Genomic DNA, 55,197 nt, shown 5'->3' with positions numbered 1-55,197 from the left:
CCGCCGGTCTGGTGGTGGCAGGCCTCGCGCCGAGCATGGCGGTGCTGATCGGCGGGCGGGTGGTGCAGGGGCTGGGCGGCGGCGGGCTGCTGGCGGCGGCCTATCTGGTCATCAACACCGCCTACCCCGACGCCATGCGCGCCCGCATGCTGGCCCTGCTCAGCAGCGCCTGGGTGCTGCCCGCGCTGCTCGGCCCGGCGCTGTCGAGCTTCATTACGCAGCAGTGGTCGTGGCGCGGGGTCTTTCTGGGCCTGCTGCCGCTGGTCGGCCTGGCCGGGGCGCTGATGCTGCCGCAACTCGTCAAGCTGCGCGGCGCAGGCACCCCGCTCGACCGCTCACGCCTGGGCGCGGTGGTGCTGGCGGCCCTGGGCACCTCACTGGGGCTGACGGGCCTCACCGAACTGGGGCAGGGGCGCTCTCTCGGAGCGTTGGGGCTGGGCAGCCTGGGGCTGCTCCTGGGCGCGCTGATCGCGGTTCCGGCGCTGGGGCGGCTCTTTCCGGCACGGGTCTGGCGGACCGGCACCCCACTGAGCGCCGGGTACGCCACCCGTTTTCTGCTGGCCTTCGCCTTTTTCGGCACCGAGTCGCTGCTGCCGCTGGGGTTGGCGGAGTTGCGCGGGCTGAGCCTGCTGAGCGCCGGGCTGTTTCTGACTGGAGGCGCGCTCACCTGGTCGGCCACCAGTTTCGTGCAGTCACGCTTCGACGAGCGCACCCAGGGCCGTCAACGCCCGAAGGTGGTGCGCCTCGGCGCAGCGGCCATCGGACTGGGCATGGCGGGCCTGCTTACCGCGCTGCTCGTTCCGGCGCTGCCGCTGGCACTGGCGGCGGGCTGCTGGGGACTGGCGGCGCTGGGCATGGGACTGGCCTTTCCGGCCCACACCCTGGTCGTCATGCAGCACGCCCCGGCGGGTCAGCAGGGACAGGTCAGCGGCACGCTGCAACTTTCCGACATGCTCGGCAGCGCCCTGGGCGCAGGTCTGGGCGGCGCGCTGGTGGCGGCCCTCGGCACGGCGGCGGGGGTGCCCTGGCAGATCAGCCTGACCATTGCGCTGGCCGTCCTGACGGTGCTGCTGGCCGGGCGGCTGCACGGGGGCAGCGAAGCGGGTGCGCCAGACTTGGCAAGTGACCCTGCCCATGACTGAAGCGGGTGGCCGCGTGCTGCTACTGGATGTGGACGGGGTGCTGGTGACGCCGCCGGAGATGTTCGGTCAGCGCCTGTTCAGGGACCATCCCGAAGTGGCCGCCGAGTTCTTCTCTGGGCCCTTCGTTGACGCCAGCTGTGGCCGTCTGGATCTGCGCGACGTATTGCCGCCGTACCTGGAGCGCTTCGGATACGCGGACACACTGGAGCAATTTCTCCTCGAATGGTTCGGCAGCGAGAACCACCCCAACCTGCCCATTCTGACCGCCGTGCGCGAACTGCGGGCGCTGGGCTGGCCCACCTTCCTCGCCACCAATCAGGAACGTCACCGCGTCCGGTATCTGCTGGAAGAGATGAAGCTGGGCGAGCTGGTGGACGGTGAGTTCTCGAGTGCCAGCATCGGCGCACGCAAGCCCGACGCGCCTTATTTTGTTGAAGTCACGCGCCGTCTGAACATCCCACCCGCGCAGATCATGTTTTGGGACGACGTTCAGGCCAACGTGGACGCCGCTGCCGGGGCAGGCTGGCAGGCGCACCTGTTCATGGATGCGGCGCAGTTCAGGGCCGTGATGGAACTACCGCTCTCAGCTCAGCCCTCAATTTAAGCCGCGTCTATGTCGGCCAACTTCTCGATGCGCCCGGCCAGCTCCGGCAATTCCAGCGCCCGCAGCGCCCGCAGCGATCTGAGGGTTCCGGCCTCATCGATGCGGTTCTGGTTCCAGCCCGCAATCAGCATGGCGCAGCCCTGAAGCGCTTCCGAGACCTGCTCCTTGTGAAACATGGCGGCGAGGTTCCCCGGCTGCACCGGGCGACTTTGCTGAACCTGTGCCTGGGTGTCGAGCATCACCTGCATGAACACCTGATCGAGTCGGGCGCGGTCTTCCGGGGCAATGGCTTTTCCGGCGCTGCTGGCGGCTGAGGTTCTGGGGGGCTGGGTCATGCCGTGCAGTCTAACGGGCAGGGGTCTCCCGGAAGTCCTGGCGCGTGATACGCTAAGGGGTAGACCCGCTTGGCCGGGCAAAGGACAAACGATACCATGACCGATCAGCACCAGACCGAGGGCGAGCCGCAGACCGAGCAGATGGCCGCCGAACAGCACACCGAAGCGCCGAGCGAATCGGCCCAGAGCCACGAGGCCAGCGCCGCGCCGCAGGCTCCCGAAGCCGTGATGAGCATTCTGCCCCACCTGGAGGGCGAGGAAATCGACGAGGACGCCGAACTCGACGCCGAAGAGGCCGAGGGCGACGAGGAAGACTTCATTGACGCGGGCCAGTTGTTCGCCATGCTGGGCAAGTTGCAGGACACGCTCGACGAGCAGAGCAAGGAAATTCGCGGGCTGCGGCGCGAGATGCGCGAACTGCGCGAGAGCCAGGGCCAGGGCGCGGCCCCAAGCAAAGAGCAGGGCGGCAGAGAACAGGGCAGCCGCGATCAGGGCGAACGCGGCAATGACCGGGGCGGCTTCCGACCCCGCGAGGACCGTGGCGAGCGCAGCGGCGGCTACCAGGGCAACCGCGAGGGTGGCTTCCGGCCCCGTGAGGACCGGGGCGCGCAGAGCAGCGGCGGCTACCAGGGCAACCGCGAAGGCAGCTTCCGGCCCCGTGAGGACCGGGGCGAGCGCAGCGGCGGCTACCAGGGCAACCGTGAAGGCGGCAACCGCGAGGGTGGCTTCCGTCCGCGTGAAGATCGGGGCGCGCAGAGCAGCGGCGGCTACCAGGGTAACCGTGAAGGCGGCAACCGCGAGGGTGGCTTCCGTCCGCGTGAAGATCGGGGCGCGCAGAGCAGCGGCGGCTACCAGGGTAACCGTGAAGGCGGCTTCCGTCCCCGTGAAGACCGGGGTGCTGGTGCTTCCCAGGGTAGTCAAAGCAGTCAGGGCGGCGGCAGCTACCAAGGCGACCGCAGCGCCCGACCAGGAAGCGGTAGCGAGGGCGGCGGCGAATTCCGGCCCCGCGCCCGCCGTGATCTGGGCTGGGGCGGTTCGGGCCGCCGCGACGACAAGTAACGCTGGTCATCAGTGAAATAGCATTGGGCCGGAGCAATCCGGTCTTTTTTTGGTCTGACAGCCTGATGGCCCAGTCACTGCAGACCCAACGATTGCTCAAGTGGACGCAGACCTGAACGTCGCCTGTCAGCGGTAGGCTGCACACATGACTGACCCCCTCGACGACAACACCCCGCTGGTCGGCATTACCGAGGACGACTCACGCCCAGCCCCCACCGACCAGAACACCCTGCTGGGCCGCCTGGTTCACCCGCAGCCGGTAGACGACGCGGCCACCCGGCGAGGCGATGTGCCGAGTCTCGCCACCAGTTTCATTGAAACGCTATCGGGTCAGTCGGTTGACGGAGCAGGCCACGCTGACGCTGACGCCGACGAAGGCACCACCGACAACTCGCAGGCATAAAAACTGCTTTCTAAACGCCGCTCAACCTGACCCGAACCTGGGCCTGGGAGCAGCGCGTCACTGTGGAGAATAACTGACAAATGCAGTGACACCACCCCGCTGGTCGGCCTCTCCGACGATACTCAGAGCCGAACCGACGTGGGCCGCACTGACAAGCACGAGAGGAAAGAGAGCTTCGGCAGCGTGCTGCTCAATACCGCCACAAGCCAGGAAGAGGGCGACGGGCAAAATCCAAACGCCGATGACAGCACCACCGACAGCTCACAGGCCTGACAGCGGGCCACTGGCTCGAGATCGTCCGAGAGTCGTATCCCTTAAACTCAGTCCATGAATTCACAGCACGCCGACGTGATCGTGGTGGGGGCCGGACTGGCCGGGCTGGTGGCCGCTGCCGAGGTGGCCGACGCGGGCAAGCGAGTGTTGCTGCTCGATCAGGAAGGTGAGCAGAACCTGGGCGGGCAGGCCTTCTGGTCGCTCGGCGGGCTTTTTCTGATTGATTCGCCGGAGCAGCGCCGCCTGGGCATTCGTGACTCGCCCGAACTGGCCCGCCGCGACTGGATGACGACGGCGGGCTTTGACCGGCCCGAGGACCACTGGCCGCGTCAGTGGGCGCAGGCGTATCTGGAGTTCGCGGCGGGCGAGAAACGGCGCTGGCTGACTGCCCAGGGCGTGCGCTTCTTTCCGGCGGTGGGCTGGGCCGAGCGCGGCGGGCAGGGCGCACTTGGCCCTGGCAACAGCGTGCCGAGGTTTCACATCGTCTGGGGCAGCGGGCCTGGTATTGTCAAGCCGTTCGAGCGCCGAGTGCGCCAGCACGCCCAGGCTGGGCACATCCAGTTCGCCTTTCGCCACCGGGTGCGCGGTCTGAAGTTCACGGCGGGGCGGGTCAGCGGCGTTCACGGCGAGGTGCTCGAAGCGTCGTCCGAAGCGCGCGGTGAGCGCAGTTCACGGGTGGTCACCGGCGAGTTCGAGTTCAGCGCAGGGGCAGTCATCCTCACGTCCGGCGGTATCGGCGGCAATCACGATCTGGTGCGGCAATACTGGCCCACCGAGCGCCTCGGCCCGGCTCCAGACTTCATGCTGAGTGGCGTGCCTGCACATGTGGACGGCCAGATGCAGCTCGCTGCCCAGCAGGCCGGGGCCAGCCTGATCAACCCGGACCGGATGTGGCACTACACCGAAGGGCTGCGCAACTGGAATCCGGTCTGGCCCAGTCACGGCATCCGGGTGCTGCCGGGGCCGAGCAGCTTGTGGCTCGACCCCAGCGGGCGGCGGCTGCCGTTCCCGCACTATCCCGGCTTCGACACGCTCGGCACGCTCAGTCACATCACCCAGCACGGCTACCCCCACACCTGGTTCGTGCTCAACCGGGCCATCATCAAGAAGGAATTTGCGTTGTCGGGCAGCGAGCAAAACCCCGACTGGACCAACCGAGACCTGGCCCTGACCTTGCAGCGGGTGGGCCGCGCCGTGCAGGCCCCGGTGCAGGCCTTCATGGACCATGGAGCCGACTTCGTGGTGCGGTCGACGCTCAAAGGCCTGGTGCGCGGTATGAACGACCTGATCGGCAACGCCGCCGTGGATGAACAGACGCTGCGGCGCGAGATCGAGGCCCGCGACGCCCAGACTGTCAACGAGGTCGGCAAGGACACGCAACTCGCCCTCGTCAGATCAGCCCGCACCCTGCTGAGCGAGCGCCTGACGCGGGTGGCACGGCCCGCCCCGATCCTCGACCCGGCGGACGGCCCCCTCATTGCCGTCCGAATGAATGTCCTGACCCGAAAGTCGCTGGGCGGCCTGGAGACCGATCTGAGCGCACGGGTTCTCGCACCCGGCGGCGCGGTGATACCGGGCCTGTATGCGGCGGGCGAGGTGGCAGGCTTCGGTGGCGGCGGCCTTCACGGTTACCGCTCGCTGGAGGGCACCTTCCTGGGCGGCTGTCTGTTCAGCGGACGGGTGGCCGGGCGGGCCGCCGCTCAGGCAGGCTAGGGCAGACTCTTTCCTGAATCTGTCATTCCAGATCGTCCACCCGTCGTTGAGGAAGCTCCCGCACCGACACAGGAGCGAGTCCAACAGCTTCCCATCAATTTCCCCACTCGGTATTGGCGGGCTGGAAGGGATTTTCTACATTTTCCGTGAACGGAGAGACCAAACAGGCTCCGCAGTGCAGAAAGCAAGCGACCTCCACCGTTCATTTCCGCCGATATAGACTGACTTCCTGCCCTCTTTGGAAGTCTGAAACTGTGCCAGGCCCTGTAAAACCTGATCGGTCGTGCAGAGAGAGCTGGGTATTGAGTTGGTATTTATAAGAAAAATTACTGTCTTGCTTCTGGCTGCTGCTGCTCATATTGACTTACAGCTGTCTTCAATTCATACTCGCAGGCAGGAGGAACAACACAACATGACTTATCGTAAATTGAGCGAACAGGTCCAGATGCTCACCAACCCACAGCGCAGTGATACCTTCGTTAAGGATTTCAAGTCGGCGGTGCGGGAAGGTCAGTTTGAAGCGGCGTACATGAACACTGAGCGCTTCCAGTTGCCCAAATCATTTAGTCGCCGCAACAGCGACGAAACTTACAGCCGCACCATGCGCGAAATGATCTTCGAAGTGACGCCCAAATTCGAAGAGTGGTTTGACCGCACCAACCGCGAACTGGCGGCCACCCGGCGCGGCGGCACCATCAAGCCCAGTATCGAGGCGATTGAAGCGGGTCTGGTTGATTTCAAGACACTGGCCGCCGAAACCCGCCAGAAAATGCAGGCCAGCTACGACAAGGGCCACTCGCTCGGCAAATCGCGCGCGCGCGGCAAGCGCAAAACCAGCAAATAAGGCTGGCCCAGTACTACTGATTCCGCTTCATTTCATTCCACCCTACAAAAAGCGGTCAGGCATGCCCATGCGCGTATCGCCATGAGCAGCACCCGTATGGGGCCAGCCCCGATTCCGAATCGGCCTCCTTTCAAAAAAATTCAGCAGACTATTGATCGCTCAGCCCCCGAACCGGTGACTCCGGCCAGGGGATTGAATGTTAAAACGACGACTCCACCGGCCCAGTCGAGCGCAGCCAGTACTTCATCAGGCTGGCACTGGCGCTGTCTCGAAGCAAGCAGGCCACGATGCCGCCGGACCGCTCGAACAGCAGCAAGCAGCGCTCACCGTATTCCACCTGAATGACGCCGAGCGGCCTGGTGGCCAGGCCCGCTCCGCGCAGCGGCGGCATGGTGACATGTGGCGTGGTGCCCTGGCCCTCGGCCAGCCAGTGGACATCCGCCAGGGACGTTCTGGCCCGACCCCCCAGCCCCTCAGGCAGCCGCAGGCCCACACTATGCTGCGGCGCACCCTGGGCGTCGTAACAGCTCACGGCCAACACGCCGGAGCGCTCCATCAACTTCTCGGCAAACAGCAGACCCGGCGGCGGCGCGACCTGAGCGCGGGTTCCGAGCAGCGAATGAATCAGCTTCGAGAGTTCGAGGGCTTCCAGCGGCAACCCTAAAGTGCCCGCCGCGCCCGCTGCCTGGGCATCGTTCCAGCCGATGTCGCCGAGCAGCACCACCGGCAGCGAGTCCTGGCACAGCTTGCGGCACAACGCCAGCCCGCTCTGGTCCGGCAGGGTCAGCCCGGCGATGACCAGACCGGGCCGCCATTCACGGCTCTCACGCTCGGCCTGCGCGCCGCTCCCGACGCTGCGAAAACGCAGACCCAGACCCTCAAGCAGCCGCTCGAGCGCCTTGCGAACACCGATCTGGGATTCAACCACCAGCACTTCGGTTATGAGCATAAAGAGTGGATCACCGCCAGCAGGAAAAGGAGGGCCATCGTGACAAAACCTAAAGGTTAAGATATAACACAGGTCTTACAGGTTTTGATCATCCAAAACTCACCCAAAATGTCTTCGCAAGTACTCCGCTCTTTCATCGGCCCGCCCACGCCGCCCAGCGCCCATTCTGCGCTGCACTTTCCAGCACCTTCTCCATGAAGTCCACGCCGCGCACGCCGTCTTTCACGGTGGGGTAAAGCGTTTCCAACTTCTCGCCGCGTTGCCGCGCCGCGATGTCGTCAGCGGCACCCACATAGATGTTGGCAAATGCCTCGATGAAGGCTTCAGGGTGGCCGGAGGGGAGGCGGGTGGCCGCCGTGGCCGCCGCGCCCAGCCCCGCCCCACCGCGCGTCAGCAGTTGCCGGGGCATATCGAGCTGGTCGTAAATCAGGACATTGGGGTTTTCCTGACACCAGCTCAGACTGCCCCTGCTGCCGAAAACGGCCAGGCGCAGATCGTTCTCGCGGCCAATCTCGATCTGCGAGATGGTCAGCAGCCCCTTTGCACCGCCTTCAAAACGCAGCAACATGCTGGCGTCGTCGTCCAGGGCGCGGCCCGGCACGAACCGGGTCAACTCGGCGGCCACCTCACTGAGTTCCAGGCCCGTCACGAAGCTGACGAGCTGCTCGGCGTGCGTGCCGATATCGCCCAGCGCTCCAGCAGGGCCGCTGCGGGCGGGGTCGGTGCGCCACTCGGCCTGCTTGCCCTCGCTCCCGGTGGCCAGCCAGCCCTGGTGATACTCCACGATCACCTTGCGGATCTCGCCCAGCACCCCGCCGCGCACCATTTCGCGGGCCTGGCGGATCAGCGGGTATCCAGAATAGTTATAGGTGACAGCGAAGACATTGCCCGCCTGCTCAACAGCCTGCTCAAGTTCCTGGGCCTGCGCCAATGTGTGCACCAGCGGCTTGTCGCAGATGACGTGAAACCCGGCCTGCACCGCCGCCAGCGCCACTGGAAAATGCAGGTGATTGGGCGTCACGATGCTGATGACCTCGGCCCCGTCCTCGCGCGCCTTTTCGCCTTCCAGCAGTTCTTGCCAGGTGCCGTAACTGCGCTCAGCGGGAAGGCCCAGCACCTGGCCCGACGCCCGGGAGCGTTCCGGCGTGCTGGACAGGGCACCGGCCACCAGTTCATAGCGTCCATCCAGTGCCGCCGCGTGACGGTGAACCGCGCCGATGAAGGCGTCTAAGCCGCCGCCGACCATCGCCAGTCGGAGGCGGCGCTGATAGGTATTCACGCATCGTCCTTGCCAAAGGCCGCGTCGAACACCACGTCCGAGGCGGGGAAGTCCAGCTTACGGGTGTAGGCGGCGCTCTCGGTCGCCCCGAAGACGCGGTCCATCCGGGCATCTTCCCACTCGATGCTCAGCGGGCCAGAATACCCGATGTCGTGCAGCGCCACGATAATGGCCTCAAAATTCACGTCACCGCGCCCCACCGAGCGAAAGTCCCAGAAGCGCCGGGCGTCACCAAACGTCGTGTGGCCGCCGAACACGCCCACCTCGCCGCTGCCGTGGTTCCACCAGACATCCTTGATGTGGGCGTGGTAAATCCGCTCGGGGAAGCGCCGCAAAAAGCCCACGTAATCCACACCCTGATAGGCCAGGTGGCTGGGATCGTAATTGAAGCCGAATCTTTTATGACGCCCCACAGCTTCCAGCGCCCGCTCAGCTGTCGCCGTGTCGAAGGCAATCTCGGTGGGGTGAACTTCCAGGGCGAAGTTGACGCCGACTTCCTCAAACACCTCCAGAATCGGGGTGAAGCGGCAGGCGAAGTCGTCAAAGCCGCGCTGCCAGTAGGCCTGATCGGTGGGCGGAAAGGCGTAGAGACTGTGCCAGACGCTCGAACCGGTGAAGCCCGTGACCACGCCAACGCCCAGCTTTTTGGCAGCACGGGCAGTGTCCATCATCTCCTGCGCCGCGCGCTGGCGCACGCCTTCCGGATCGCCGTCGCCCCAGACGTGGGCAGGCACAATCGACTTGTGCCGCTCGTCGATAGGGTCGCAGATGGCCTGTCCGACCAGGTGGTTGCCGATGGCGTAAACCTTGAGGCCGTGCTGGGCGAGCAGGTCGCGCACGCTCTGAACGTAGCCTTCTTCCTTGAGTGCCCGCTGCACGTCGAAATGGTCGCCCCAGCAGGCCAGTTCCAGGCCGTCGAAGCCCATTTCTCTGGCGAGCGGCGCGAGTTCAGCGAGGGGCAGATCGGCCCACTGGCCGGTAAACAGGGTGACGGGTCTGGGCATGGGTGGGTGTCCTTTGTGGGATGGGTGGGTCAAAAGACTTCGGGTTGCGAGCTGTGAGCCAGAACAGGGCCAGGCTTGAGCAGTGACAGAACAAACTGCAGGGCGAGCAACATTGGCCCGCCCCACAGTTTAATCAAGCGGCCAGAGCAGAAGGTTTGAACTTGCTGTTCCTCAAAGCCCAGGGCTGCTCAGAACGGCGAATCCGGGTAATAAAACTTCGCGGCATTGCTCTTGGTCACCAGCGTGCTGGGAATGATGGTGGACTTGGGCATGGCGGTTTTGGTCATCAGCGATTTGGCGGTCAGGCGCATGGCGTCGCGGATCATGGTGGGCGGGTAGGTCACGTCGGCGGTGATGAGCGGATCGCCGTCCTGCACCTTCTTGACCATTTCCTTCATGCCCGCGCCGCCCAGCACGAACTTGATGTCGCTGCGCCCGGCCTGCTGAATGGCCTTCAGCACCCCCACCGCGATGTCGTCGTCCTGCGCCCACACCGCGTCGATCTTGGGAAAGCGGGTCAGGTAATCCTGCATCACCTTGAAGCCGTCGTCGCGGTTCCAGTTGGCGTACTGCTTGTCCAGAATCTTGATATCGGGGTATTTGGCCTTGAGAACCGCGTCAAAGGCGTCGACCCGCTGGTTGTCGATCACAGTGGCAATGCCGCGCAGCACCACGATATTGCCCTTGCCACCCAGCGTTTTGCCCACGTACTCGCCGCTGACTTTGCCCAGACCCGGATTGTCGCCCGCCACATAGGCGTTCTGGGCGGTGGGGTCGGTCAGGGCGCGGTCCACGACCACCGTGAATACGCCCTTCTTCTGGAGGTTGCCCACCGGACGGGTCAGCGGCGCACTTTCCTGCGGCAAGATCACCAGGGCGTTGATTTTGTTGACGGCGGAAAGATCCTGAATCTGATTGGCCTGCTCGTTGGAATCCTTGGCGGTCTTGACGATGACGGTGAGGCCGGGGTACTGCTTTTCCAGCTCGGCCTTGGTCTGGTTGGCCCAGTAGACGATGCCCGCCGTCCAGCCGTGATCGGCAGAGGGAATCGAGACGCCCATGACCTGCTTGGTCTGCGCCAGCGCGGCAGAGGCGAGCAGGGTAAGGGAAAGGAAGGCCAGGTTCTTGAGCTGTTGCATGGTGACTCCTTGTGCGGCGAGAGGCGAGAACGGCTTTTGTCGTTGACTCCCTTTGCGGGGGAGAGGACTGGAACGAAAACGGATGGGCGCGGGGGCGGGCGCAGTGAATGTACGTTCAGGCCCTGCTAGGGCGGCTTCTGGGGCCTGAAGACCAGCTTCATCCCGCCTTCTTCCCGCGCTGCATAAACGCCACGATGATGATGACCACGCCCTGCACGGCGGCATTCAGGTACACACTGATGATGGAGGTGAGGTTGAGGACATTCTCGATGGTGACGAGCAGAATCGCGCCCACCACCGTGCCCCAGATGCGCCCGGAGCCGCCCTTGAGGGCCGTACCGCCGATGATAACGGCGGCAATGGCTTCCAGCTCCCACAGCAGGCCGGTGCTGGGACTGGCGCTGCCGAGTCTGGGGACATACAGCAGCGTCGCCAGCGCCACGCAGACGCCCTGGATAACGTAGGTAATGATCTTGACGCGGGTCACGTCCACGGCGGCGTAGCGGGCCACCTGCTCGTTGCTGCCGGTGGCCTGCACGTAGCGGCCGTAGCGGGTGCGGTTGAGAATCAACCCGCCCAGCAGCGCGACGGCGGTGAATACCAGAATCGGAATCGGAATGCCCAGGAATTTGCCGTAGAAGACCGGACTGTAGGCGTCGCTGAGGGTGTTGTTCAGTGAGATGCTGCCGCCCTGCGAGAGATACGTCAGCACCGAGCGGAAGATGCCCAGCGTGCCCAGCGTGACGATAAACGGCTCGATGCGTCCCCGCGTAATGACCGTACCGTGGAGCAGGCCCGCCCCCGCCCCGATGAGCAGGGCACACAGCATCCCGATGACGATGATGCCGACGGTGCCCACGCCCGGACTAATGGCATTCATGATCAGGATCATCGAACCGGCGATCAAGGCGGCCATTGAGCCGACTGAAAGGTCAATCCCGCCCGAGATGATCACGAAGGTGGCTCCCACCGCGATGATGCCGATGAAGGCGGCGCGGGTCAGCACGTTCGACAGGTTGGAGAGGGTCAGGAAATCGGGATTGAGCGCGGTGGCGACGATCATCAGGGCGAGGAGGCCCAGCAGCGGCCCCAGGCTGCCTATTCGTGACAGCACCGAGGGGCGCGGGGCGGGCGGGTTGTCGGACGATTTTCCGGTGGGGGTGGTCACGCGCTCTCCAGGGACTTGATAGACGAACCAGTGGCTTTGGGGACAGCAACCTTCAGACCAGTGGCGTACTGAATGACTTCCTGCTCATTTATTTCTTCACCTGAAAGCTCACCCACGATCCGGCCCTCACGCACCACCAGCAGGCGCTGGCTGAGACCCAGCAGTTCACCCAGTTCGCTGGAAATCACGATGACGCCCTTGCCACTCTCGGCCAGGCGCTGAATCAGCAGGTAAATCTCGCGCTTGGCACCCACGTCCACCCCACGAGTCGGCTCGTCCAGCACGATGACCTGCGGATCAGCTTCCAGAATGCGGGCCAGCGCCAGCTTTTGCTGGTTGCCGCCGGAGAGCAGCCGGGCTTCCACGTCCAGCCGCCCAGTGCGGATGTTGTAGTCGCGGGCGGCCCGCTCCAGCGCCGCCTGCTCCGCGCCGATGTCAAGGAAGGGGTGGGCGTAGTGCTGCAAGGTGGTCAGGGTCAGATTGGGACGCAGCTTGAAGTCAACCAGCAGGCCCTTGCCCTTGCGGTCTTCGGACAGGTACACCAGTCCAGCGCGGGCGGCGTCGCCGGGACTGCGCAGGCGCACGGCTTTTCCAGCGATTCGGACTTCACCCAGCGTGCGCGGGCGCAGGCCCAGCAGCCCCTCGAACAGTTCGGTGCGGCCTGAACCGACGAGTCCGGCCAGGCCCAGCACCTCGCCCGCGTGCAGGGTGAACGAAATGTCCTGCGCCCAGCCGGGCACGCTCAGCGCCTCCACGTGCAGCAGTTCCTGTTCTCCCGGCTGGCCCTTCGGCGGAAACATATCCTCCAGTTCGCGCCCCACCATCCGGTTGGCCATCTCATGCGGGGTCAGCTCACCGGCCGGGCCACTGGACACCACCGCGCCGTCGCGCAGCACCGTGACCGTATCGGCCAGCGCCTTGACCTCTTCGAGTTTGTGGCTGATATAGAGAATGGTCACGCCCGCACTCCTGAGCTTCCTGATGAGGTCAAACAGCACGTCGGTTTCGCGCACGGTCAGACTGGCGGTGGGTTCATCCATGATCAGCAGCCTCGCGTCACGCGCGAGCGCCTTGGCAATCTCGACGAGCTGCTTTTGCGGCACGCTCAGCTCACGCACCTTGCGCGTCGGCGCGATCGGCACGCCCAGCCGCGCGAGGGCCGCCGCCGCCTCACGGTTCATGGCCGCGTCGTTGAGCAGCGCCCCGCCGAGTTCGCGGCCCAGAAAAACATTCTGCGCCACCGTCAGGTCATCGGCCAGATTGAATTCCTGATGAATCAGCACCACACCTTCTTCCTCGGCGTCGCGGCTGCTGCCAAAGTGTGCCGGCTGCCCCGAGAGCAGGACCTCGCCGGAAGTCGGCGGCTGATAGCCTCCCAGAATCTTCATCAGGGTGGATTTGCCCGCGCCGTTCTCACCGATCAGGGCGTGGATTTCTCCGGCAGCAATGGCGAAACTGACCCCGTGCAGGACTTGCACTGGCCCAAAGGCTTTGGTGACGTTGATGAATTCAGCAGCTGGAAGTTGGCTCAAGGGTTCACCTGTCTGTGAAGGAGACGAGCAAAAGCAACTTGAATTTTTGGATGGAAGAACGACGCCCAGGCCAGGCGGTTTGGCCGCGTTTGAGGTCCGCTGTTGATGGACTGAGGGTAACACAAAAGCAGAGGAGCGAAACCGATTTCGCTGCCAGATCGTCGCTGCTGGACAACCCGGCCCAAGCACTCTGATCCGGGGGACGCCTCAGTGCTCCGAGTGGTGCCCGGTTCCGGCCCGTAGCCGCCCGTAAGCGTCCGCCGCTTCGGGGGCCAGGCGTACGTGGAGCAAATCGCCCGCCTGGAGTTCGGTGTCGCCGTGCGGCAGCAGGCTGCGGCCCTCCCGCTCAATCTCCACGATGACGCAGCCGGGGGGCAGGCCCAGGTCGCGGACCGGGCGACCCTCGAACGGCGCGCCAGGTTGCAGGCGCAGGCTCACGTCCATGATCTCGGGCAGCAGCACCGCGTCGGGGGAGCGCAGCCGCAGCTCACGCGACAGCAGCGCGTCGTAGATCGGGGCGTCGCGCAGCCGCTCAGCCACCGCGTAGGCGACGAAGCAGGCCGCCAGCAGCGGCAGCATCAGCGGATAGCTGCCGGTCATCTCCACGATCAGCACGACGGCCGTGAGTGGGGCGCGGACCACCCCACTGAACAAGGCCGCCATCCCCACCACCGCAAACAGCCCAGCGGGCGTGTCACCGGCCAGCGGCGCGGCGAGGTGTCCGAAGGCCGCCCCCAGCAGCGCGCCCATGACCAGCAGCGGCGCGAAGATGCCGCCGGGCGTGCCGGGCGCGTAGCCCGCCAGCGTGACGAGGAGTCTCAGCACCAGCCAGAAGACGGCAGTAAGCAGCGCCACCTTCCCCTGCGCCGCCGCCTCGACCACCGCGTGCCCGCTGCCCAGCACGCTCGGCACGAAGTAACCCAGCGCCCCGACACCGAGCCCACAGAGGGCCGCCAGCAGCAGCGGCGAGCGGACGCGAGCGACCAGATCGAGCGAGCGCAGCAGCGATCTGTTGAACACCACGCCCGCCAGGCCGCACAGCAGGCCCAGCAGCAAAAAGAGCGGCAGCGCTGCCAGGCGCGGCGCGGCGAAGAACGGCAGGGTGAACACTGGAGTCTGCCCGGCCAGGCTGCGGGTCACCGTGTCGGCCACAGTACAGGCGATCAGCGCCGCCGTGAACACCATCGGCGTGAAATCGCGCTGCAATTCTTCCAGCACGAAGGTGACCCCGGCCAGCGGGGCGTTGAAGGCGGCGGCCAGCCCGGCCCCGGCCCCGGCGGCGATCAGGGTCAGGCGGCGCTGCGGGCGGGCGTGGGTGAGCTGGGCCACTGCCGCGCCGAGGCTGCCGCCCATCTGCACACTCGGCCCCTCGCGGCCCAGCGGCAGCCCCGACCCCATCGCCGCCAGCCCGCCCACAAACTTGATGGGCAGCACGCGCGGCCAGGGAAAGAATCTCAGCAGGTGCAGCACCGCCTTGAGCTGCGGAATGCCGCTGCCCGATGCGCTCGGCTCGGCCCGCCGCACCAGCCAGACACTGAACACCTCCCCGAGCATCGGCGCGAGTACGATCAGCGCGGGCGTCCAGGTGGCCCGCCGCAGTTCCAGCATGCCGAGCAGCAACCGGAAGGCCGTGACCAGCAGCCCCACCAGCGCCCCGGTCAGAATGGCCCCGACGTACAACCCCCGGCGGCGCACGAACTGGGCCTGATCACGGCTCTGGGCCTGCGCCGCGCCCGACCCGGCCCGGCCCAGTTCGCCGCTCAGATCACCCATGCGTGTGTGCCCGGCCTGGCTTCATCCCCCAGGAATAGCGCGTTTCTGGAGGATGAGGATGAAGTGGGCTGGGTTGGAGCGTCTTACTTCCCGACGAACACCGCCGTCGTCAACCCGGGCACGCTCACCGTGTCACCGCTGGCCTTACTTCCCTTCACCGACGCGTCCGAGCTGGCTTTCAGCGCCGGGTGCAGGTCCAGTTTCAGCGGCGCGAGGCTGGCATCCTTGAGGGTGTAGACAGTGTTGGTGGCGTTGAAGACCACCAGCACGTTCTTGTAAGGCGCATTCCCGCCGCTGAGCTTCATCACGATGACGCCGGGCGTCTGATTGGGGCCACTGTTGAGGAAGGTCAGTTGGTTTTGCACGGCCTGGGCGGTGGGCAGCCGGAACAGCGGCGTGGAGTTGCGAATGCTCAGCAGCTCACGCAGGTTGTCCGAGCCCCGCGTCCGGTCTGCCGCCGTGACCTTGAGGGCCGCGTTGGAAAGCAGCGGGCGGTAGAGGTCCCACTGATCCTTATTCTTCTCGGCCATCGGCAGGCCGCGCCCGAAGCCGTTGTCGGCTCCGGTCCAGGCAATCTCGTTGAACCAGTCGCCACTGTTGTAGCTGTCGGTGTCGAAGCTCTTGGAGCGCAGCAACTCGTCGCCCGCGTGGATGAACGGCATGCCCTGACCCAGCAGCACCAGGCTGTAGGCGAGGTTTTGCATCCGCACCCGCTGGGCCGTCGTCGAACTCAGCGGCGCTTTGAGCAGCACGGCATCCCAGAGGGTCTGGTTGTCGTGTGCTGAGACATAGTTGATGGTCTCGCGTGGGCTGGCCGCGTAGCCGGTGGGCGAATTGCCATACGGAACCTGCGCCCCGGTCACGGTTTTGCCGCTGCTGTCGGTGAACTTGAAGTCGCGCAGATTACCGCTCAGCGCCACCTTGATCTGATCAGTGAGCTTGAGCAATTTGGCCCTATTTTCAACACTGTCAGTGTTCTGCTTCTGACCGTTGGGCAGGGTAAACAGGCCCGTCGCAAAGCCCTGGTCTTGCAGCCCACCGAAGGGATTGCCGCCGCGCACCGCGTCGCGGAGGCGGTCGTTGAAGGTACCGATGCCCTGCCCGTAGAGGTTGATCTGGGTGGCATTGACACCGCGTGCGTTGCCCGCCACCTCGCCGAAGTCCCAGCCCTCGCCGTAGAGGTAGATCTGCTTGCCGTCCACGCCGTCTTTGGCCAGGGTCAGGGCGTCCAGCGCGGCGCGGGCGGCCTGCATGTCCGACACCAGATGGTGGCCCATCAAATCGAATCGGAAGCCGTCCACCTTGTACTGTTTGGCCTCCAGCACCAGCGTGTCAATCATCAGGCGGCGCATCATGGTGTGTTCGGTGGCGGTGTTGGAGCAGCAAGTCGAATTGGCGACCACGCCGTTGACGTCCAGGCGGTGGTAATAGCCCGGCACGACCTTGTCCAGCACGCTCTTGTCGGCCTCGCCACTGGCGGCGGTGTGGTTGAACACCACATCCTGAACCACACGCAGGCCCGCCGCGTTCAACGCCATCACCATCTGGCGGTACTCCCTGGTGCGCTGGTCGGGGTCGGCGGCGTAGGTACCTTCCGGCGTCATGTAATGGTAGGGGTCGTATCCCCAGTTAAAACCGTCCTGATCTTTGATGGCATTGACGGCGGCCTGCTGCTCCTCGCTGGCAGGTGGGAGTTTGCTCAGATCTCCAGGGCTTTTCCAATTTGCCTTGTCGGGCGGAATGGAGGCGATGTCGAAGGTCGGCAGCAGGTGCACGGCCTTGAGGCCCGCATCAGCCAGCGCTTTGAGGTGCTTCATTCCGTCGCTGTTCTTCTCGGTAAAGGCCAGGTACGTTCCTCGCTCGGCGGCGGGAACGGTAGCGTCGGCCACGCTGAAATCGCGCAGATGAAGTTCGTAGAAATTCAGATCGCCCACCGAGTTCAGCGGCGGCTTCTTGAGGGTGTCCCAGCCCACTGGTTTTTGTGATGCGTCGCTGAGGTCGGTGACGAGCGATTGTTGCCCGTCAGCGGTCAGACCAATGGAATAGGGGTCGGACACGACATTGGTTTCCACTTTGCCCGTGGTGGGCGCGTAGACCGTAACCTGATAGCGGTAGGGGGCGTTCTTCCAGCCCGCGTCGCCGGTCACGCTCCAACTGCCCTTCTCTCCAGCCTTCATGGGGACGGTTTTGGTCTGACCGCCTACCGTCACCAGCACCTTGACATCCTGCGCGGTGGGTGCCCAGACCGTCAGCGTCGGAATGCTGCCCGCCCAGGTCACACCCAGCGGCCCGGTGTACGCAGCGAGGTCGTCCAGTACGCCCCAGCGTTGCACGCCCGTCGCGTCCATCAGCTTGTCGTCCAGTCCGGTGCTGCTGATCGCCAGCTGCCCGCGCAGGGCCGCCGCCACCTTGCCCACGTCCTCGGGGCGCAGCTTGACCACCGCATAATTGGCCAGATACGGGTACTTGGCTTTGAGGGCCGCGCTGAGGCTATCGCCCTCATCGGCCCGGACCAGTGGCAGACTCTCGCCGCCGGTAATGCCCGCCGGGGTCAGCTTGAGGTCGCCCGAAGTGCTGGAGTAGAGGTTGAGCAATGCACCGTTCGCCAGCAGCGCGGGCTTGACGGCGAGGGTGTCGCGGGTCAGCCAGAGGGCCTGCTGCTGACTGAGGTCGCCGATGGGCCGCACGCTGGTATCGGGCCGGGTGGTATTGACGGCGGGGCTGCCGCTGATGATCCAGGCCTGGGTACCAGAAGCGGCGGGAAGGCTCTGGTCGGGGCCGGGGTCTTTGTCGTCGCCTTTGTGGATGATGAAATTCAATTTGCTCCAGCCTTCCACGGTGGGCACGTCCCAGTACACACCGAACTCATTTTTGCCGGTCTGGGTCAGCGGTTTGGTCCACTCGGTCGGGGTTTTTGCGCCGTCCCAGACGTGCAGGCCCCAGCCGTCGTACTTGCCGTCGGAGCGGTAATAGTTGATGCGGGCATTGCCAGCCGGAATGGTGGAGGAAGTCTCAGCGGGGGGAGCAGCAGGAGCGGCTTGCGCCACCACCGCCTGGGCCGCGTCCACATTGAACGGCCCGGCCTTGGCGTAGGCCACATTCGCATTGCCCGACTTGAGCCACAACTCATGACCCAATCCCAGGTTCATGAACAGGTCCTTGTCCGCGTCTTTCTTGTCGCCGGAATGGACGATCAGGCCGAGCTTGACGGGATTGGGCTTGAGCGGCACGTCCCAGTAGACCCCGAAGTCGTCCTTACCGCTGGCTTTGAGCGGCTTGTCCCAGGTCACCGTGGCGCTGGTGTCTTCCCAGACGTGCAGCCCCCAGGCGTCGTACTGGGTATCGGAACGCTGGTAATGAATGCGGGCGGTGTTGGCGGGCAGGGCGCTCTGGGCAGCAGCCGAAACCGCCAGCGCGAACGTCAGGAGCGTCGCAAGTCGTTGCATGGTAGGGGAGAGTGTAGACGATCGGGCGCTCAACGTTGAAAGAATGTTCGGCCCTTCCGCTAAACTTTTGAAACATGCCCGCCGAACAAACTCCCATGAGACGTGAGCGTGTGACCCAAGTCGTCAAAGTCATCCAACACTGGCTCTCCAGCCAGCCCAGTCCGGGCGAAGCTGTGGTGCGGCAGGCCATCGTGTTGCCTCTTCTGCAAGCGGCAGGCTTCGATATCTGGAATCCGGCGGAAGTGATTCCCGAGGAAACCGACAAGGGCGGCTTTCGACCGGATTTGCGCGTCGTGGCGGGCAAGTATCAGTTCGTGCTTGAACTTAAAGGAATGAACGTCGGCCTCCATGACAAGGACTATCAGCAAGTCGCTGCCTACGCGGGCGGCAAGGGGATTCGCTGGGCGCTGCTGACCGATGGTCGGGTGTGGGTGGTCATTGACGAGCACATGCAAGGCCCGTACTCCGAGCGCATTGTCCTGAAGCTCGAACTCGTCCAGAAAGCCGCCGGGGTGTTTTCTAGTGATCTTGCCGCCGTACTGGACGCAGCAAGCTGGACGAGCGGTGCGTTTGAGACTCGGCTTTCGGAAGTCCAGCAGGCCCAGCAAAAGCGGCGTGACGAAGCCCAAATTCATTTGGAAAAGCGCCCGATTGTCGAAGACGTGCAAAGCGAATATGACATTGCCAGTTTCGAGAAGGCGGCGGCAGCGGCGGTCAGAATGCGTCTGATCACCGAGGCCGAGCGCGACGTGCTCCTCGGCGCGGTGCAGAGTCAGCCCCTCAGTCCAGACGGACCGCAATCCAAGCAACCGGAAGCCCAAAAGAGCGGGTGGCAACCCAAGGCGCAACCGACGAAAGCGGCCAAACCGGAGTTCTCAGCGGCGAAATCAGGCGGGCTGACAGGCCCTGCGCCGAGTGAAATTGCCTTCCGGTATCAGCCTGGGCAGGCGGATGCCCGCGCCTTTTATTTTCCGGCAGTGGGCAAATGGGTCGTTCAAGCGGGAAGTATTGCCAGCGCTGAGGTCAAGGAGTACGCCGCATCTGTAGGCAAACGCCGTCGAGCCATGTTGGACGCGGGTGAAGTTGCTTTGCTAGAAGATGGGCGGCTGCGTTACCTCAAAAATGTGGAATACACTTCACCGAGCACGGCGGCAGACGATATTTCTGGCGCTTCTAAAAATGGTTGGATCGTCTGGATGGATGAGCAGGGTCGTCCTGCCCAATATCACCGACTCGAAAAGCCGTAAGCCGACTGTCGATATATCAATACGGACCCAGATTAACTTTCTGAACTTATCCAAACTCAAATTCTTTCGATCTTCCCCACAATGCAAAGCGGCTGCACCCCAGCAGCGTGGCCCTCCCAGTCAGTTGCAACTCAGCGCTCCTTACTTCTCATCCTCGCGGTACGCACCCAGCTTGCGGAAGCGCTCGGCCCGCCCGCTCACCCACTCGTCCGGCGACTGCTGCGCCAGTTCGTCCAGATGGCGGCTGACCGCCTCGCCCAGAGCCTCGGCAGCCACGTCCACATCCAGATGCGCCCCGCCAGTGGGTTCGGGAATGATTTCCTCCACGATGCCCAGTTCCAGCAAGTCGGGCGCAGTCAGTTTGAGGGCTTCCGCCGCCTCGGGGGCCTTGGCGCTGTCCTTCCAGATGATGCTGGCGGCCCCTTCAGGCGAGATCACCGAGTACCAGGCGTTTTCCATGATCAGCACCCGGTTGCCGATGCCGATGGCCAGTGCCCCGCCACTGCCGCCCTCGCCAATGACGGCGCACACAGCGGGCACGCGCAGGCGGCTCATGCGCTGGATGCTCTCGGCAATCGCCCAGCCCTGCCCGCGCTCCTCGGCTTCCAGGCCCGGATACGCGCCCTGGGTGTCGATCAGGGCCACCACCGGCAAACCGAACTTGTCGGCAAGGTCCATCAGCCGCACAGCCTTGCGGTAGCCCTCGGGGTTCGAGCTGCCGAAGCGCCGCTTGATCTTGTCCTTGGTGTCGCGGCCCTTTTGCTGCATGATCAGCATCACCCGGCGGCCCTGCCAGCGCGCCGGACCGCCGATCAGGGCCTGATCGTCGCCGTAGGTCCGGTCACCGTGCAGTTCCACGAAATCCTCGGTCAGGCGCTCGACGTAGTCCAGGGCGGTGGGCCGTCCGGCGATGCGGGCGAGCTGCACCCGTTCCCAGCGCGTCATGGTGACCTGCTGGCGCAACCGGGCCAACTGGGCACGCAGCGGCGTCAGCGTCGTATCGAGGTTTTGCCCGGTACTGACGGCGGTGCCTTCCAGATCGCGGATGCGGGCTTCGAGTTCGCGCAGGGTCTGCATGGTGGGTGTCTGGGCGGTGGGCGGCTGATTCACGAAGCCCGCTCCGGCTGGGCAGGAGCAAAAGCGGCGGGGTGCAGGAGCCGCAACAGCTTGGCGAGTTCGCTTCTCTGCTGCCTGCGGTCCACGATCATGTCCACCATGCCGTGTTCGAGCAGAAACTCGGCGCGCTGGAAGCCCTCCGGCAAGCTCTGGCGGATGGTCTGCTGGATGACGCGCGGCCCAGCGAACCCGATCAGTGCCCCCGGCTCGGCCACGATCACGTCGGCGATGGTGGCAAAACTGGCCGTGACGCCCCCGGTGGTCGGGTCGGTCAGGATGCTGATGTAGGGCAGGCCGCGCCGTGATAAGGCTTCCAGGGCTACCGTCGTCTTGGCCATCTGCATCAGCGAGAGGGCACTTTCCTGCATCCTGGCCCCGCCGGACGCGGCCACCAGAACCAGCGGCAGGCCCTCCTCACCGGCCCGCTCGGCGGCACGGGCAATTTCCTCGCCCACCACGCTGCCCATGCTGCCGCCGGAAAACTCGAAGTCCATGATGGCGACGGCCACGCTGACGCCCTCGATCTGGCCGCGCCCGGTCAGGATGGCGTCGGGGCGACCCGTCTTGGCCTGGGCACGTGCCAGGCGTTCCGGGTAACTCTCAGTGTCGCGGAAATTCAGGGCGTCCACCGGATGCACCCGGCCCGACCACGCCCAGATCGGTGCGTCGAGCAGCACTTCGGCCCGCTTGCTGGCTCCCAGACGGTGGTGGAAGCCGCAGTTGGGGCAGACGTAGGCATTCAGCGCCAGATCGCGCAGATAGACGTTTTCCTTGCACTGGGGACACTTGCCCCACAGATCGGGGGTGTCGGCTTCGCTGGGCGGGTTGACCTGCGGGCGACGCCTGCGAAAAAACTTGTCGAGGGCCAAGGCAATGCTCCTTTATCACGGCATTCTAGCGGCGCGGCGCGGCGGAGGTTGCCTGCGGCCTGAATGAACCCGGTTCAAACTCCTGATCTGGCGTGCTGACTCCTGCGTGCTGGCCCGGCTCAGTCGCCCAGTTTGCGGCGCAGATAGGCGTTCAGGGCGCCCATTTCCTGGCTAAGCTGGGCCGACGTGACCACGCCATCTTTGTCCAGGCTCACGGCGCTGCTGGGCAAAGCGCGGCCCTGGGTGAGCTGGGCATCCAGACCGATGAAGCGCTTGTCGAGGCTGCTCTGAAGCTGCGCGAAGCGGCTGGCTTCCTGACTGTCCAGGCTCTGGCGCACCGAGTCGAGGTCGCGCAGCAGTTTGGCGGTGTCGGCCTCACGGCGCAGGGTACTGAAGCTGGCAGCCACATAGGCCAGCACCGCCACCAGAGCGCTGGTGATCAGCAGAATGAGGCCCAGCGGTCCGGTGTAGACGGCGAAGCCCATATTGATGTCGTGCACAGCCAGCAGCGAGGAAATGTTGAGCAGGCCGAACACCAGGTGCAGCACCAACACGATGATCAGCAGGATGAGACGCATGGATTAAGGGTAACAGAGTTGTCCGGCTGGGTTTGACCGGCGGCCCAGGGTCTATTCCACCCGCCCCAGAATCAGTTCCGGCACGTCCGGCTGAGTCTGGCCCACGCGAATGCCGCCGCGCAGCAAGGTCAGCGCCGTGTCCAGCCCGCGCCCGTCCCGGTGATAGATGCGGGCCAGCACCTCGCCCGCTGCCACCTTGTCGCCCGGCTTCTTCACCAGCTCCACGCCGACACCGTGATCGATCTGTTCGCCCTTGCGCTCGCGCCCGCCGCCCAGCACCAGCACCGCCTGGCCCACCGAGAAGGCGTCCACCGATTGCACGAAGCCGCCCGTTTCGGCCATCACCTCGGCGCGTCCAGGAGCCACGTCCAGCTTCCGGGGATCGTCGATGTAGGCGGGGTCGCCGCCCTGGGCCGCCACGAAGGCGCGGAATCTGGCCAGGGCCGAGCCGTCAGAGAGGGTTTGCCGGGCACGGGCCTCGGCAGACGGCGCGTCCTCGCCATACGCGCCCAGCGCCTCCACCGCCAGCGCCACGCACAGCTCGGTCAGATCGTGGGGGCCGTGCCCGTTCAGGGTCGCCATGGCCTCCTGCACCTCCAGGCTGTTTCCGGCGAAGTGGCCCAGCGGCGCGTCCATATCGGTCAGCACGGCACGCACTTTGCGGCCCGCGTGCGTCCCGATGTCCACCATCGCGCGGGCCAGTTCGCGCCCGTCGTCCAGCGTTTTCATGAAGGCACCCGCGCCCACCTTCACGTCCAGCACGATGGTCTGCGCGCCGCTGGCGAGTTTCTTGGACATGATGCTGCTGGCGATCAGCGGCAGGCAGTCGACGGTGGCGGTCACGTCGCGCAGGGCGTACAGCAGGCCGTCGGCGGGCGCGAGGTCCTTGCTCTGGCCCACCAATGCCAGGCCAATCTCACGGGCCTGCTTGAGAAAAGCCGCGTCCGTGAGTTCGCCGCTCCAGCCGCGAATACTCTCCAGCTTGTCAATGGTGCCGCCGGTGTGTGCCAGGCCGCGCCCGCTCATCTTGGCGACCGTCAGGCCCAGCGCGGCCAGCATCGGCGTCAGGATCAGGCTGGTCTTGTCGCCCACGCCGCCAGTCGAGTGCTTGTCCACCGTGTGGCTGAGGCTGCTCAGATCAAACTGCTCGCCGCTCCCCGCCATCACCAGCGTCAGGTCGGCCACCTCGCGGGCAGTCATGCCGCGTAGATAAACCGCCATCAGCCAGGCGCTGATCTGGTAATCCGGCACCTCGCCGCGCACGTAGCCCATGATCAGCGCTTCGAGTTCGGGGCGGGAATGCTCCAGGCCGTCGCGCTTTCTGGCGATCAGCTCGGGAATGTGAACAGCAACTTCGGAGTGGGCAGTCATGGCCCCAGCCTAGCGCCCGCTCAGCCACCAGGTGATTCGGCAGGCGGGCGATTCAAGTGAGGCTTGAGCGGAGGGCGCAAGCCCCCTGGAGCTTACTGACTTGGACCTGGCAGGCAGGTCCACATCCCACGATTGAATGCCTTTCTCAGACCTGCCAGACCCCGATCAACTCAACCCGGACGCCGCCCGCCCAGTCTGGAAGCCAAGTTTCAGACCTTCTCGCAGAACATCGCGGATTTCACCGGGCGGATTTCACAGGCAAGCCCACCGCCTTCGCTGTGACGCTGACGAGCGTGCTGGTCTGGGCCATCACCGGGCCGCTGATTCACTTTTCAGAGAACTGGTAACTGGTCATCAATACCGGCACCACCATCGTCACCTTTCCGATGGTGTTCCTGATTCAGAACGCTCGGAACAAAGACACCCGCAAGCTGCATGGCAAGCTCGACGCCGTGCTGCAAGAGCTGTGGGCCGAGCGCAGCATGATTCACGAACCTGAACTGCTGCAACTGACCCCCGACGACATCATGGAGGCAATATCATGGGGAGAGGGCGGCTGGGCGAGGACTGAGTGCAGTTCAGTCAGCATTTGACAGAAAGTCACCTTTGTTTCCTGTCCGCCCCGCTATACTCCTCGGTTGATGTGCGGCGTCCCACCTCTGGGCCAAGCCGCCCTGAGGAGAGAAAGCAACATGACTGCATTGTTAGAATCGGGCACCGAATTGACCGCGCCCAGCACCAAAAATAAAGTGGGCTTTATCAGCCTGGGCTGCCCCAAAGCGCTGGTCGATTCTGAGCGTATCCTGACCCAGCTCCGGGCCGAGGGCTACCAGATCGCCGACAATTACAATGAGGCCGATACGGTGATCGTCAACACCTGCGGCTTCATCACGCCCGCCGTGGAGGAGAGCCTGTCAGCCATCGGTGAGGCGCTGGACGCCACCGGGAAGGTCATCGTGACCGGCTGCCTGGGCGAGCGGCCCGACAAGATCCTGGCAAGGCATCCCAAGGTGGCCGCCATCACCGGCTCGGAAGCGGTGGACGACGTGATGCGGCATGTGCGTGAGCTGCTGCCGATGGAGCAGCACCCCTTCACGGATCTGCTGCCCACCGCCGCGCCGGGTTCGCGTCAACTGCCTGTCAGGGAAGACACCCGGCACGGCGACGTGTTCGCGCCGAGTGTGAAACTCACGCCGCGCCACTTCGCCTACCTCAAGATCGCCGAGGGGTGCAACCACACCTGCTCGTTTTGCATCATTCCCAAGCTGCGCGGCAAGCAGGTTAGCCGAGACGCCGGGGCGGTGCTCTACGAGGCCTACCGGCTCATCGCGGGCGGCACCAAGGAACTGGTGGTCATCTCGCAGGACACCAGCGCTTACGGGGTGGATGTTCGCTACCGCGAGAGCGAGTTTCAGGAAACCCAGGTGCGCGCCCACCTGACCGATCTGGCCGTCAAGCTGGGCGAGATGGGGGCCTGGGTACGGATGCACTACGTGTACCCCTATCCGCATGTGGAGAAGGTCGTGGAGCTGATGGCGGCGGGCAAGATCCTGCCGTATCTGGACGTGCCGCTTCAGCACGCCAGCCCCCGGATTCTCAAGCTGATGCGCCGCCCCGGTGCGGGCAAGCAGCTCGACACCATAAGGCGCTGGCGCGAGATCTGCCCTGACCTCACCATCCGCAGCACCTTCATCGTGGGCTTTCCCGGCGAGACTGAGGCCGACTTTCAGGAGTTGCTGACTTTTCTGGAAGAGGCCCGCCTGGACCGGGTGGGTGCCTTCCCGTATTCGGACGTGGAGGAAGCCGACGCCAACGCCCTCGCCAATCCTGTGCCGGAGGACGTGAAGCAGGAGCGCCTGGCACGCTTCATGGAAGTGGCCCAGCGCATCAGCGCCGAGAAGCTAGGCCAGAAGGTGGGCCGCCTTCTGCCGATCATCATCGACGAGTTCAACGACGACGAGGACGACGCGCCCGGCACCCGCTTGATCGGGCGGACCAAGGGCGACGCGCCGGGCATCGACGGCCAGGTGTATCTGTATGCGGGCGAATTCGCCGGACAGGTCAAGATCGGCGACATCGTGGAGGCCCGTATCGAGGAGAGTGACGAGTACGACCTCTTCGGGGAAGTGGTGGCGCGGCCCGAGTGGAAGCCGAACGTGCCGCAGATGGGGCATTTCGGGGGGCACTGACTCTCTAGACGGGCCGCCCCGCCATCATGAAGCTGGCAGTCATGCCGCCGTCAATGGGCACAATTGCTCCGGTGATGAACGCGGCGGCAGGCGAGGCCAGGAAGTACACCAGCTCGGCCACCTCCTGCGGCGTGCCGAGGCGGCGCAGGGCATGCAGGTCTTCGTAATCACGCTGGGTCTGCTGGGGATCGGTGCTGCCCGCCACTGAGTTGAGCAGGTTCTTGGTGGCAATCGCCCCCGGCGCGACGGCGTTGACGCGCAGGCCCCTCGGCGCGAGGTCAAGGCACATCGAACGGGTCAGGTTGATCAGCCCGGCCTTGCTTGACGTGTAAGCGACATTGTTCTGCTCGGCGAACAGGCCCTGCACGCTGGCGACGTTGACGATGGCGCTTCCCGGCGGCATCAGCGGCACGCAGGCCCTGGCAAGGCGCAGCGGGGCCGTCAGGTTCACGTCGAGTGCGCGCTGCCAGCCGTTCTCTGCCACGTCCATCAGCGAGCCACTGGCCCCCTGGTAGGCGGCGTTGTTGACCAGCACGTCCAGCCCGCCCCACTGCTCCTCGGCGACCTGCACGGCCCGTGCGATGTCGGCGGCGCTCGTCACGTCGCCTTGCAGGCACAGGGCATTCACCAGCGGCGCGGGCAGGTTGAGGTCGAGCAGCAAGGCCCGTGCGCCGCGCGCTACGAACAGTTCGGCAATCGCCCGGCCAATGCCCTGCGCCGCGCCGGTTACGAGAACCCTGGGTATCCAGTCGGTGGTCATTCGCGCAGCATGACACGCTTCCTCTGGCGCTGAACAGCTCGGAAACCGGCCATACTCTGTTCATGTCTTCAATGCTTGAAACCCTGGCCGGACAGCTCATCGTCAGCGTGCAGGCTGACGAGGGCAGTCCGCTGCGCGACACCCAGCAAATCGTGGCCCTTTGCCGGGCGGCGCTGCTCGGCGGCGCGGGAGGGTTGCGTCTGCGCTCAGCCCCCGATGTTGCGGCAGTGCGGGCCATCACCGCCGTGCCGATCATCGGGCTGACCAAACAGAGCCATCTGGGCAGCCCGGTGTACATCACCGCCACGCCGGGCGAGGCCCACGACATCGCCGCAGCGGGCGCGGACCTGGTGGCCTTCGACGCCACCGACTTGCCGCGCCCCTTCAGCGTGGCCGAACTCACCGGGGCCATTCACGAGGCAGGCGCGCTGGCGATGGCCGACATCAGCACGCTGGAGGAAGCGCAGGCCGCCTACGCCGCCGGAGCCGACATCGTCAGCACGACCATGAGCGGCTACACGCCCCACAGTCCTCAGCAGGACGCGCCGGACTTCGAGCTGATGGTGCAGCTCCGGGCGGCAGGCCTGACATTTGTGGCCGAGGGGCGGCTCAACACCCCCGAACTGGCGGTGCTGGCCCGGCAGCTCGGCGCGCACGCGGTGGTGGTCGGCAGCGCCATCACCCGGCCCGATGTCGTCACCAGCTGGTTTGCGCGGGCGCTGAGAGCGGATCAACCTTGATGAGGCTGAAGCATGGCTGATCAATTCAAAGAAACACTGCTCCAGGCTTACGACGCCCAGTTGCGCGAAGGAGCTGAAATGCTGTCCGCCGACAGCGTTGACCGGCTCGGCCCGCTGTGGCGCGGCAAGTCTGGAGACCAGGGCTTCGTTTCGTACCGCTCGCTGGACGGGTACGCCGACTCCACCCTCGACCGCCTGATTGCCGACACCATCGTCTACTACGCCGCCGATCTGCACATCCAGACCTTCGAGTGGAAGACACGCGGCCACGACGCGCCCGCTGACCTGCCGCAGCGGCTCACCGCCCAGGGATTGCAGGCCGAGAACCCCGAGACGGTCATGCTGGGAGAAGCGCAGGCGCTGGCCCGGCCCGTGAACCTGCCCGGCGGCGTGATTCTCCGGCGGATCGACCATCAGGCCGATCCCTCCCCGGACGTGGTGCGGGCGGCTAGGGCGCAGGCGCTGGCATTCGGCGCTCCCTCCAGCGCGAACGATCTGATGCGCCGCATCGAGAAGGGCGCGGGCCATGTCGAGGTCTGGGTGGCGGAAACGGCGCAGGAGGTGGTCTGTGTGGGCCGCCTGGAGATCATTCCCGGCACTGGGTTCGCCGGACTGTGGGGCGGCGGCACGCTGCCGGAGTGGCGGGGTCAGGGGCTTTACCGCGCCCTGACGGTGGCCCGCGCCCAGGCGGCGCTCAGCCGGGGTGTGCGTTATCTGCACAGTGACTGCACTGAATATTCCCGCCCGATTCTGGAGCGCGGCGGGATGACGCCGGTCACGACGACCACACCGTACATCTGGCGACGTTAAGGAGCGGAAGTGGGGGCGGCCAGCAGGAAGGCCAGCGCGTCTTGCACCACCCGCAACTCGCCCAGCACGCCTGGCCGCCCGTACACCGCTAACGCCGAGAACCGCCGCTCCTGTGCCCTGAGTTCGGCGTGCAGGTGCGGGTCGGCGGCCATCAGCAGATGCGGGCCGTATCTGAGTGCCGCCGCCTGCGGAACACCCGAATACGCCGGATCAGCGCCGGGGGCTTGCTCGAATTTCAGAACCGGGTAGCGCCAGAAGCCGGGAACCAGCGCCTCGGCAGTGAGGTGGTAGCCGTGAGTGGTGGCCCAGCGGCGCAGCGCTTCCGGCTCGGCGTTGGGCTGGAGAATCAGCGCACGGGGCAAGTGCGCGGCCCGTTCAAGAATGCCCAGCATGGTGCGTGCGCCCATGCCAGTGAGGCTGGCGCTCTGAATTTCGTTCGGCGCAATCGGTGCGAAGCCGTCGCCCTGCCGCACCTCGATCTGCTGACCCCGCCCCGCCCGCAGCACCGCCACTTGAGCGAGTTGCAGTGGGCCAGGGTGGAGTTCTGCGGCGATCACCTTGCGGCACCTTCCCGATTCGATCAGCGCCAGCGGCAGCGCAGCGTGGTCGGTGCCGATGTCGGCGTGCGTATCGGCACGGATGAAGGCCAGCACGGCGCTCAGGCGGGCGTCCAGAGTCACTCCTGTTCCGGCAGGGCGTCGCCCTCGCCCTGCTGCGGGTGAGCGCCGAGGCGGGCCAGGATGAAGCTGTAAGCGCCGATCGCCAGCATCACGGCAGCCACGCCCAGCCCGAAAGTCAGGATGCTGGCGCTACTCCCACCCTCCCACTCGATCGCCACACTGAAAAACTTGACGGCGAGCGCCACCACCACAATGCCCAACAACTTCTGCTTGAGGTCGTCGAAGGTGCGGATGTGCAGCCAGGCCGGAAGGTTCATGACCCGCCCCACGAACAGCGACTGCAACCCCAGGCTGATGATCAGCAGGGCCGTGGCGATCAGCAGGTTGTCGGTCTGCTCGATGGCCGCGACGAGCAGTTCCTTGCCGGTGCCCTCCTCGGCAAAATGCGGCAGCGCTTCCCAGATGACTGCCACCGTCCGGACTGTGCCGTTGACGAACAGCACCAGCGAGAACAAAAAGCTCGACAGCACCCCGAATTCCACAATCAGCCGGGTGAAGCCGAACAGGGCCGTGGCCGAGGTGCTGCCTGGTTTTCTGGGGGTGGGTGCGGCCATCGCTGCTCAGGATAGCCCCTTCAGAATAATGGGGCCAGGTCAATGGGAACCAGGGTGTCGCCCAGTCGGATCACGCCGCCGCGCACCACCCGCGCCGTCAGGCCGCCGTGCCCGCGCACCGCGTTGTAGCCGCCCATTCCCAGATTCTCCTCCATCCGCGAGCAGGGGTGGCACTCGCCGGTCGCCTCCAGCACGACCTCGCCGATCTGAAAGCGCCGGTCCTTGAGCGAGAGCAGCGAGATGCCCGAGATGACGATGTTGCGCCTGAGCATCTGGGGCGTGACCTCATCCAGCCCGGCGAGGGCGGCCATCACCGGGAAATGCTCGGCCTGAATCAGCGTGACCTGCCGCCTACCGGGGCCGCCAGGAACGGGCTGGGCGGACGGCTGGGCCACGTCCTCGCCGGGCTGCCCCGTCAGCGCCCGCAGGCGCGGCACACCCACCTTGCCGTGGTCACCCAGAATGCCCAGGTTCTCCACCACCTCCACCTCACTCACGCTGAGCGGCTCGGCCCGCCGTACTGGCCGGATCCCCAGCCACGCCACACGGCCGGGGCGCGGGAAGGTGCTTCGCAGTTCCTGCATGGTTCGCATCCCCACATGCTAGAGCCTGCTAGACTCGGGACATGAGGCGTTTGACCTGGCGTTCCTATCCACCCTGCCGCTGAGGTCAGGGTCAGGTCAAACACAGCCCGAACACCCCGAAAAGCGGCGCACTTCCAGGTTCAGGAAAGTGCGCCGCCGCTTCATGGAGACTTATGAACGAAATCCGCCGAAATTTGCCTATTGACCAACAGATCGACATTCTCAAACGCGGCGTCGTGGATCTGGTGTCGGAAGACGACCTGCGCCGCAAGCTCACGCGCAGCATCGAGACCGGCACACCGCTGCGGGTCAAGCTGGGGGCCGACCCGACCCGACCCGACCTTCACCTGGGGCACGCGGTCATCTTGCGCAAGATGCGGCAGTTTCAGGACCTGGGCCACACAGTCATCATGCTGATCGGCGATTTCACGGCCATCATCGGCGACCCCACCGGCAAGTCCAAGACCCGCCCGCCGCTGACCTTGGCAGAAACCCGTGCCAACGCCCAGAGCTACCTGGAACAGTGCAAGCTGATTTTGCGCCAGGAGCCGGAGGTCATGGAGCTGCGCTACAACGCCGAGTGGCTCGAACCGATGGGCTACGCCGACGTGATCCGGCTGGCCAGCCGCTACACCGTGGCCCGCATTCTGGAGCGCGACGACTTCACCAAACGACTCGCAGGCGGCGTGCCGATTGCCCTGCACGAACTGCTCTACCCACTGACACAGGGCTACGACTCGGTGGCGCTGCACGCCGACGTGGAACTGGGAGGCACCGATCAGTTGTTTAACAATCTGGTGGGCCGCGCCCTGCAGCGCGACTACGATCAGGAACCACAGGTCGTGATGACCCTGCCGCTGCTGGTGGGCCTGGACGGCACCGAGAAGATGTCCAAGAGCCTGGACAACTACATCGGCCTGACTGATGAGCCGCACATCATGTTCTCCAAGCTGATGAAGGTGCCGGATACGCTGCTGGAGAATTACTTCACCTTGCTGACCAACCTGCCCGCCGAGCAGATTCAAGCGCTGCTGGCCGGACATCCGGTGGAGGCGCACCGTGAGCTGGCCCGCCACGTCACCCGCGACTTTCACCCCGACGCCGATCTGGATGCGGCCCTGGAGCGGTTCCAGTCCGTCGCCAAAGGCGGCATCCCCGAGAATATTCCCAGCTTCACCGTTCTCAAATCAGATGCCACGCCGGAAGACACTTACCCCGCTGCCCGCCTGATGGTCACAGCGGGCCTGGAATCCTCCCTGGGGGCCGCACGACGCACCATCCAGGGCAAAGGTCTCAAGGTGAACGGCCAGACCTTCCTGGACCCTCAGGGAGCCCTGGCGCTTCCTGAGGGCGGACTGGTCATCCAGAAAGGCAAGGACAAGTTCGCCCGGATGCTGCCGGAAAGCTGACTGGATAAGACCAGAACGTGAGAAAGGGAAACGGCCATATCACCGTTTCCCTTAAATTTTTCTTGAAACTACGGGCAAAACCAAAAGTTATCCACAGGAGGGTGTGGATAAAACCCCGTGCCTGTGGATAAAAACCGCTGCTCTGTATGCTGACGCCGCGCTGACACGGTGTTTTTAGAATGGGTAACTCCGAGCTTCGTGTCAGCGCTCACTTTGACCGTCAGACTTCAGCGCCTGAGGGTTTCGACGCGCACCATGTTGGTGGTGCCCTGAACACCGAACGGCACGCCCGCCGTGATCACGTAGCGGTCACCCTCATCGGCCAGCTTGCTCTTGCGCAGTTCCGTGTTGGCGATTCGAACCATGTCGTCGGTGTCGCGGGGGTCTTCACTGAGCATCGGCACCACGCCCCATGAGAGGGCCAGCTGGCAGCGGGTCTGCTCGTTGGGCGTGAGGGCCAGCACCGCCAGATGGGGCCGGTTCTTGGCCACCCGCAGCGCCGCGCCACCGGTCTTGGTGAAGCTGACGATGGCCGCCGCGCCCAGGCGCTCGCCGATGTTGCAGGCTGACAGGGCGATGGCGTCCTGCGGCAGGCTGGTATCCATGCTGTTGGCGCGCATCACGTTGTAAGATTCGCTGCCCTCGGCTTCGCGGGCAATCCGGTCCATCATGGCCACCGATTCTACCGGGTACAGGCCCGCCGCCGACTCGGCAGACAGCATCACCGCGTCGGTGCCGTCGTAGATGGCGTTGGCCACGTCACTGGCCTCGGCACGGGTGGGGCGCGGCAGGCTGATCATGCTCTCCAGCATCTGGGTGGCCGTGATCACCGGCTTGCCCGCCTCGCGGCACAAGCGGATCAGTCGCTTCTGGATGGTCGGCACCTGCTCGGGGCGCATTTCCACGCCGAGGTCGCCGCGCGCCACCATGATGCCGTCCACTTCCTTGAGGATGTCGTCGAAGCGGTCCACCGCCTGGGGCTTTTCAATTTTGGCCATCAGCTTGGCCTTGGAGCCGAAGCGCGCCAGATAGTGCCGGGCCAGCAAGAGGTCGTCGCGGCTGCGCACGAAGCTCAGCGCCACCCAGTCCACGCCGAGTTCCGCGCCGAACTCCATGTCCTCCACGTCCTTGTCGGACAGGGCAGGCACGGCCAGGTCGGCCTCCGGCACGTTGATGCCCTTGTTGTTCTTGAGAACGCCGCCAATGACGACGGTCGTGTGAACGTCGTTACCACTCACGCCCTCGACGCGCAGGGCCATGTTGCCGTCGTCGAGCAGCAGGTTCATGCCCGGCTTCACGTCACCGAGCAGACCCTTGTAGGTGGTGCCCACGCGGGTCTCGTCACCCTCCACTTCGTCCATGGTGATGATGAACGGGTCGCCCGCATGCAGCGTCACCGCGCCTTCCTTGAAGCGGGCCACCCGGATCTTGGGGCCTTGCAGATCCTGCAAAATGCCGATGGCCACGCCCTTGCGCTTGGCGAGTTCGCGCACCATGTTGTAGGTTTCGCGGTGGTCTTCCTTGCTGCCGTGACTGAAATTCATGCGGACCACATTGAGGCCCGCGTCAATCATTTTTTCCAGCACTTCAGGGCTGCGGCTGGCAGGGCCGATGGTGGCGACGATCTTGGTGGCACGGTCAAAATGTTTCATAGCTCTCCATTTTTAGTCTGGAATCCCTTCCAAAAAGCAAGTTCAACATCAGGGAATAGGCATCAAGTCAAGCGTAAACCGCCAGCATTCAGCCAATAAAGAGCTGAACACTGACGGCCAGATGAAGTTCTTAGCGTAACGCCTTGCGGCCCAGAAACTGCGCCGCGCTGCCGAGTTCATCTTCAATTCTCAGGAGCTGGTTGTACTTGGCGATGCGGTCTGAGCGGCTGGCCGAGCCGGTCTTGATCTGCCCAGCGTTGGTGGCCACCGCCAGATCGGCGATGAAGGCGTCCTCAGATTCGCCGCTGCGGTGGCTGATGATGGTGCCGTAGCGGTTGCGCTTGGCCAGCTCGATGGCGTCGAGCGACTCGGTGAGGGTGCCGATCTGGTTGACTTTCACCAGGATGGCATTGGCCACGCCAGTGTCGATACCGCGCTGGAGCCGCTCAGGATTGGTCACGAACAGATCATCACCGACGAGCTGTATCTGGCCGCCGAGTCGGTCGGTCAGCAGCTTCCAGCCGTCCCAGTCGTCTTCACCGAGGCCGTCTTCAATGCTGACAATCGGGTAGCGGCTGGCCCAATCAGCCCAGAACTCCACCATCTCCTCGCTACTCAGCACCCGCCCCTCGGATTCGAGGTGGTACTTGCCGTCTTTGTACAGCTCAGCCACAGCAGGATCGAGCGCAATCGCCACGTCTTTGCCCGGCTCGTAGCCAGCCTTTTCAATGGCTTCCAACAGTACCTGCAAGGCTTCCTCATTGCTCTTCAGGTCAGGTGCAAAGCCGCCCTCATCACCGACGTTGGTGTTGTAGCCGCGCCCCGAGAGCACTTTTTTGAGGGTGTGGAAAATTTCCGCGCCGTAGCGCAGCGCTTCGCGGAAGTTGGGTGCGCCTACCGGCATCACCATGAACTCCTGAAAGTCCACCGAGTTGTCGGCGTGCGCTCCGCCGTTGATGACGTTCATCATCGGCAGCGGCAGCGTGCGGGCGTTGGCTCCGCCGAGGTAGCGGTACAGCGGAATATCGAGTTCGGCAGCGGCAGCGCGGGCCGTGGCCAGGCTGACGGCCAGAATGGCGTTGCCGCCCAGGCCGCTCTTGTTGGGGGTGCCGTCCAACTCCAGCATGGCAGCGTCAATCACGCTTTGCTGGCTTGCGTCCATCCCGGCCAGAGCGGGCGCAATCTTGTCGTTGACATTTTCAACGGCCTTCAGCACGCCCTTGCCCATGTAGCGCTTGCCACCGTCACGCAGCTCAATCGCTTCGTGGCTGCCGGTGCTGGCTCCCGAGGGCACGATGGCGCGGCCCATGTAGCCACTGTCGAGGTGCACTTCGGCTTCTACGGTGGGGTTCCCACGCGAGTCCAGCACTTCACGGGCTTTGATGTTTTCGATGTTCATGCGTCCTCCGGCAAAAATGATCAGCTGCGTTGGTCAGGGCGGCAACATCTCAGCCAAGCAGACTGCCCAGATGAAATGCGTACTTCCGACACTATACCGCGCTCCAAGCCGCGTGACGCCCAACCCGATCTAGAAATTCGCTTCGTCTCGGTCTCAGACCCGCAGCGGCACGACCACCGCGAGGTAACCGCCGTCACCGCTGGCCCTGAACATGGCCGGGCTGGTGGGGCCGGAAAAGCGCATCTCAGCGTCGCCCTCAATCGGGCCGAGCGCGTCGAGAACGTATTTGGCATTGAAGCCCAGGCTCATGGCCGGTTCGCTGCCCTCCTGGTGCACGTCCAGGGTGTCCTGACCGCGCCCATAGTCGCCCTCGGCAGCCAATCGCAACTTGCCCTCGCTGACCTGAAACTCGACCCGGTTGTTGGCATTCTTATCGGCCAGCACGGCCACCCGCGAGACGGCTTCCTTGAGCGCGGCGGCGGGCAGCGTCACGGTGAGCTTGATGTCGCGCGGAATGACCCGCTCGTAATCGGGGAAGTCGCCGTCAAGCAGCTTGACATTCATGCGGACCCGGTCGGTCTGGACACCGAGGAGGCCCTCGCCGTAGCTCAGATGCACCTCACCGTCACGCAGCACCCGCACCAGTTCGTCGGCACTGCGGGCCGGAATGATCATATTCCTGGCCTCACCGGGCGCGCTGAACTCGCGCAGGGCCAGCCGGAAGCCGTCGGAGGCCACCACCCGCGCCATCTGGCCGTTTTGCTCGACCTTGATCCCCCGGAACACTGCCTGGAACGCCTCGTTGCTGGCGGCGTAGCGCACGCTGGAAAGCGAGCGGGCCAGTTCCGAGGCGCTGAGGGTGGCGTCCACCTGCGAGGAAAACACCAGTTCGGGGTAAGCGTCGAGGTCGCCGGTTTGGAGCTTGAATTCCGAGCCGCTGGCCCGCACCGAGAGTTCCGAGCCACTGAGTTCGAGTTCAACGAGTTCGCCGCCCAGGTTACGCACGATCTGCGCCAGCAGGTGCGCTGGGACCACCAGCGACGCCGGTTGCTGAATTTCCGCTGCAACCACGCAACTGAGATCGATTTCGAGGTTGGTGCCGCTCAGTGTCAACCCACGTTCGTTGGCTTCAATTTTCAGCGCTGTGAGGAGGGGATTGCTGCTGCGGCTGGGAATAACCCGTTCGAGCAGGCCCAGTCCTTCGCTGAGGGTTTTCTTGGTGACGTGTGCTTGCATCTGGCTCCCATTCTGACAGCTTTTGACTTATGGAGGTTTTTCGGTCCTGACCCGTCTTCAATCTGGATGATAAGGGGCAAGGTCCCAAACCACTATTTTTAACCGATCTGTTTAACTAATAAATATAGTAGTAGTAGTAATAGGGCCTGTGGATACTGTGGATAAGTGCCCTGAAGCCGCGCTAGGCGCAGAAAAGTTATCCACAGTCCCCCTGTGGATAAGTGCCAAAACCTGTGGATAACCTGTGGATAACTTGGGCACTTATCCACAGGCTTAACTGACCCAGGGTTATCCACAAAGTTATCCACAGAAAAAAGGCACTTATCCACAGGTTATCCACAGGTTTATCCACAGAAAGTGAAAAGTGGCACCACCAGGCTAGACAATCTCTCATCTTTCAGAATCGGGTGCCCTGCACGTCATTTTCGAGATCGTCCAGGCCGCTGAGCTGGCGTCTGAGTTCATCGATGGTCAATGTAAGCTCGGCGTCTTTCTGGAGGTTGTCGGTGACTTTTGAAATGGCGTGCATGACCGTCGAGTGGTCGCGGTCGAAGAAGCTGCCGATTTCGGGAAGCGAGTGACTGGTGAGGTCGCGGATGAGGTACATGGCGATCTGGCGCGGTACCACCACCTCGCGCATGCGGCCCGACCCGCGCAGCACTTCGGCTCCGAGGCCGTAACGGGCCGCCACGGTTCGCAGCACGTCTTTCATCTCCACCTTGATCTCCAGTGGGGTGAAGACGTGCGAGAGCGCCTTGGCCGCCACCGCGCGCGAGAACGGCACGTTGTTGAGGCTGGCAAACGCCACCACCCGCATCATCGCGCCCTCCAACTCACGGATGTTGGCCGTAACCTGCCGGGCGATCAGTTCCAGCACGTCCTGCGGAATGTCGATGCGGTTGTGCTCGGCATTCATCTTGAGAATTGCCACCCGCGTTTCGTATTCCGGCGACTGGATATCAGTGATCAGGCCCCACTCGAAGCGGCTTCTCAGGCGGCCCTCGAGCGTCTGGATCTCGCGCGGTGGACGGTCGGAACTCAGGATGATCTGCTTATGGTTTTCGTAGAGCGCATTGAAGGTGTGGAAGAACTCCTCCTGGGTGCGTTCCTTGCCCGCCAGAAACTGAATATCGTCGACGAGCAGAAGATCCACGCTGCGGTAGCGGTTCCGAAACTGCGCCATCTTGTCGTCGCGAATGGCATTGATCAGATCGTTGGTAAACGACTCGGTGGAGACGTACTCGACCCGCTTACCAGGAAAACGCTCGGTCATGTAGTGGCCCACGGCGTGCATCAGGTGGGTCTTGCCCAGGCCCACGTCGCCGTAGATAAAGAGCGGGTTGTAGGCCTTGCCGGGTGACTCGGCCACCGCCAGCGCCGCCGCGTGGGCCAGATTGTTGTTGGGTCCCACCACGAAATTTTCGAAGATGTACTTGGGATTGAGGTTTGGCGCGGGCACCGGGGAGACTGGCGCGGCGCGGAGACTCGGACGCGGTGCGGCGGGCGGCGGCTCGGCCATCATCAAGGTGTCCTGGGCAGCGGGCAGCACCTGAAAGCTGACCTGCGGATTGCTTGCGCCCAGCGACCTCAGGGCGTCTTCGAGCAGTTCGAGGTAATGTTTTCTGAACCACTCCTGCGCGAAGCTGTTGCGCACACCCAGCACCAGTGCGCCCTGCTCCACGCCAATGGCCCGCACCGGGGCGAACCAAGTGTGGTATTCGACTTCTGAGATATTTTTGCGGACGTAAGCCTGCACGTCCGACCAGATTTCCTGCGAGATACGCTTACCTCCTGAGCTGGGCGAGACAAACCAACTCTCTGAGCAAGCCGCCTTCCACCGCCCAGATGCTGTGGTGTGGGGCGTCTCGCTGACCTGTGGGGCGCATCATAGCACCCGCTTTTCGCTTCGGTAGGGCCGCTACTGGCCCGCAGAAAATGGGCTGCAGAAGCTGAGGTACGGAAGCTGAGCCGTAGAAAACCTGTGGAGAGAAAATGAAGGTCAGGAGCCGAGGTGGTAGAGCGCGCCGCCGTTCCGGAACCAGACCTGTGAGGCCGCTTCGAGGCCCAGCGCCCTGGGGCCGTCGCCGGGCGCGTTGATGGCTTGGGCGTCAAGCTGGCCCCGGCGGGCAGATTCACGTGGACGCCCTGGCCGGAGGTGGTGTCCAGGCTCCACCTTACGGTTCCAAACATCCATGCACCACACCAAAGTGCCGCTGACTGTCAGCAGGCGCGGGTCACTCTCGCCCAGCGGGAATGCCTGGGTCAGCTGGCAGGGTCCAGGCGGATGATTGCTGGGCTGGTACAGCAGCGCGAGGAATGAAGGCTGCCGCCCGCTCCGGCGGTCAGGTCCTCGGCGTTGTCCTGCACCGAGTGAGACTGCTGCGCGCTGGACAGCGGGCCGGGGACATTGATGGTCGGTAACAGGCAGATCCGACCGCTGAAAGCCCGCAGGCGGCTGGCCTGGGATGCCGCCACTAGTGGCCACCGCTGAAGCGTCGGCACCGGAGCAGATCGGCGCTGCGGGCCGGGCGGCCCGTCCGGACGCTGAGCTGCAATGATAGACCTGGCACCAGGCTCTTACAGCCGCGCCTTAAGAAACGCCTTGTGCCCTCCCACGGACTCTGAGCGGAATCCGTATAAACTGACCTCCATGCTGCTCTGGACCCGCCAGCACTGGCGACAACTCCTCACCCTGGCCCTGCTGATCCTGCTGCCACTGTTCGTGCTGGGCAAGCTTGCCGACGACATCCGCGAGCGTGAGGTCTTCGGGTTTGATGCCCCCGTGACGCTGTGGCTGAGGGCCAATGCCCCGGCCTGGTTCCGGCAGGTGGCGCTGGTCCTGAGTGCCTTCGGCAGCGCCACCTGGATGACGCCGGTGAGCGCGCTGCTGCTGGTCGTCTTCTGGCGCAAGTCCGCCGCGATGGGGCGCTATTTTCTGTTCTCGCTAGGCGGCGTGATGCTGCTCAATATTCTGCTCAAGGCGCTGATTGGCCGGGTCCGTCCGCAGATCGTGGCCTGGCTGTGGCAGGAGGGCGACAAGAGTTTTCCGAGTGGTCACGCGACGATGGCTGCCGCCCTCACTGTGACGCTGGTGGCGCTGCTATGGCGCACTGGCTGGCGGTGGCCGCTGATCGTGGTCGGCACCCTCTACACCCTGCTGATGGGCACGGCGCGGGTCTATGTGGGCGTGCATTACCCCACCGATGTGCTGGGCGGCTGGGCACTGGGCGTCGGCTGGGCAGCGGGCACCGCGCTGGTGCTGTGGCCCCGGCTACGGCAGGCCCAGCAGCATGCCGAGCAGCCGGGTGCGGTGGCGCACGCCGACTGAGCCACCTTTTTTGAGCCGCTTCAGTTCAGTGCCAGGGCTGCATCAGCGCTGCGCCGTGCTCTTTGAGCCAGTGTTTGGCGGCCCGGTACTCGGGAAAGAGGCGCGCGACCTCGGCCCAGTAGCGCGGCGAGTGGTTGAGTTCGGCGAGGTGGGCGACCTCGTGGGCCGCCACGTAGCGCAGGATCTCCGGCGGAGCCATGAGCAGCCGCCAGTGCAGGCGCACCGCTCCCGCCGCTGTGCAGCTGCCCCAGCGGCCAGCGGCATTGGTGATCTTGACGGCGCTCAGCGGGCGGCCCCGGCCCAATTGGTCGGCGAAGTGCTGGACGATGGGCGTGAAGTGGCGGGGAGCCTCGGTTTTGTACCAGACTTCCACGGCACTGACGAGCGCCGCTGAGGGGGCGTGGAGGTCTGTGCCGACCTGCTGCGCCCGCTTGAGGTCCGGCAGCGCCCGCAGGATGAGCGCCTCGCCCAGCAGTGGCAGCACGAAACCGTCGGTAAGGAGCGCAGTCACCGGCTCACGCTGCTGGAGCCGGTGCAGGTGCCGCTCGGCCCAGGCGCGTTTGTCTTCCACAAAGCAGCGCAACTTGGCTTCCTCGGTGCGCTGCGGGGCGTAGACGGTCAGGCCCTGGGCCGTGACGCGCAGACTGACCGTGCGGCGCTGGCTGCGGCGGAGTTGCACCGGCAGGCCGCCCACCGAGAGGCCAGGCAGCAGGGGGAGGGGAGGGGACACCCTTACAGCTTAAGAGTGACAAGGGCCAGCAAAAAGCGCCCGAGTCACCCCGGACGCCCACAGATTTCCGGCTCGGCAGGTTCTCAGGTCAGAGGCTGCTGTACGCGCCCTTGAAGGTGTCGCACTGGTTGGGGTCGCCGCCCTTCAGACCGGTGGTGAACCATTTGGTGCGCTGAGCGGCGGTGCCGTGCGTGAACGAATCCGGCACGGCGTAGCCCCGGCCCTGCTTTTGCAGATTGTCGTCGCCGATGGCGCTGGCGGTGCTGAGGGCCTGCTGCACGTCGGTCTGGGTGATCTTGGTGTACTGGGCGGTCTTGTTGCCCCACACCCCGGCAAAGCAGTCGGCCTGAAGTTCCAGGCGCACGCTGACCTGATTGGCCGCCGCCTCGCTTTTGGCGCTGCGCTGGGCACGCTCGGCCTGATCTGAGATGCCCAGCTCGTTCTGGACATGGTGGCCGATCTCGTGGGCGATGACGTAGGCGTAGGCAAAGTCGCCGCCGCCGCCGAGTTTTTGCTTCATCTCGTCAAAGAAGCTGGTGTCGAGGTACACCTTGCTGTCGAGCGGGCAATAAAACGGCCCCACCGCGCTGTTGGCCGTGCCGCAGCCGCCCTGGGTTCTGCCGGAATAGAGCACCAGTGTCGGCGGGGTGTACTGCTTGCCCGCCGCCTGAAAGACCTTGGTCCAGACATCGTTGGTGCTGCCCAGAATCTTCTCCACGAACTGCCCGGTGATGTCGGCAGGCGGGGTGCTGGTCCGGGTCTGCCCCTGACTCTGCCGCTGGGGCTGTGATTGCGCTTGGGGCTGCGACTGCTGCACCGACCCGCCCGAATTGCCGCCGCCCAGGATGCTGCTGGGATCAATGCCGAAGAACATGGCGATCAGGGCGATGATGACGGCCCCGATGCCCCCCACCGCGACCCCGCCGCCGGGAATGCCGCCCCCGCCGCCTCCGCCGCGCCGGTCCTCGATGTTGCCGCTGCCCGGCAGGTTTTTCCAGTCCATGTTTGTGTCTCCTAGAAGGCTGATTGCAGAGATTTGTTGTCAGGCGTTCTTGTCTCCATTCTAGGCGGGTCAAACCTGACGGTGCATTCAGGAATCGTTGCGCCTTGCTGGGGTGCGGCCTGAGGTGTCAGGGGTAGGCTGAGGTCATGACCGATTCGCGTCTGACCTTCGATTTTTCTGCCCTGTCCACCGCCGAGCGCTACAAACTCGTCACCGGGGTGGTGGTGCCGCGCCCGATTGCCTGGGTCAGCACCTTCAACCCGGACGGCAGCGTCAACCTCGCGCCGTTCAGCTTCTTCGGGCTGATGGGGTCCGACCCGGCGGTGGTGGCCTTCTCGCCGGGTGACCGCGCTGCGGGCGTTCCCAAGGACACCGCCCGCAATATCGGCCCTGGGGGAGAGTTCGTGATCAATCTAGTGAGTTACGGCGCGGCCCAGGCCATGAACCTCAGCGCCACCGATTTTCCGGCAGATCAGGCCGAACCCGAGCACCTGGGCATCGCGCTCTCGGCGTCGGTGCGGGTCAAGGTGCCGCGTGTGTCACTCAGCCCGGCCAGCCTGGAGTGCCGCGAGGTCCAGACCGTCACCCTGGGCCACACCCGCATCGTGCTGGGCGAGGTGCTGGCCCTCAGCATCGCCGCCGAGCATATGCAGGACCCCGAGAAGCACTACGTGGACACGCCTTCGCTCGATCTGATCGGGCGCATGGGCGGGCGCGGCGGCTACGCGACCACCCGCGACGCCTTCGAGATTCCGCGTCTGACGTATCAGCAGTGGCTCTTAGAGCAGCCAGGCTCCGGGGATGACGACGCCTGACTGTAACTACTCAGCAGCAAAAACTAGGCATAATGATTTCACTGCGAAACACGCTGACGAGGCCATGCCAGACGCTCAATCCCTGCTTGTGGAGCGTCGAGATGTCACTCCGGATACGGGCGAAGTGCTGGCCGCCCTCCTTGGATCGGAAGCCCCCAGAGACCTTGCGTTTAACGCACCACGGCCTGATGTCCCGTTCGGCCTGATTGTTGTCAAAAGGCACACCTTCGTCGTGGAGGAAGCGCAGCACCGCCTCGCGGTGCTGCTGGCACCTCAGGGCCAGGTTGCGGCCTGGTGTCTGTTTCGTTCGGCCTCGTCTCCCAGGGACCGGAGGTGCTGGAGGATTGGCCTTCAGTCCAGCGTCCAGCAGGGCATCGAACTGCTGTTCGAAGGCGATCACGAGGTCGGGAGTGATCGTCCCATCCTTCTGCTGGTGGTACACCAGGCGCAGCGCGTCTCGCAGCTCTCCCGCCCATACTTGAGCGTGATGCTCGGCGAGGCCACGCAGTTCGCGCAGCAGGTGTGCCCCGCAGAGTGCGTGTTTCGCGGAGAGCTTGAACTACGTGCTTCAGGCGTCGTGCATCAGGATGCCCTTGAACTGCGGCAGGACATTCATGGCTTCCAGCGCGGCGAAGCCCCGCTGGGAATGCTGGCCATACAGGGTGAGCTGCGCGCAGCTCACGACATGCATCCACTGCAGCTTGCCGTTGACCTTGCTGCCGGTCTCATCGGCGTGCAGGACGGGTTGATTGAGCAGCGCGGCTTTGAGCTGTGTCTCGAAGTCGGTGAGGCGGTCAGCAGCCAATTGGAGGTTCAGGACAATGGTGCCTTCACTGGGATGCGCTCCACACAACGCTTCGAGGATCTCCGTGGTGCGTTCCAGCGGTATGAAGTGTGCCGCATTCAGGGAGACCGCCAGCCCATGAACCCGAGACCCGTACTGAACCCGGCCGGGAACGTCGTCAGGGAAGGATGCGTGCTGGCGGTGCCGACACCCTGGGCAGACCTTGACGTCCGCGCGGTACTCGGTCACCTGCAAACGCAGCTCTGGCAGGTCCATGACCTGCCGTGCTACGTGCCCTTGGGCACTGACGCTCTCCCACGCGTGTCCACAGGCGCAATATCCGGTCAACGGTAAGGAGACGACCTCATCCACGTGCTCCGCCATCTTGAGGGTCTTACCGACATGACCACGTTGAGCGCCAGAAGACCGGCCGGTCTTCTGGCGCTCACTCTTGGGTACCCACGGCTTGTCTTTGCTCGGTGGTTGACTGGACGTCGTGCTGTCCTGTGCCAACCGGGCCTCGAGGTCCCGGAGCCGTCCGAGCAACTGAGCCACCTGCGCTTCGAGTTCACGAATCCGGGCCTCAAGGCGCTCACAGTTGGGACAGGGAACTTCGCAGATGTCCAACTGTAGCAAGGAGACTGAGCTACCTCGCTGAGTAGTTACGCCTGACTTTCACATTCGCCGTGCCGGACGACTTCCTCGCTCTGGCCCGCGTCCACGTCCAGCGCTGGGACGAGACGTACCAGGGTCCGATGCCGGACGACTTCCTGACGGTCATGACCAGTGAGGTCAGGCGCGAACGCCGCCAGACACTGTGGCGGCATTCGCTGGAAGCGGATAAAGAGAGCGAGTTGGTGGGCTTCATCTCCGGCGGGCCGACAGACTCTACCGGGTACGACGCCGAATTGTTCACCCTCTACCTGCTCAAATTGGCCCAGGGCAGTGGGATGGAGTGGGCGCTGGTGGGCGGGCTAGCGCAGGGTCTCGCCTCGAGCGGTCACCGCCCGCTGATGCTGTGGGTGCTGGACAGCAATTCCACGCGGGCCTTTTACGAGCACCTGGGTGAAGTGGCGCACGGCTGGACGCAGCTGGAGGCGTTGCTTTAACGGCCTGCCGCGCTGGGAGCCGCCATACGTTTTGCCAGGCTGAACGGGGCCGCCACCTGAATCCCGATGCCTCCGGGCGCAATGACTTGCAGGCCCGCTGAATACGGTGCGAGAACCTGCACGCCGATGCCGAACGGGCCAATGGCCTGCACAGTCAAGGCTCCCGGCGCGGCGATTTGAAAGCCAATCGCCAGCGGCGCGATGCTCTGCGCCCCCGCACTCAGTGGCGCGGCCAGCAGCATCCCAGCGGTGGCGGGCGCGAGGGCCTGTGCGCCGGGACTGAGCGGCGACAGGGCCAATGAAGTGGTCTGACCAGGCGCGGCAGCCTGGGCCTGAGGCTGAATCAGAAGTGCCATGCTCTACCTTAACGCCGCTGTCAGGGTGTTAGCCTCAAGATATGACTGGTTTCACCAAAACGTCCGTGTGGACTTCCAGGCGGGCTGCCAACGTGCCCGAGAGCGTCTTCGCGCTGATGGACGCTGCCAAGATGCGCGCCCGGTCCAGCGGCCGAAGCATCATCGACCTCAGCATCGGCTCCTCGGACCTTGCGCCGCCGCAAGCAGCCCTGGCCGCCCTGCGCGACGCCACTTTCGACCCACAAACGTATCAGTACCCGCTGTTCTCGCACACGGCTCCGCTGAGGTGGGCGGCAGCGGCCTACCTGGAGCGGCGCTACGGCCTGCGCCTCGACCCCGACACTGAGATCCTGCCGCTGATCGGCGCTCAGGAAGGGCTGGCCCATCTGCTGCTGGCCGTTACCGATCCTGGTGACACGCTGCTGCTGCCCGACCCCTGCTATCCGCCCTACTACGGTGCGGCGGCAGTGGCGGGACTGCGGACCTGGCCGCTCCCACTGACCGCCGAGCGCCAGTTTCTGCCGGATCTCAACGCCGTGCCGGACACCGTGCGGGCCCGTACCCTGCTGCTCAACTACCCCAACAATCCCACCTCGGCCACCGTGCCGGACGGCTTTTTTGAGCGGGTGCGGGCGTGGTGCGCCGGGCGCGGCATCCTGCTCATTCATGACCATCCCTACGCTGAGCTGACCTTCGGCGGCTACCGTGCTCCCAGCGCGCTGGAAGGCGGCACGGCGGGTGTGGTGGAGCTGCACAGCTTATCCAAGACCCACCACATGGGCGGCTTCCGGGTCGGCTTCGCGGCGGGCGACCCGGAAGCGCTGGCGGCGCTGGCCCGCGTCAAGGGCGCGGTGGATTTTCACCCGTATCTGGGCATTCAGGCGGCGGCGGTGGCGGCACTGAACACGCCTGCCAGTGGGCTGGAAGTCTTTCAGGCGCGGCGAGACGCCCTGGTTCCGGCGCTGCACGCGCTCGGCTGGGCTGCCGAGTGGCCGCAGGCCAGCATGTATGTCTGGGCGCGGCCCCCGGGCCTGACGGGCAGCGTTTCCTACGCCGTGCGCGCTGCCGAGGACACTGGCGTGGCGCTGGCTCCGGGCCGGGCCTTCGGAGAGCGGGGGGAGGGCTACCTGCGCTTCGCCCTGGTCCAGCCGCCGGAAATGCTGCGGGAAGCGGCTGCGCGGCTGGCAGGGGTGCCGGTTGTCTGAGGTGGCGGCCCTGATCCGTCCTGCTGCCGAGCCTGATTTGCCCACCCTGGCCCGCATTTACAATGCCGGAATCCTGGGCCGCAACGCCACCTTCGAGACGCGCCTGAGAGTTCCAGACGACCTGCGCGGCTGGCTGGCTGGCCCTGGCCCCTGCCTGGTATTGCAGAAGGGCGGCTCGGTGCTGGGCTTCGCGCGCGGCGGCGAGTACAGTAACCGGGAATGCTACGCGGGCATTCTGGATCACGGCGTCTATGTGGCCCCGGAGGCGCAGGGCCGGGGATACGGCGCGGCGCTGCTGCTGGCCTTGCAGGAGGCCGCCCGCGCCGCTGGGTTTCATAAGCTGACCAGCCGGGTGTTCGTCCGCAACAGTGCCAGCCGGGCCGCTCACCGCAAGGCGGGATTTAGGGAGGTCGGCACCCACCTGCGGCACGCCCAACTGGACGGCGAATGGCTGGACGTGGTGACGGTGGAACTCAGTCTCTGGCGAGCAATCAACCCCCCTTCGCCGTCAGCACCAAAGCCTGAATCTCCCTGACCAGAGCGATGTCCCGCAGTTTTTCACCGTCGAGGTCTCCGGCGCGGGCCAGCGCCTCGGCTTTTTTCTTGTCGATGCTGGCGACTTCCAGCGTGGCAGCGTCGCCGAACACCTCGCGGAAGCGCTCCAGCGGGTATTCCAGGCGGCGCTGCACCTTGATACTGGAGCGGTAGAGATCGGTCTCGGCCCTCTCTCCGCGCAGCAGGGCGGCCTTGATGACCTCGCCCAGTTCAATCTTCTCGGCTTCCAGGCCCAGCAAAGTGTCGCGCAGGGTGGCGTAGCGCTCCAGCAGTTCACCCAGCGTCGGCGGCGTTTCGGGATCGAGCGGCCCGTCAGTCATGCTGCCTATCCTAAACGCCCGGCTTGCCAGACAGCACGCTCTAGACTACGCGGCGTGAGCGACCCCCATGAGTGAACTAGACCCCCGCGAGGTGGAGCGCCGCCTGCTCGACGCCATCCGGCGCGGCCCCAGCATGCAGGAGATCGCCAGCCTCAAGCATGCCGATGTGCGGTCGCCCAGCGCTGCCATTCAGGCCCTGCAAGACGGCAACGCCCGCTTCTTTTCCGGTGAGGCGTCGCGTCCCGAACTGGGAGCCAACGAGCGCCGCGCCCAGATCATGGGGCAGACCCCCTTTGCCGCCATACTGGCCTGCTCGGACAGCCGGGTGCCGGTGGAACTGGTGTTCGATCAGGGCTTCGGCCACCTCTTCGTGGTGCGGGTGGCGGGCAACGTGATGGACGACAGCGGCCTCGCCACGCTGGAATACGCCATCCTGCACCTCGACATTCACCTGCTGGTGGTGCTGGGCCATGAGGGCTGCGGGGCCGTCACTGCCGCCCTCCTTCCGGAAGCCGACATTCTGGCCGAGCCGCCGGCCCTGAGAGGGTTGATCCGCAGCATTCAGCCGAGCCTGGTCAACCTGCCGCCGATCCGCGACAAGAAAGCCCGGATGCGCGAGGCGGTCATCAACAACGTGCGCTATCAGGTCGCCGCTCTGCGTGGGCAGGACGTGATTGCTGAGGCCGAGCGGCGTGGCCAGATTCAGGTGATCGGTGGCTTCTACGAGATCGGCTCCGGCGCGGTGGACTTGCTGACCAATGAGGAAGATCTGCGTGTCTGAGGGCCGGTTCAGATCTATGTGAACGCTTTGCAAAATCTATCAGTTTACAAAACAGGTCAACAGGTGTAGAGTAAACACTATCTCGGTGCTGACAGCATGTCAGCCATCACCCACTCGATAGGAGACTTGATATGCGTTCATTGACTTTGCTCGCGGCCACACTGTTGACTGCCAGCTTCACTGCCCAGGCTGCCCCCAGTACCACCAACCTCGGCATCATCACGCCCGGTACCCTCACCATCGGTATGGAGGGCACCTATCCGCCGTTTACCTACAAAGATGCCCAGGGCAACCTGACCGGCTTCGATGTGGACATTGCCAGAGCTGTGGCGGCCAAGCTCGGCCTCAAGTCCCAGTTCGTGCTGACCGAGTTCAGCGGCATCCTGGCGGGCCTGCAGGCCAACAAGTACGACGTGATCGTCAACCAGATCGGCATTACGCCGGAGCGCCAGAAAGCCATTGCCTTCAGTGCGCCCTACGCCTACTCCTCGCCGCAGATCATCGTAAAAAAGAGCGGCAGCTTTGCGCCCAAGACACTGGCCGACCTCAAGGGCAAGCGCGTGGGCGTGGGCCTGGGCAGCAACTTCGAGCAGCAGCTCACCCAGGCAGGTGGCATCAACGTGGTGACCTATCCCGGTGCGCCCGAGTACCTCGCTGACTTGGCCGCCGGACGCTTGGACGCCGCCTACAATGACCGTCTGCTGGTCGGCTACCTGATCAAGTCGCAGAATCTGCCGATTAAAGGCGCGGGCGTCATCGGCCAGCCGGAAGCGGTGGGCATTGCCATCAAGAAGACCAACACCGGCCTGAAAGCGGCTATTGACAAGGCCCTGTTGCAGATCAAGGCCGATGGCACGTATGCCAAGATCAGCCGCCAGTGGTTCGGTCAGGACGTCAGCAAACCGTGAAGTGAGTGATCCTCAGCCCCGCAGCAACGCCGCTTGCCCCGGCCCAGCGCTGCGGGGCGGTTTGCTTTGGTGGGGCCGGGCCTCTGTAAGATGAACACGGCACTTCCCCTGGAGAACCCATGGACACCCTGATTCCCATTCTGCAAAGTGCCTGGGCCGCCCTGCCCACGCTGCTCCTCGGCACCCGGCTGACCATTGGGTTCGCGCTGGCGGCGATGGTGCTGGGGTTGCCGCTGGGCCTCCTGGTGGCCATGCTGCGGCTCTATGCCCCCGGCTGGCTGAAGTGGCTGGCGTCGCTCTATGTCTCGTTCATTCGCGGCACACCGCTGCTGGTGCAGATTTTCGTGATCTATTACGGCCTGCCCAGTCTGGGTCTGACGCTCAGCCCGGTGGTGGGCGGGGTGCTGGCGCTCACGCTCAATGCCGCTGCCTACCTATCCGAGACGATGCGCGCCGCCATCCTGAGTATTCCGCGCGGCCAGCGCGAAGCGGCCTACAGCCTGGGCCTCAGCCGCCTTCAGGCCATGCAACTGATCGTCTTGCCGCAGGCGGCGCGGGTGGCCCTGCCCAGCCTCGGCAACAGCCTGATCGGGCTGGTGAAAGACACCTCGCTGGTATCGGTCATCACGGTGGTGGAACTGCTCAGAAGCGCCCAACTGGTGATCGCCCGCACCTTCGAGCCGTTCGGGCCGTACCTGGCGGCGGCGCTGATCTACTGGGCCGTCAGCAGCTTGCTGGAACTGGTGCAGCGGCGGCTGGAGGTGCGGCTCTCCAGGGGAGCGGCTTAAGCTGCGCGCCGCACCGCCAGCGGCCACAGTAAGGTCAGCAGCGCCAGCACGCCGGTCAGACCCAGCATCAGGGCCGAGGTGGGAATGCTGCGCGCGGCCAGCCCCGCGCCGAGGGTGAGGCCCAGCGCGTTGAAGGCCATGACGCTGCCGATGACGCGCCCGCGCATCTCGGAGGAGATCAGGCCCTGAATGCGGGTGGTGGTGACCACTTCCAGCAGGCCCAGCCCCAGGCCGAAGACGCCTGCCGCTGCCCACCAGGGCCACACGCCGCCGAGAATAAAGCCTGCCGTGCCGAGAACCAGAACGAAGCGCCCCCCGCCAATCAGGCGGTCCAGCGAGAACCGTGCCGAGAGCGGCCCGACCAGAGCGATGCCCAGCAGCACGCCGCCGGAGAGCAGCATTTCAAAGATGGCGTAGTCGGCGGGCCCGCGTCCGAAGGCCAGCATATGCAGCGGCACACGGACGTTCATGATGTTCAGGGCCAGATTCAGCGCGAAGTTCATGGCGAACAGCGCCAGCAGCGGACTCCGGCGGATCACATCCAGACTCAGCCGGAGATCGTCCAGCAGGTTCAGCTTCCCGCTGGACGCGCCGGGTAGGGGCGGCAGGGCCAGTGCGCCGAGCAGCAGCAGGGCCGTCAATGCCGCGCCGATCAATACCGTTGTGCCTGCGCCCCAGTGGGCTGCCCCAAAACCGCCCAGTCCGTAGCCGACGAGCGGCGCGCCCATCATGGCCGCGCTGGTCAAACTGTTGGCGCGGGGCAGGTGTTCGGGGGCCACCAGGCGCGGCACCATCGCGCTCTGGGCCGTAAAGCTGAGGCTGGTAAGCAGGCCCAGAATGAAAGCCAAGCCCGCCACCACATTTAAGTTTGATCCGCCGTGCAACGCCAGCAGTCCCACGCCCGCCACCCCCGCCGCTCTGAGCACCGCGCCGAGGCTCAGCAGCGTGCGCGGCGGCCAGCGGTCGGCCAGCCCGCCCAGCAGCGGCGCGAAGAAGCGCGGCACGCTGAGCGCCAGCACCACCAGCCCGATGGCGGCAGCGCCCCGTTTGCTTCCTTGCGGCAGCGTGCCCAGCGCCAGAAACGGCAGCGCCACAGACACAACTGCGTCACCGAGGTTCGAGGCCAGTAAACCCAGCCAGTAGGTCCAGAACGGGCGCGGCAAGCTGGGAGTAGGGATGTCGATCACTGCATCGGTCATGTGTTCAGCTTTGGCGCTAGGCTACCGAAAATGCCACACACCATTTTGGGAAGCTACGGGGGCGAGTGGTTTACGGCTACCACCCCTCAGCAGGCGCGGCTCCTGAGTGACCGGGCGGCGCTGCGCCATCTGGAGCCGTTCCTGGGCCGCACATTGGGCGCGGCGCAGGCGGCACGCGAGGCCGGGGTCAGCACCGAGCGGATGCTCTACCGGGTGCGGCAGTTCGTGGCGGTGGGGCTGCTGTCTGCGGCGGGTGAGCAAAAGCGGGATGGCCGGGCCATTCGCCTTTACACTGCGCCGGGCGGTTTCCGGGTGCCATTTCATCTGACGCCGTTCGAGGACGTGGAGGCCGAACTCGCCGCCCAAATGCGGCCCCATGATCGTCTGCGTATCCGTGCTCTGGCCCGTACCCTGACCCGCAGGCAGTTGGTTGGACGGGTGATCTACCGGGATGAGCGCGGTGAGGTCAATTATGAATCCGATGTGCCCAGTGCCCAGGAGAGGCCGGCCCTGACCCGGCGCGGCGGCGATTTCGTGGGTGTGCAGTGGCTGACTTCGGCGCAGGCTGAGGCCGTCAAGACCAAGTTCGACGAAGCGCGGGCGCTCCTGCTGACTTCGTCCCGTACCCCTGGCAGTCAGCCTTATTTGATTCAGACAGTGCTGGTCCAGCTGGACGAGAACGATGCACCCGACTGAGGGATAACGAAACGCTCGCCTGTGCTCTACACACTATTTTCTAAAGCAGCGAGGCGTATCCTGATGGCATGACTCAGACCCTTGAACCCACGACCAATCCCATCGGCATCAGTGAGGTCGGAGCCGCCCGCGCCCTGTCGGTCATTGGAAGCAGCGGTAAGGACAACGCGGGCGTGCGCCTCTTCATCAAGAGCGGTGGGTGCAGCGGCTACCAGTACGGCATGGCGATTGACGACCGTGAACTGGACGGCGACACCATCCTGTTTGACCGGGGCGTGAAACTGATCGTGGACCGGATGAGCCTGCCGCTGGTGCAGGGCGCGGAAATCGACTATGTCGAAAATATGATGGGCGGCGGCTTTACGGTGAATAATCCCAACGCCACCTCGGCCTGCGGCTGCGGCAGCTCGTTTCGCACCGACGGCTCGGCGGCCCAGGACGGCGAGGGCTCGTCGGGCTGCGGCAGCCACTAACAATCCATCCGTTGGACCGATCAAGGGAGGCTTCGGCCTCTTTTTTTGTTGCCTACTCACCCGGCAAAATCGTGACGCACTTGACGAAGTAAAGGTTTCTTCATAGTCTTGCCGAATTAACCGTGTATCGGCGCTCAAAAGCGTTTTGGAGGCTTATGAAGAACCGCAAGAACTGGCTCGCTGTGTCCGCCCTGCTGATCGGCTCGACCCTCTTCAATACGGCCCAGGCCGGGCAGGCCAATAACTCGTTGGTCATCGGCACGTCGCAGGAACCACCCAACATCAACGATCCCTGGCGCACCAACAACCTGGTCATTGCCACCGAGATCACCTGGTTCATGGAAGCCCACCTGATCGGCAAGGACGACAACGGCGACCTGTATCCCGAGATCGCCACCCGTGTGCCGAGCCTGGCCAACGGCGATTACAAGATCGTCAAGGACGCCAAGGGCAACGTCATTCGCAACAGCGTGACCTTCAGCATCCGCAAGGACGCCAAGTGGAGCGACGGCACGGCCATCACGCCCAAGGACTTCCAGTTCTGGCTCAAGGTCGAGCAAGACGACCGGGTGCCGGTGCCGACCCGTGAACCCTGGGACAAGGCCAAGATCACGGTGCAAAACGCCAACACCTTTACCGTTACCTTTGATCCGCCGTACCTGTTTGCCGATCAGATCACCTCGGCGGTGGGCCTCAACCCGGCCCCCAGCGCAGCGATGGAAAAAGCCTGGAGCGCCTTTGACGCGGCGACCAAGAACCTCGATCCCAAGACCGGGGCCAAGCAGATCACCGATGAGTGGAACAAGTTCATCGCCCAGTTCACCACCTCGCGTGGCCTGCCCAAAGTGGTGTCGGGACCGTTCAAGCCGACCAGCTGGCGGGCCGGAAACAGCCTGGTGCTGACCCGTAACCCCAATTACTGGATCACCCCCAAGGGTGGGGCCGACAAGTACATCCAGACGGTGCAGTACCGCTTCATCGCCGACACCAACACCCTCAAGGTCAATATTCTGTCGGGCCAGCTCGACGCCCTCTCATATGTGGGCCTCACCTTCGACCAGGCGATTGAAGCGCAGCGCAGCGAGCGCGGCAAGTACAAGACCTACTTTGTGCCGGGAGCCACCTGGGAACACGTCGACATCGCCAACGTCGGGGCGCGTGCCCAGAGCCTGGGCCTGACCGACAAGCGGGTGCGCCAAGCGCTGCTGTATTCAATTGACCGGGCTGCGCTGGTCAAGGCGCTGTTTGAGGGCAAGCAGCCGGTGTCCAACACCTGGGTCAGCCCCATCGGCAAGCTCTACAAGAAAGATGCCAAGGACTACAACTACGACGCCGCCAAGGCCAAGGCCCTGTTTGCCGCCGCCGGTTGGAAGCCCGGTCCCGACGGCATCCTGGCCAAAGACGGCAAGAAGATGTCGCTGAACTTCACCACCACTGCTGGAAACAAGCTGCGCGAGCGCGTCCAGCAGATCTTGCAGGCGCAGTGGAAGGCCGTCGGCGTGGATGTCAACATCCAGAATTTCCCCTCCACAGTGGTCTTTTCCGGCGACTTCGCCCCGCGCAGCGCCGAGGGCAAGTGGGACCTGTTCATGTACGCCTGGAGCAACGACCCCAGCGTGGAGCGCGGCGATCTGTGGGCCTCACAGTTCATCCCCAGCAAGGACAACGCCTACGCGGGCCAGAATTACCCCAACTTCAAGAATGCCGATTACGATAAGCTCTGGACCGACGCCAAGACCGAGTTCGACCTGAGCGCCCGCATCAAGCTGTTCGACAAGATGCAGGCCATCTGGACTGACGAGGTGCCCTCCTTGCCACTGTATTTCCGCGCCAATCCCTACACCAAGGTGCCGGGGCTGGTCAACTACACCTACACCGCTTACAGCCTCTACCCTTCATGGAACGCTGCCCAGATGGGCTGGGCCTCGCGCGGAGCTGCCGAGACCTACACGCAGAAGTAAAGGCGGAGCCAGCGGAAAGTGGGGGAGACGGAGTGTGCCGCTCTCCCACTTTTCAGGTTCCTGCGCTGCCCCCTTGCCTGATTGGGAGACGCCATGTTCAATTACGCGCTTCGGCGCATCCTGCAAATGATTCCGCTGCTGCTGGTCATCAGCCTGGTCATCTTCACGCTCACGGCGCTGCAACCCGGCGACCCAGTCGATCAGCTCACCCTGGGCAACTCGCAGATCACGCCCGAGGACATTGCTCGACTCAGGGCCGCCTATGGCCTGGACCAGCCGATTATCCTGCGCTACTGGTTCTGGCTGACCCACGCCTTACAGGGCGATTTCGGCTGGTCGCGGACCTTTAGCGCGCCCGCCGCCGCCTACGTCTTTCAGGAACGGCTGCCCAATACTCTGCTGCTGACCCTGCCCGCCCTGATTCTCTCCACCCTGATCGCCGTGCCGCTGGGCATCTTCTCGGCGGTGCGGCAATACAGCTTTCTCGATTATGTGCTGACGTTTTTCAGCTTCGTGTCGTTCAGCGCCCCCATCTTCTGGATCGGAGCGATGGCGCTGTGGCTGTTTGCCATCTATTTGCCGCAGATCACCAATGGTGTGATCTCGCTGCCGCCCGGCGGACTCGGCAGCCCCGACCTGGCCCCCGACGCGGGTTTCTGGGCGGTGCTGACCGACAAGCTCAGATATCTGATTTTGCCGCTGAGTATTCTGATGCTGCGCGAGATCGCCGTGATCTTGCGCTTTCTGCGGGCTTCGATGCTGGAAGTGCTGAATCAGGATTTCGTTCGCACGGCGCGGGCCAAGGGCTTGTCAAGTCGTAAAGTGCTGTACCGCCACGCCCTCAGAAACGCGGTGCTGCCTATCGTGACCTTACTGGGCCTCTCGATTCCCGGCCTGTTCGGCGGCGCAGTCCTGACCGAAACGGTCTTCTCGTGGCCGGGCATGGGCCGGGTGATCGTGGAAGCGCTGACCAGCAAGGATTTCAACGTGGTAATGGTCGCCCTGACCTTCATCTCGGTGCTGACGGTGGTGTTTCAGCTGCTGACTGATCTCGCCTACGCGGCCATCGATCCACGCATTCGCTACTCGTAAAGGAGCCACAAGATGACCACTCTCGCCTCGGCTCCCACGCCTTTCAAGAGCCGCTCCACCTTCCAGATTGCCCTCAAGCGGTTGCGCCGTCACAAGCTGGCGATGGTCAGCCTGACGGTGATCGTTTTGCTGGTCTTGATGGCCCTCTTCGCCCCCTGGATCGCGCCGCACGACCCCAACGCCCAGAGCATCTTTGAAATTTACGCGCCGCCGAGTGCCAAGTACTGGCTGGGCCAGGACGAGCTGGGCCGCGACCTCCTGTCCCGCGTCATTTACGGCAGCCGTGTCAGCCTGCTGGTGGGTTTCAGCGTGGCCTTTCTCAGCATTCTGGTCGGCACCACGCTGGGTCTGCTGGCAGGCTTTTTGGGCGGCTGGATTGACATCGCCATCAGCCGTTTTATCGAGTTCATGCTGTCGTTTCCCACCCTGGCCCTGCAACTCGTCCTCAGTGGGTTGTTTGCCTCCAGCGACGCGGCTCCCATCGTGGCGCTGCGGTCTTCACTCGGCGCGAGCGCCAATATCCTGATTGTGGTGGGGGTGTTCTCGCTGTTCGGCTGGATGGGCACGGCCCGGCTGGTGCGCGGCGAAGTTCTCAAGCTCAAGAACCTGGAATACACCGACGCGGCCCGCGCCCTGGGGGCCAGCAGCGCCCGCATCATGCTGCGCCACCTGCTTCCTAACCTGTTTGCCATCGTGATCGTGCAGGCCACGCTCGACGTGGGCACGGCCATTCTCAGCGAGGCGGCCCTCTCGTTTCTGGGCTTCGGTATTCAGCCGCCGGTGTCCACCTGGGGCAACATGCTCAGCAACGCCAACGAGGTCGTGTTGCAGTACCCCTGGATTCCGCTCTATCCGGGCCTGATGATCCTGATCACGGTGCTGTCGTTCAATTTCCTGGGTGACGGCCTGCGCGACGCCTTCGATCCGCGCAGCCGCCTGTAAATCACGTTTATTTTTCAGCTTGCCCCTGTCGCCAGAGCGTCGGGGGTTTTTTCTGTTCAGAACTGAAGCGCTATCCTCTCGGCATGATCGTTCTCGGCATCGACCCCGGCCTCGCCAATCTCGGCATCGGCCTGGTGGACGGCACGGCCCGCAAGGCCAGCCACATCCACCACGTCTGCCTCGTCACCGAATCGGCCTGGATCATGCCCCGGCGCTTGCAGTACATCCACGCTGAAGTGACCCGGCTGATTCAGGAATACCGGCCCGAAGCCGTCGCCATTGAGGACCAGATTCT

At 64.5% G+C, this 55,197-nt stretch carries 54 protein-coding genes and 2 pseudogenes (2 of these 56 cut by a window edge); 27 read left to right on the top strand and 29 right to left on the bottom strand.

The window, feature by feature from the left end; genetic code table 11:
- A protein-coding gene (locus tag N0D28_RS01990) for an MFS transporter (RefSeq protein ID WP_260560738.1) crosses the window boundary here: on the top strand, positions 1-1,142 show its 3' portion. It extends 289 nt beyond the left edge of the window; 1,142 of the gene's 1,431 nt are visible here — the last part of the coding sequence; the start codon falls outside the window, past its left edge; its stop codon occupies positions 1,140-1,142.
- Positions 1,123-1,746 (top strand): HAD-IA family hydrolase, encoded by a 624-nt coding sequence (locus tag N0D28_RS01985; RefSeq protein ID WP_260560737.1) that lies wholly within the window; start codon positions 1,123-1,125, stop codon positions 1,744-1,746. Before N0D28_RS01990 ends, N0D28_RS01985 begins: the two co-directional genes overlap by 20 nt.
- Here N0D28_RS01985 and N0D28_RS01980 read toward each other — a convergent pair.
- Entirely contained in the window at positions 1,743-2,081 is a 339-nt protein-coding gene (locus tag N0D28_RS01980; RefSeq protein WP_260560736.1) for a hypothetical protein, read from the bottom strand. The two genes, N0D28_RS01985 and N0D28_RS01980, sit on opposite strands and share 4 nt — an antisense overlap.
- 96 nt (positions 2,082-2,177) lie before the next feature.
- Between N0D28_RS01980 and N0D28_RS01975 the strand changes: the two genes are divergently transcribed.
- From N0D28_RS01975 to N0D28_RS01955, 5 genes are all read left to right on the top strand, one after another.
- The gene (locus N0D28_RS01975) at positions 2,178-3,140 is read left to right on the top strand and encodes a hypothetical protein (protein WP_260560735.1); all 963 of its coding nucleotides are present in this window, start codon (positions 2,178-2,180) and stop codon (positions 3,138-3,140) included.
- A 145-nt stretch (positions 3,141-3,285) separates the two neighbouring features.
- A complete protein-coding gene (locus N0D28_RS01970; RefSeq protein ID WP_260560734.1) occupies positions 3,286-3,543 on the top strand; it encodes a hypothetical protein in 258 nt (85 codons plus the stop codon).
- Between the two features lie 138 nt (positions 3,544-3,681).
- On the top strand, positions 3,682-3,816 hold the full coding sequence (locus tag N0D28_RS01965) for a hypothetical protein (protein ID WP_260560733.1): 135 nt from the start codon (positions 3,682-3,684) through the stop codon (positions 3,814-3,816).
- Between the two features lie 54 nt (positions 3,817-3,870).
- Positions 3,871-5,529 carry an FAD-binding dehydrogenase gene (locus N0D28_RS01960; RefSeq protein WP_260560732.1) on the top strand — a complete coding sequence of 553 codons (1,659 nt, stop codon included), beginning with the start codon at positions 3,871-3,873 and terminating at the stop codon, positions 5,527-5,529.
- A 412-nt stretch (positions 5,530-5,941) separates the two neighbouring features.
- The gene (locus tag N0D28_RS01955) at positions 5,942-6,373 is read left to right on the top strand and encodes a hypothetical protein (RefSeq protein ID WP_260560731.1); all 432 of its coding nucleotides are present in this window, start codon (positions 5,942-5,944) and stop codon (positions 6,371-6,373) included.
- Between the two features lie 199 nt (positions 6,374-6,572).
- Here the strand turns inward: N0D28_RS01955 and N0D28_RS01950 are convergent, their stop codons facing one another.
- The 8 genes from N0D28_RS01950 to pulA form a co-directional block, all read right to left on the bottom strand.
- Positions 6,573-7,322 carry a response regulator gene (locus N0D28_RS01950; protein WP_260560730.1) on the bottom strand — a complete coding sequence of 250 codons (750 nt, stop codon included), beginning with the start codon at positions 7,320-7,322 and terminating at the stop codon, positions 6,573-6,575.
- Positions 7,323-7,455: 133 nt separating this feature from the next.
- Positions 7,456-8,601 (bottom strand): Gfo/Idh/MocA family protein, encoded by a 1,146-nt coding sequence (locus N0D28_RS01945; RefSeq protein WP_260560729.1) that lies wholly within the window; start codon positions 8,599-8,601, stop codon positions 7,456-7,458.
- On the bottom strand, positions 8,598-9,605 hold the full coding sequence (locus tag N0D28_RS01940; protein ID WP_260560728.1) for a sugar phosphate isomerase/epimerase family protein: 1,008 nt from the start codon (positions 9,603-9,605) through the stop codon (positions 8,598-8,600). Before N0D28_RS01940 ends, N0D28_RS01945 begins: the two co-directional genes overlap by 4 nt.
- Positions 9,606-9,793: 188 nt before the next feature.
- A complete protein-coding gene (locus tag N0D28_RS01935; RefSeq protein ID WP_260560727.1) occupies positions 9,794-10,744 on the bottom strand; it encodes an ABC transporter substrate-binding protein in 951 nt (316 codons plus the stop codon).
- Positions 10,745-10,901: 157 nt separating this feature from the next.
- Complete coding sequence (locus N0D28_RS01930) at positions 10,902-11,912, bottom strand: ABC transporter permease (protein WP_260560726.1); 1,011 nt, start codon at positions 11,910-11,912, stop codon at positions 10,902-10,904.
- Positions 11,909-13,444, bottom strand: coding sequence for a sugar ABC transporter ATP-binding protein (locus N0D28_RS01925; protein WP_260560725.1), 1,536 nt, complete (start codon positions 13,442-13,444; stop codon positions 11,909-11,911). The genes N0D28_RS01930 and N0D28_RS01925 overlap by 4 nt, the downstream gene beginning before the upstream one ends.
- Positions 13,445-13,651: 207 nt before the next feature.
- On the bottom strand, positions 13,652-15,217 hold the full coding sequence (clcA, locus tag N0D28_RS01920) for a H(+)/Cl(-) exchange transporter ClcA (RefSeq protein ID WP_260560724.1): 1,566 nt from the start codon (positions 15,215-15,217) through the stop codon (positions 13,652-13,654).
- A gap of 83 nt (positions 15,218-15,300) precedes the next feature.
- Positions 15,301-18,663 carry a pullulanase-type alpha-1,6-glucosidase gene (gene pulA, locus N0D28_RS01915; RefSeq protein WP_260560723.1) on the bottom strand — a complete coding sequence of 1,121 codons (3,363 nt, stop codon included), beginning with the start codon at positions 18,661-18,663 and terminating at the stop codon, positions 15,301-15,303.
- Between the two features lie 74 nt (positions 18,664-18,737).
- Here pulA and N0D28_RS01910 point away from each other — a divergent pair, with 74 nt between their 5' ends.
- Positions 18,738-19,910, top strand: a complete 1,173-nt coding sequence (locus N0D28_RS01910; protein ID WP_260560722.1) for a DUF4357 domain-containing protein — start codon at positions 18,738-18,740, stop codon at positions 19,908-19,910.
- Positions 19,911-20,051: 141 nt separating this feature from the next.
- Here N0D28_RS01910 and N0D28_RS01905 read toward each other — a convergent pair whose 3' ends face one another.
- The 4 genes from N0D28_RS01905 to N0D28_RS01890 form a co-directional block, all read right to left on the bottom strand.
- Positions 20,052-20,987, bottom strand: a complete 936-nt coding sequence (locus N0D28_RS01905) for an acetyl-CoA carboxylase carboxyltransferase subunit alpha (RefSeq protein WP_260561815.1) — start codon at positions 20,985-20,987, stop codon at positions 20,052-20,054.
- Positions 20,988-21,016: 29 nt separating this feature from the next.
- On the bottom strand, positions 21,017-21,895 hold the full coding sequence (gene accD / locus N0D28_RS01900) for an acetyl-CoA carboxylase, carboxyltransferase subunit beta (RefSeq protein WP_260560721.1): 879 nt from the start codon (positions 21,893-21,895) through the stop codon (positions 21,017-21,019).
- A 119-nt stretch (positions 21,896-22,014) separates the two neighbouring features.
- On the bottom strand, positions 22,015-22,473 hold the full coding sequence (locus tag N0D28_RS01895) for a LapA family protein (RefSeq protein WP_260560720.1): 459 nt from the start codon (positions 22,471-22,473) through the stop codon (positions 22,015-22,017).
- A 51-nt stretch (positions 22,474-22,524) separates the two neighbouring features.
- Positions 22,525-23,844: a thymidine phosphorylase gene (locus N0D28_RS01890; RefSeq protein ID WP_260560719.1), complete on the bottom strand. Its 1,320-nt coding sequence runs from the start codon at positions 23,842-23,844 to the stop codon at positions 22,525-22,527.
- A 56-nt stretch (positions 23,845-23,900) separates the two neighbouring features.
- Between N0D28_RS01890 and N0D28_RS15550 the strand changes: the two are divergent.
- Positions 23,901-24,437 (top strand): annotated as a pseudogene (locus tag N0D28_RS15550) (low affinity iron permease family protein).
- A gap of 99 nt (positions 24,438-24,536) precedes the next feature.
- Complete coding sequence (rimO, locus tag N0D28_RS01880) at positions 24,537-26,033, top strand: 30S ribosomal protein S12 methylthiotransferase RimO (protein ID WP_260560718.1); 1,497 nt, start codon at positions 24,537-24,539, stop codon at positions 26,031-26,033.
- A 4-nt stretch (positions 26,034-26,037) separates the two neighbouring features.
- Here rimO and N0D28_RS01875 read toward each other — a convergent pair whose 3' ends face one another.
- Positions 26,038-26,793 (bottom strand): SDR family NAD(P)-dependent oxidoreductase, encoded by a 756-nt coding sequence (locus N0D28_RS01875; protein ID WP_260560717.1) that lies wholly within the window; start codon positions 26,791-26,793, stop codon positions 26,038-26,040.
- A 62-nt stretch (positions 26,794-26,855) separates the two neighbouring features.
- On the opposite strand from N0D28_RS01875, the gene N0D28_RS01870 reads away from it, so the two are divergent.
- Both N0D28_RS01870 and N0D28_RS01865 read left to right on the top strand, forming a co-directional pair.
- Positions 26,856-27,533 (top strand): N-acetylmannosamine-6-phosphate 2-epimerase, encoded by a 678-nt coding sequence (locus tag N0D28_RS01870; RefSeq protein ID WP_260560716.1) that lies wholly within the window; start codon positions 26,856-26,858, stop codon positions 27,531-27,533.
- A 12-nt stretch (positions 27,534-27,545) separates the two neighbouring features.
- Entirely contained in the window at positions 27,546-28,343 is a 798-nt protein-coding gene (locus N0D28_RS01865; RefSeq protein ID WP_260560715.1) for a GNAT family N-acetyltransferase, read from the top strand.
- Here the strand turns inward: N0D28_RS01865 and N0D28_RS01860 are convergent.
- Genes N0D28_RS01860 through N0D28_RS01850 form a run of 3 tightly spaced genes read right to left on the bottom strand, consistent with a single transcriptional unit; the run spans position 28,340 to position 30,170 of the window.
- The gene (locus N0D28_RS01860) at positions 28,340-29,023 is read right to left on the bottom strand and encodes a tRNA (adenine(22)-N(1))-methyltransferase (protein ID WP_260560714.1); all 684 of its coding nucleotides are present in this window, start codon (positions 29,021-29,023) and stop codon (positions 28,340-28,342) included. The two genes, N0D28_RS01865 and N0D28_RS01860, sit on opposite strands and share 4 nt — an antisense overlap.
- Complete coding sequence (locus tag N0D28_RS01855) at positions 29,020-29,577, bottom strand: YqhA family protein (protein ID WP_260560713.1); 558 nt, start codon at positions 29,575-29,577, stop codon at positions 29,020-29,022. Before N0D28_RS01855 ends, N0D28_RS01860 begins: the two co-directional genes overlap by 4 nt.
- A 20-nt stretch (positions 29,578-29,597) precedes the next feature.
- A complete protein-coding gene (locus N0D28_RS01850) occupies positions 29,598-30,170 on the bottom strand; it encodes an MOSC domain-containing protein (RefSeq protein ID WP_260560712.1) in 573 nt (190 codons plus the stop codon).
- Positions 30,171-30,334: 164 nt separating this feature from the next.
- Here N0D28_RS01850 and tyrS point away from each other — a divergent pair, with 164 nt between their 5' ends.
- Positions 30,335-31,570, top strand: coding sequence for a tyrosine--tRNA ligase (tyrS, locus tag N0D28_RS01845; protein WP_260560711.1), 1,236 nt, complete (start codon positions 30,335-30,337; stop codon positions 31,568-31,570).
- Between the two features lie 227 nt (positions 31,571-31,797).
- Here tyrS and pyk read toward each other — a convergent pair whose 3' ends face one another.
- The 6 genes from pyk to N0D28_RS01815 all read right to left on the bottom strand — a co-directional run bounded on the left by pyk (position 31,798) and on the right by N0D28_RS01815 (position 38,332).
- Positions 31,798-33,222, bottom strand: coding sequence for a pyruvate kinase (gene pyk, locus N0D28_RS01840; RefSeq protein WP_260560710.1), 1,425 nt, complete (start codon positions 33,220-33,222; stop codon positions 31,798-31,800).
- Positions 33,223-33,352: 130 nt separating this feature from the next.
- Entirely contained in the window at positions 33,353-34,621 is a 1,269-nt protein-coding gene (eno, locus tag N0D28_RS01835; RefSeq protein ID WP_260560709.1) for a phosphopyruvate hydratase, read from the bottom strand.
- Positions 34,622-34,774: 153 nt separating this feature from the next.
- Positions 34,775-35,857 (bottom strand): DNA polymerase III subunit beta, encoded by a 1,083-nt coding sequence (dnaN, locus tag N0D28_RS01830; RefSeq protein WP_260560708.1) that lies wholly within the window; start codon positions 35,855-35,857, stop codon positions 34,775-34,777.
- 397 nt (positions 35,858-36,254) lie between these two features.
- Positions 36,255-37,613, bottom strand: a complete 1,359-nt coding sequence (gene dnaA, locus N0D28_RS01825; protein ID WP_260560707.1) for a chromosomal replication initiator protein DnaA — start codon at positions 37,611-37,613, stop codon at positions 36,255-36,257.
- Between the two features lie 243 nt (positions 37,614-37,856).
- Complete coding sequence (locus N0D28_RS01820) at positions 37,857-38,051, bottom strand: hypothetical protein (protein WP_260560706.1); 195 nt, start codon at positions 38,049-38,051, stop codon at positions 37,857-37,859.
- Positions 38,052-38,119: 68 nt separating this feature from the next.
- Entirely contained in the window at positions 38,120-38,332 is a 213-nt protein-coding gene (locus N0D28_RS01815) for a hypothetical protein (RefSeq protein ID WP_260560705.1), read from the bottom strand.
- Positions 38,333-38,507: 175 nt separating this feature from the next.
- On the opposite strand from N0D28_RS01815, the gene N0D28_RS01810 reads away from it, so the two are divergent.
- A complete protein-coding gene (locus N0D28_RS01810; RefSeq protein ID WP_260560704.1) occupies positions 38,508-39,185 on the top strand; it encodes a phosphatase PAP2 family protein in 678 nt (225 codons plus the stop codon).
- A gap of 25 nt (positions 39,186-39,210) precedes the next feature.
- Here N0D28_RS01810 and N0D28_RS01805 read toward each other — a convergent pair whose 3' ends face one another.
- The gene (locus tag N0D28_RS01805; protein ID WP_260560703.1) at positions 39,211-39,915 is read right to left on the bottom strand and encodes a M48 family metallopeptidase; all 705 of its coding nucleotides are present in this window, start codon (positions 39,913-39,915) and stop codon (positions 39,211-39,213) included.
- A gap of 88 nt (positions 39,916-40,003) precedes the next feature.
- Complete coding sequence (gene ypfJ, locus N0D28_RS01800) at positions 40,004-40,918, bottom strand: KPN_02809 family neutral zinc metallopeptidase (protein ID WP_260560702.1); 915 nt, start codon at positions 40,916-40,918, stop codon at positions 40,004-40,006.
- 146 nt (positions 40,919-41,064) lie between these two features.
- Between ypfJ and N0D28_RS01795 the strand changes: the two genes are divergently transcribed.
- A complete protein-coding gene (locus tag N0D28_RS01795; RefSeq protein ID WP_260560701.1) occupies positions 41,065-41,733 on the top strand; it encodes a flavin reductase family protein in 669 nt (222 codons plus the stop codon).
- Between the two features lie 10 nt (positions 41,734-41,743).
- Here the strand turns inward: N0D28_RS01795 and tnpC are convergent.
- Positions 41,744-43,093, bottom strand: a pseudogene (tnpC, locus tag N0D28_RS01790) (IS66 family transposase).
- 110 nt (positions 43,094-43,203) lie between these two features.
- On the opposite strand from tnpC, the gene N0D28_RS01785 reads away from it, so the two are divergent.
- A complete protein-coding gene (locus N0D28_RS01785; RefSeq protein WP_260560700.1) occupies positions 43,204-43,626 on the top strand; it encodes a GNAT family N-acetyltransferase in 423 nt (140 codons plus the stop codon).
- Here the strand turns inward: N0D28_RS01785 and N0D28_RS01780 are convergent.
- A complete protein-coding gene (locus tag N0D28_RS01780) occupies positions 43,623-43,982 on the bottom strand; it encodes a hypothetical protein (protein ID WP_260560699.1) in 360 nt (119 codons plus the stop codon). The two genes, N0D28_RS01785 and N0D28_RS01780, sit on opposite strands and share 4 nt — an antisense overlap.
- Positions 43,983-44,023: 41 nt before the next feature.
- Between N0D28_RS01780 and N0D28_RS01775 the strand changes: the two genes are divergently transcribed.
- Together N0D28_RS01775 and N0D28_RS01770 are read left to right on the top strand one after the other, a co-directional pair.
- Positions 44,024-45,187, top strand: coding sequence for an aminotransferase class I/II-fold pyridoxal phosphate-dependent enzyme (locus N0D28_RS01775; RefSeq protein WP_260560698.1), 1,164 nt, complete (start codon positions 44,024-44,026; stop codon positions 45,185-45,187).
- A 1-nt stretch (position 45,188) separates the two neighbouring features.
- Positions 45,189-45,722, top strand: a complete 534-nt coding sequence (locus N0D28_RS01770; RefSeq protein WP_260561814.1) for an arsinothricin resistance N-acetyltransferase ArsN1 family A — start codon at positions 45,189-45,191, stop codon at positions 45,720-45,722.
- On the opposite strand, the gene N0D28_RS01765 is transcribed toward N0D28_RS01770, so the two are convergent.
- Positions 45,679-46,062 carry a hypothetical protein gene (locus N0D28_RS01765; protein ID WP_260560697.1) on the bottom strand — a complete coding sequence of 128 codons (384 nt, stop codon included), beginning with the start codon at positions 46,060-46,062 and terminating at the stop codon, positions 45,679-45,681. The genes N0D28_RS01770 and N0D28_RS01765 overlap by 44 nt on opposite strands.
- A 67-nt stretch (positions 46,063-46,129) precedes the next feature.
- Between N0D28_RS01765 and N0D28_RS01760 the strand changes: the two genes are divergently transcribed.
- From N0D28_RS01760 to N0D28_RS01750, 3 genes are all read left to right on the top strand, one after another.
- Positions 46,130-46,843, top strand: a complete 714-nt coding sequence (locus tag N0D28_RS01760; RefSeq protein WP_260560696.1) for a carbonic anhydrase — start codon at positions 46,130-46,132, stop codon at positions 46,841-46,843.
- Between the two features lie 131 nt (positions 46,844-46,974).
- Positions 46,975-47,751, top strand: coding sequence for a transporter substrate-binding domain-containing protein (locus N0D28_RS01755; protein WP_260560695.1), 777 nt, complete (start codon positions 46,975-46,977; stop codon positions 47,749-47,751).
- 119 nt (positions 47,752-47,870) lie between these two features.
- The gene (locus tag N0D28_RS01750; RefSeq protein WP_260560694.1) at positions 47,871-48,539 is read left to right on the top strand and encodes an amino acid ABC transporter permease; all 669 of its coding nucleotides are present in this window, start codon (positions 47,871-47,873) and stop codon (positions 48,537-48,539) included.
- On the opposite strand, the gene N0D28_RS01745 is transcribed toward N0D28_RS01750, so the two are convergent.
- The gene (locus N0D28_RS01745) at positions 48,536-49,738 is read right to left on the bottom strand and encodes an MFS transporter (RefSeq protein WP_260560693.1); all 1,203 of its coding nucleotides are present in this window, start codon (positions 49,736-49,738) and stop codon (positions 48,536-48,538) included. The two genes, N0D28_RS01750 and N0D28_RS01745, sit on opposite strands and share 4 nt — an antisense overlap.
- Before the next feature lie 30 nt (positions 49,739-49,768).
- On the opposite strand from N0D28_RS01745, the gene N0D28_RS01740 reads away from it, so the two are divergent.
- The 6 genes from N0D28_RS01740 to ruvC form a co-directional block, all read left to right on the top strand.
- Entirely contained in the window at positions 49,769-50,434 is a 666-nt protein-coding gene (locus N0D28_RS01740) for a hypothetical protein (protein WP_260560692.1), read from the top strand.
- 68 nt (positions 50,435-50,502) lie between these two features.
- A complete protein-coding gene (locus N0D28_RS01735) occupies positions 50,503-50,907 on the top strand; it encodes a HesB/IscA family protein (protein WP_260560691.1) in 405 nt (134 codons plus the stop codon).
- 155 nt (positions 50,908-51,062) lie between these two features.
- Positions 51,063-52,868, top strand: coding sequence for a peptide ABC transporter substrate-binding protein (locus tag N0D28_RS01730; RefSeq protein WP_260560690.1), 1,806 nt, complete (start codon positions 51,063-51,065; stop codon positions 52,866-52,868).
- Positions 52,869-52,961: 93 nt separating this feature from the next.
- Positions 52,962-53,960, top strand: a complete 999-nt coding sequence (locus tag N0D28_RS01725; protein ID WP_260560689.1) for an ABC transporter permease — start codon at positions 52,962-52,964, stop codon at positions 53,958-53,960.
- A gap of 12 nt (positions 53,961-53,972) precedes the next feature.
- A complete protein-coding gene (locus tag N0D28_RS01720; protein ID WP_260560688.1) occupies positions 53,973-54,902 on the top strand; it encodes an ABC transporter permease in 930 nt (309 codons plus the stop codon).
- An 83-nt stretch (positions 54,903-54,985) separates the two neighbouring features.
- Positions 54,986-55,197: the beginning of a crossover junction endodeoxyribonuclease RuvC gene (gene ruvC, locus N0D28_RS01715; protein ID WP_260560687.1), read on the top strand. Its footprint extends 283 nt past the window's final position; only the first 212 of its 495 coding nucleotides appear in the window; its start codon is at positions 54,986-54,988; the stop codon falls past the right edge of the window.

Origin of the sequence: Deinococcus rubellus, assembly GCF_025244745.1 — a bacterium.
GTDB classification, from domain to species: Bacteria; Deinococcota; Deinococci; order Deinococcales; family Deinococcaceae; genus Deinococcus; species Deinococcus rubellus.
This window is presented reverse-complemented; position numbering and strand designations above follow the sequence as displayed.

What these genes read in the sequence shown, in the direction of transcription:
- N0D28_RS01980 (WP_260560736.1), bottom strand. Translation starts at nt 2,081, where the DNA reads ATGACCCAGCCCCCCAGAACCTCAGCCGCCAGCAGCGCCGGAAAAGCC.
- N0D28_RS01975 (WP_260560735.1), top strand. Translation starts at nt 2,178, where the DNA reads ATGACCGATCAGCACCAGACCGAGGGCGAGCCGCAGACCGAGCAGATG.
- N0D28_RS01970 (WP_260560734.1), top strand. Translation starts at nt 3,286, where the DNA reads ATGACTGACCCCCTCGACGACAACACCCCGCTGGTCGGCATTACCGAG.
- N0D28_RS01960 (WP_260560732.1), top strand. Translation starts at nt 3,871, where the DNA reads ATGAATTCACAGCACGCCGACGTGATCGTGGTGGGGGCCGGACTGGCC.
- N0D28_RS01955 (WP_260560731.1), top strand. Translation starts at nt 5,942, where the DNA reads ATGACTTATCGTAAATTGAGCGAACAGGTCCAGATGCTCACCAACCCA.
- N0D28_RS01950 (WP_260560730.1), bottom strand. Translation starts at nt 7,322, where the DNA reads ATGCTCATAACCGAAGTGCTGGTGGTTGAATCCCAGATCGGTGTTCGC.
- N0D28_RS01940 (WP_260560728.1), bottom strand. Translation starts at nt 9,605, where the DNA reads ATGCCCAGACCCGTCACCCTGTTTACCGGCCAGTGGGCCGATCTGCCC.
- N0D28_RS01935 (WP_260560727.1), bottom strand. Translation starts at nt 10,744, where the DNA reads ATGCAACAGCTCAAGAACCTGGCCTTCCTTTCCCTTACCCTGCTCGCC.
- clcA (WP_260560724.1), bottom strand. Translation starts at nt 15,217, where the DNA reads ATGGGTGATCTGAGCGGCGAACTGGGCCGGGCCGGGTCGGGCGCGGCG.
- pulA (WP_260560723.1), bottom strand. Translation starts at nt 18,663, where the DNA reads ATGCAACGACTTGCGACGCTCCTGACGTTCGCGCTGGCGGTTTCGGCT.
- N0D28_RS01910 (WP_260560722.1), top strand. Translation starts at nt 18,738, where the DNA reads ATGCCCGCCGAACAAACTCCCATGAGACGTGAGCGTGTGACCCAAGTC.
- N0D28_RS01905 (WP_260561815.1), bottom strand. Translation starts at nt 20,987, where the DNA reads ATGCAGACCCTGCGCGAACTCGAAGCCCGCATCCGCGATCTGGAAGGC.
- N0D28_RS01895 (WP_260560720.1), bottom strand. Translation starts at nt 22,473, where the DNA reads ATGCGTCTCATCCTGCTGATCATCGTGTTGGTGCTGCACCTGGTGTTC.
- N0D28_RS01890 (WP_260560719.1), bottom strand. Translation starts at nt 23,844, where the DNA reads ATGACTGCCCACTCCGAAGTTGCTGTTCACATTCCCGAGCTGATCGCC.
- rimO (WP_260560718.1), top strand. Translation starts at nt 24,537, where the DNA reads ATGACTGCATTGTTAGAATCGGGCACCGAATTGACCGCGCCCAGCACC.
- N0D28_RS01875 (WP_260560717.1), bottom strand. Translation starts at nt 26,793, where the DNA reads ATGACCACCGACTGGATACCCAGGGTTCTCGTAACCGGCGCGGCGCAG.
- N0D28_RS01870 (WP_260560716.1), top strand. Translation starts at nt 26,856, where the DNA reads ATGTCTTCAATGCTTGAAACCCTGGCCGGACAGCTCATCGTCAGCGTG.
- N0D28_RS01865 (WP_260560715.1), top strand. Translation starts at nt 27,546, where the DNA reads ATGGCTGATCAATTCAAAGAAACACTGCTCCAGGCTTACGACGCCCAG.
- N0D28_RS01855 (WP_260560713.1), bottom strand. Translation starts at nt 29,577, where the DNA reads ATGGCCGCACCCACCCCCAGAAAACCAGGCAGCACCTCGGCCACGGCC.
- N0D28_RS01850 (WP_260560712.1), bottom strand. Translation starts at nt 30,170, where the DNA reads ATGCGAACCATGCAGGAACTGCGAAGCACCTTCCCGCGCCCCGGCCGT.
- tyrS (WP_260560711.1), top strand. Translation starts at nt 30,335, where the DNA reads ATGAACGAAATCCGCCGAAATTTGCCTATTGACCAACAGATCGACATT.
- pyk (WP_260560710.1), bottom strand. Translation starts at nt 33,222, where the DNA reads ATGAAACATTTTGACCGTGCCACCAAGATCGTCGCCACCATCGGCCCT.
- eno (WP_260560709.1), bottom strand. Translation starts at nt 34,621, where the DNA reads ATGAACATCGAAAACATCAAAGCCCGTGAAGTGCTGGACTCGCGTGGG.
- dnaN (WP_260560708.1), bottom strand. Translation starts at nt 35,857, where the DNA reads ATGCAAGCACACGTCACCAAGAAAACCCTCAGCGAAGGACTGGGCCTG.
- N0D28_RS01820 (WP_260560706.1), bottom strand. Translation starts at nt 38,051, where the DNA reads ATGGATGTTTGGAACCGTAAGGTGGAGCCTGGACACCACCTCCGGCCA.
- N0D28_RS01810 (WP_260560704.1), top strand. Translation starts at nt 38,508, where the DNA reads ATGCTGCTCTGGACCCGCCAGCACTGGCGACAACTCCTCACCCTGGCC.
- ypfJ (WP_260560702.1), bottom strand. Translation starts at nt 40,918, where the DNA reads ATGGACTGGAAAAACCTGCCGGGCAGCGGCAACATCGAGGACCGGCGC.
- N0D28_RS01795 (WP_260560701.1), top strand. Translation starts at nt 41,065, where the DNA reads ATGACCGATTCGCGTCTGACCTTCGATTTTTCTGCCCTGTCCACCGCC.
- N0D28_RS01780 (WP_260560699.1), bottom strand. Translation starts at nt 43,982, where the DNA reads ATGGCACTTCTGATTCAGCCTCAGGCCCAGGCTGCCGCGCCTGGTCAG.
- N0D28_RS01775 (WP_260560698.1), top strand. Translation starts at nt 44,024, where the DNA reads ATGACTGGTTTCACCAAAACGTCCGTGTGGACTTCCAGGCGGGCTGCC.
- N0D28_RS01765 (WP_260560697.1), bottom strand. Translation starts at nt 46,062, where the DNA reads ATGACTGACGGGCCGCTCGATCCCGAAACGCCGCCGACGCTGGGTGAA.
- N0D28_RS01760 (WP_260560696.1), top strand. Translation starts at nt 46,130, where the DNA reads ATGAGTGAACTAGACCCCCGCGAGGTGGAGCGCCGCCTGCTCGACGCC.
- N0D28_RS01755 (WP_260560695.1), top strand. Translation starts at nt 46,975, where the DNA reads ATGCGTTCATTGACTTTGCTCGCGGCCACACTGTTGACTGCCAGCTTC.
- N0D28_RS01750 (WP_260560694.1), top strand. Translation starts at nt 47,871, where the DNA reads ATGGACACCCTGATTCCCATTCTGCAAAGTGCCTGGGCCGCCCTGCCC.
- N0D28_RS01745 (WP_260560693.1), bottom strand. Translation starts at nt 49,738, where the DNA reads ATGACCGATGCAGTGATCGACATCCCTACTCCCAGCTTGCCGCGCCCG.
- N0D28_RS01740 (WP_260560692.1), top strand. Translation starts at nt 49,769, where the DNA reads ATGCCACACACCATTTTGGGAAGCTACGGGGGCGAGTGGTTTACGGCT.
- N0D28_RS01735 (WP_260560691.1), top strand. Translation starts at nt 50,503, where the DNA reads ATGACTCAGACCCTTGAACCCACGACCAATCCCATCGGCATCAGTGAG.
- N0D28_RS01730 (WP_260560690.1), top strand. Translation starts at nt 51,063, where the DNA reads ATGAAGAACCGCAAGAACTGGCTCGCTGTGTCCGCCCTGCTGATCGGC.
- N0D28_RS01725 (WP_260560689.1), top strand. Translation starts at nt 52,962, where the DNA reads ATGTTCAATTACGCGCTTCGGCGCATCCTGCAAATGATTCCGCTGCTG.
- N0D28_RS01720 (WP_260560688.1), top strand. Translation starts at nt 53,973, where the DNA reads ATGACCACTCTCGCCTCGGCTCCCACGCCTTTCAAGAGCCGCTCCACC.